The following is a 57,671-nucleotide window of genomic DNA, read 5'->3' as shown; positions in this document are numbered from 1 at the left end:
AATTTTCGTTTTAAAATTTCAAGGGCCAAAGCACGCATTAAAGCCGGCGGTGCGGCTTCATCAACAAAATGAAATCCGTTTTGACCCGTTTGTAAAATCAGCTCTTCCATTCGATCGCAAAGCAAACTCGCCGCAACGGGTTCGTAAACTTTAATATAATCAAGCGAAATATCGCAGAAAGTACATTTTCCCCAATAACAGCCGTGAGCCATTGTGAGTTTATTCCAACGCCCGTCACTCCACATTCTATGCATTGGGTTTACAATTTCGATAACCGAAATGTATTTATCCAAAGGCAGATCTGAATAATCCGGCGTTCCTACATAAGCTTGTTTGTAGTCGTGTTTTAGTGAGTTATTTTTGTAGACAACTTCTCCATTTTCCAATAAAAAAGTTCTTTTATAAGAATTGGTATTTGGGTTTTCTAAATTGAAAATTAATTCTTCGATTGGAACTTCACCATCATCTAAAGTTATAAAATCGAAAAATTCAAAAACACGTTTATCCGAAAGTGAACGTAACTCGGTATTTGGAAAACCACCGCCCATTGAAATTTTAATTTGGGGATGATTTTGTTTTACCCATTGTGCGCAGCGAAAAGCGCTGTATAAATTTCCCGGAAATGGAACTGAAATTAAAAATAATGTAGGTTTTACGGCTTCTATTTTTTCTTTTAATATTGAAATTAAAATTGAATCAATATAAGTTGGTTCTTGCTGTAAAGCATTATATAATTCATCAAAAGAATTGGCGCTTCGGCCTAAACGTTCGGCATATCGGCTAAAGCCAAAATTTTCATCAACACATTCTACAATAAAATCCGAAATATCTTCAAGATATAAAGTAGCTAAATGTTTTGCTTTATCCTGAGTTCCCATTGTTCCAAAAGCCCAATCGAGTTCCTCTAATTGCGCAAAACGAGAAGCTTCTGGCAGAAAATCTTCCTGACAAATCTGCAAAGCCAATGTTGGATTTTTTCCCTGCAAAAACTGAATCACAGGATCAATCGTTTTGATATATTCATCCTGCAAAGCAAAAATTCTTTTGGAGTTGTCTGACATTTCATTTCCAACAACCTGAAACTTCAAACCTGAAACCTGAAACAAATCAGAAAGCCCTTTCTTCGAAAACAATTCTAAAATCACATCAATTCCCAAATCTGCCTGAACCGATTCGATATTTTTTGTATTCAGAAAACCTTTTATATACGCCGTCGCCGGATACGGAGTATTCAGTTGGGTAAATGGCGGTGTAATTACAAACAGTTTCGTTTTCAAAAGAATTTTTTTTGCAAAAATACGGGATATTTAGAGACTTTTTAGGAAAAGATTTTATTGATCAGCACTTTGAGTTTTTAATTTTGTTTTGTAGATATTTAATTACATTTGCGGCAGTCAAATTACTCAGATGAAGCATAAATTACTTTTCGTTTTCTTTATAATTACTATTCATTTATTTTCTCAAAATAAAAATCAATCTATTGGTTTTAAAGAGAACAAAGGCCAAATTATTGATCAAAAGGGAAAACCAAATACTGCCGTAAAATATTTACTGAACACTAACGGACTGAATGTTCAACTAAGGAAAAATGGATTTTCATATGACGTTTATGAAGTAAAAAAAACACCAATTCAACATCATCCTCGCAATCCTAGAGAAGAGCAATCCCATTTTCATGATAATCAAGAAAAAGATAAAGAGGATTTCAAATTAGAATACACTTTTCATCGAATTGATATTGACTTTGTAAATTCAAACTCAAAAGTTGAATTGATTGCAGAACAAAAATCTGTTGATTTTGACAACTATTATAATGTTCCAAATAAACCTGAAGGAATTGTAGGTGTTCATCAATATAAACAAATTACATATAAAAATATTTACCCCAATATTGATGTTGTTTTTACAATTCCAAATGATCCCAAAAAAACCGTTGAATATAATTTTGTGATTCGTCCAAAGGGAAAAATCTCCGATATTCAGTTAAAGTTTAACGGTGCTAAAACTGATTTGGTTGATAATAAAATCCAGATGAATGTACGTTTTGGAAAGATGGAGGAAACGCTGCCTGCAAGTTGGATTGAAGATGGGGCAAGTAAAAAAGAGATTGAGGTTGGTTATACTAAGATTAAAAAGGATGTTTATGGGTTTAATAGTTCTAATAATGATTCTGACAAGACTGTAATTATTGATCCTGTGCCTACTAGACTCTGGGGGACATTTTATGGAGATCACAATGGTTCAGGCCAAGTACTAAGTAATTCAAGTATCAGCACAGATTCTTTTGGAAATGTATATGTGGCTGGAAGTACAAATGCTCAAAATTCATCATATGCCACAACAGGGGCACATCAAACGACACAATCTTCCGCATATTTAAATGGTATTATTGAAAAATTTAGTTCAAATGGAAATCGTTTATGGGGAACTTATTATGGCAGTCAAAATTATTGTGATATATCTGATATAAAAATAGATTTTCAGGATAATGTGATTGTAACGGGTACAACTCAAGATCCAACTGGCATAAGTACAGTAGGATCATATAAACCAAATTTAGGAGGCTATCAAGATGCCTTTTTGGCAAAATTTAATAGTTCTGGAGTTAGGTTATGGGCAACTTATTTTGGTGGCGAAGATCAGGATTTGGGTTTTGCAGTTGATGTAGACAATAACAATAACATTTACTTAATTGGCCAGACTGCTAGTACAATAGGAATTGCAATAAATAGTAAATTTCAAACACACCTAAATCTAGACCCAAATTTTTCTAATTCAATCGATGGATTTCTAACCAAATTTGGATCTGGAGGTAATTTAATTTGGAGTACTTATGTTGGAGGGGAAACTCGTGATACATTTAATGATATAGCAGTAAAAAATGGCTTCTTGGTTATTGGCGGCACAACATATAGTTTCAACAATATTTCTACCCCAGGAGTTTTTCAGGAATTGCATGATCCAATTACTCATCCCGATGGAGTTGTGTACAAATTTTTACTAGATGGGGAAAGAATATGGGCAACCTATTACGGAGGTGAACAGATTGAAGATATATATGCAGTTGAAATTGATGATGAAGACAACATTTATATAGGTGGTGAAACTGCGAGCGATAATAATATAACAACTTCTAACAGCTTTGAAAGTAGTAATCCTTTTTCATATAAAGGTTTTTTTGCTAAATTAAATACCAACGGAAAAAGAATCTGGGGCACTTATATCGGTGAAGCCCATATTTATTCTATTGTTTTTAGAAACAATTCAATATATCTTGGTGCTACAAATTTTGGATTTTCTTATTCAAAATTAACAACTCCTTGCTCTTATAGATCAAATAAACATTTTGAAAGTTATATTGCTAAATTTTCTAAAGAAGCAGATTTTATTTGGGGAACAGATATTGGAGGAAACTCTTTTCATAGTCCCACAAAAATAGCATTAGACGAAAACAATAACATATTTGCAAGTAGTATATCAAGTGAAAATAACGGTATTGCAGATGCGAGTTCCTATCAATCTAACGTTCTCGGGTCTCATAATTATTTTTTAATGAAATTTGAGGAACCTATTATACTTGGTATACCTAAGGCAGAAAGCAACTCACCAGTTTGCATTGGCAAAAAATTAGAACTAAAAGCATCAGGAGGAACCAATTATTTATGGACTGGGCCAAACAGCTTTACATCAACAGATCAAAATCCAACAATTCCTAATGCAACAACAGCTAATAGTGGAGAATATAGCTGCTTGATAACTGGAACTGGCGGTTGCGATGATACTAAAAAAATTACTGTTATTATTGGAGATACAGAAGCTCCTGTTCCTACTATTGTAACTTTGCCAACAATAACTGGAGATTGTAATACAATAATAAATACAATTCCAACTGCTATGGATGTCTGTGCAGGACCAATTACAGGAACAACTACAAATCCATTATCTTATAGTTTACCGGGAACTTACACAATTGTATGGAATTATAACGACGGAAACGGAAATTCATCAATGCAAAATCAAACCGTTACAATTACCAGTCAGCCATTGCCAGTTGCAAATTCTCCACAAACTTTCTGTGTTGACAAAAATGCTACATTAAACGATATCCAAATTACAGGACAAAATATAAAATGGTACAGTAATCTAACCGGAGAAACACTTGTGCCTGCAACAACTGTTGCTCAGGACAAAGCAACATATTATGCTTCACAAACCATAAATGGCTGCGAAAGTGAAAGAGTTCCTGTTACAATTAACATTCAGGTCACTTTTCCTCCAACAGGAATTGCAAATCAACCATTTTGTTCAGGACAAAATCCAACAATTGCAGATATTCAGATTACGGGAACTTCAATAAAATGGTATGATTCATTAAACAATGGTTCTTTATTAGCAGAAACTACAAATCTTGTCGATGGGCAAACTTTTTATGCATCACAGACAGAAAATAATTGTGAAAGTCAGAGACTCGGAGTTACTGTTTCAATAGTAAATACGCCTTCTGCGCCACTAATAAATGGAAATACAGAATTCTGCAAGAAAGAAAATGCAAAATTATCTGATATTCAAATGTCAGGACAAAATATAAAATGGTACGATACCAATTTCTCGGCTGCCAGTTTACCAAATACTACTTTATTAGAAGATAATAAAACCTATTACGCTTCACAAACAATTGGTTGTGAAGGTGACAGAACTCCTATTTTAGTTCGGGTTTATGATACTCCACTTCCAACTGGAAATAATAGCCAGCTATTTTGTATTGATGAAATTGCAACAATTGAAAATCTAACTATAACAGGAACAGCTGTTAAATGGTATGATGCCGCAGTAAATGGGAATACTTTATCAGAAACAACTTTACTTCAAAGCGGCATTTATTATGCAACGCAAACATTAAATAATTGCGAAAGTGAAAGATTTGGCGTTACTGTAAAAATTCAGGATACTCAAAACCCAATTGCTGATTCACCGCAGATATTCTGTATCCAAAAAAATGCGTCAATTAATGACATTGATATTACAGGACAAAATATAAAATGGTATGATAATATTACTTCAAATAGTACTTTATCTGAATCAACACCACTTGAAAGCGGGCACACTTATTATGCTTCACAAACAATCAGCAATTGCGAAAGTGATAGAATTCCTGTTATTATAAATATTCTTGAGGCAACAACTGGCGATTGTATAAATTTTATTGATGAACTTCCTTTTCCGAAATTCTTTACTCCCAATAATGATACTTTCAATGATTACTGGACAATTGATTCTGCTTATTTAGCTCCAAACACAGGAATTAGAATATTTGATCGTTATGGAAAATTAATAAAAGAATTAGCCCCAAACACTTCTTGGGATGGAACTTATCTTGGCCACCAAGAACCAGCATCAGATTATTGGTTTACGGTTACAAGATTAAACGGAATAGAATTTAGAGGTCATTTTAGTTTAAAAAGATAATTCCAAATAAAAGGCGCAGATTAATATAAAACCTGCGCCTTTTTTATTTCAAGAAATTTATTATTTATTTAAAATTTATGTTCTTCCTTACTAATTACCAAAAATGAAACTAAAGAAATAAGTGCCGCACCCGTTAAATACAAACCTACATAACTCACACTATAAGTAGACGCTAACCAAATTGCGATCATAGGCGCAAAAGCTGCACCAAGAATTCCTGCCAAATTAAAAGTCAAAGACGCACCTGAATAACGAACATTTGTTGGAAACAACTCCGATAAAAATGTTCCTAAAGGCCCATAAGTGAATCCCATTAAAGCCATTCCGATGCAGGCAAAAGTGGCAACTAAAACAATGTTTCCGGAACTTAAGAAATAAGAAAAGAAAAATCCGAAAATCGCAATAGCCGCTGTAGCTATAATAAGCATTTTACGACGGCCAATTTTATCTGCAACTACAGCCGAAACCGGAATAAAAATGGCAAAAAACAATACCGAAAATAATTGAATTAATAACCCGTTTCTTTTAACAATTCCTAAATCTGAAGTTGCCCAGCTTAATGTAAAAACAGTCATTAAATAAAAAACTAAAAAAGTTGTAATAGCAGAAAATGTTCCAAAAATCAGTTGATTTTTATATGATTTCACTAATTCTAAAAAAGGAACTTTAACTTCTTCATGTTCTTTTTTAGAATTTTCAAAAGAAGGAGTTTCAGTAATTTTTGTTCGGATATAAAAACCAACAACAACCAATAATGAACTGGCAATAAAGGGAATTCTCCATCCATAATCCATAAAATCTTCATTACTCATGGAGTCGGTTAGTAATAAAAAAGTACCGCCAGAAAGCAATAATCCTATTGGAGCACCCAATTGTGGAAACATTCCGTACCAGGCACGTTTATTTGGCGGTGCATTTTCTATAGCTAATAAAACAGCACCTCCCCATTCGCCGCCTAAACCAACGCCTTGCCCAAATCGGCATAACATTAATAATAAGGGAGCCGCAACACCAATACTGGCATAACTTGGCAAAAATCCTATTGTAACAGTTGAAATACCCATTGTCAATAAAGCTGCAACTAAGGTAAATTTACGCCCAATTTTGTCTCCATAATGTCCAAAAAAGGCAGAACCTAAAGGGCGAGATAAAAATGCAATTGAAAAAGTTGCTAAAGATTCCAGAGTCGCCATTGTCGAATCTGAACCGGGAAAAAATAATTGAGGAAAAACCAATACTGCGGCATTGGCATAAATATAAAAATCAAAAAATTCAATTGTGGTGCCAATAAGGCTTCCAAAAAGAACATGTTTAAGTGAGTTCTTCTTTTTAGGGTTTGTTTCCATGCAAAATTAGATATATCTTTTTTTGCTTACAAAAATATAGTTTCGTTATTAATATTTTACATTTTAAACAATTAGTTTCAGAACACTTCTGTATTTTTAACAAATTCCATGTATTTAGCATTTTAAACAGCGGTCAATTTGCTCAAAATTAAAAACCTGATTACAGGAACTTTAAAACAAAAAATAAAAATCAATCTTAAGCAATAGTTAAAACCGTTTTTAACTGCATATTTTCATTAAATTTACAGCTGTCAAAAATAAATTTAAAATTATGCCTACCGACTGTATCAGCTATCAAACTTCAGGATATTTCTCTAAATTGATACAAGATTATTTAGATCAAAAATCAGAATTAAAACCGCTGTACAATAATTTCCCAACTTTAGAAAACTTCGAAAAGCAGATTACCGAAAAAGCAAACAACTTTGATAACAGTAACAGAATACCTTTAGTTACAACTTTAAAAAAGCAATATCAAAGTATAGAAATTTCTGATTCAACCAAACAAAATATTGAGCTTTTAGCACTCGAAAATACTTTTACAATAACAACCGGACATCAGTTAAATTTATTTAGCGGGCCATTATATTTCTTATATAAAATCATTTCGACCATTAATCTTACCAAAGAATTAAAATCGAAATATCCGTCATACAATTTTGTTCCAATTTATTGGATGGCAACAGAAGATCATGATTTTGAAGAAATAAACTATTTTAATTTTAAAGGAAAAAAATTCAGATGGAACAAAGAAAGTACAGGGCCCGTTGGACGACTTTCAACTGAAGGTTTAGATGAATTCTTTGAAATTTATTCACTAGAATTAGGTTCGAGCACAAACGCCAATACTTTAAAAAAGCTTTTTGAAGATGCTTATTTAAAACACGATAATCTTGCCGATGCCACTCGATTTTTGGCGAACAATTTATTTGCTAATTATGGTTTAGTTATTTTAGATGCTGATGACGTCGAATTAAAAAGTGCTTTTATTCCGTATGCAAAAGAAGAATTAGAAAAACAGACTTCATACAAAGCTGTTCAGGAAACTATAGAGCAATTAAAAGATTATACTGTACAGGTAAATCCGCGTGAGATTAATTTATTTTATATTGAAGATAATCTGCGTGAAAGAATTGTTTTTGAAGAGGGAAAATACTTCGTTAATAACACCAAAATCTCATTTTCTAAAGAACAAATTTTTGCCGAATTAGAAAATTATCCTGAAAAATTCAGCCCAAATGTTATCATGCGTCCGCTCTATCAGGAAATTATTCTTCCGAATTTATGTTACATAGGCGGAGGCGGAGAAATTGCCTATTGGCTGGAATTAAAATCTTTTTTTGATGCCGTAAAAATTACTTTTCCAATGCTTTTAGTTCGTAACTCTGTTCTTCTGGCAAGCGAAAAACAAGGAAAGAAAGCAGATCAGTTAAACTTAAGCTGGAAAGATCTTTTTACTAAACAGGAAAATTTAATAAATGCTATTACACACAAAATTTCTGCATTTCCAATTGATTTAACACCTCAAAAAGAAATATTGAAAACCCAATTTCAATATCTTTACGAATTAGCAGATCAAACCGATAAATCTTTTTCTGGAGCTGTAAAAGCGCAAGAAGTAAAACAGACAAAAGGTCTTGAAAATTTAGAAAAGCGTTTATTAAAAGCACAAAAAAGAAAACTAGGTGATCAATTGCTGCGCATTACTGATTTACAATGTGAATTGTTCCCAAATAACAGCTTACAGGAACGCCAAAGCAATTTTTCTGAATTTTATCTGGAAAAAGGCGAACAGTTAGTACCGCTTTTATTACAGAAACTAAAACCATTAGAAATGAATTTTAACATTATAACGATTTAAAAAAGTCAGCCACGAATTCTACAAATTATCACGAATTATTTTTTATTTTCTGAAATTAAAATTCATGTAATTCGTGGCAAAAAATAAGTAATAATTCTTGAGAACCAAATAACCATCCTCTTCTCGAAATTATTGCCTCTCTAAACCAAATAGAAAAATTTATAAAAACAAAAAAATTAACCTATTTACCAAAAACTATGACCAGAGAGCGCTTGATTTCATTGGATGTCTTTAGAGGACTCACTATTTTATTGATGACAATTGTAAACAACCCGGGAGATTGGGGCAATGTTTACCCGCCTTTATTACACGCCGAATGGCACGGCTGTACCCCTACCGATTTAGTATTTCCGTTTTTTATTTTTATAATGGGAGTTGCCGTTCCGCTTGCAATGCCAGATAAATTCTATGACGGTACAACTTTCAACAAAATTCTGGTTCGCTCTTTACGAATGCTTTGTTTAGGGATTTTCTTCAACTTTTTTGGAAAAATCCAATTGTTTGGACTTGAAGGGATTCCTCTTTTAATTGGAAGATTAGCTATTACTATTGCCGTTGGTTATGCACTAATGGGAAATTTCAGTTCAAAAATCAAAAACATCTTAGCATTTTCAATTCTCATCATTTATCTGTTTCTCGCTTACAGTGGTATTGAAGCTTACAACGATGTAAGACTTCCGGGAGTTTTACAGCGAATTGCAATTGTTTATTTTGTAGTTTCTCTATTGTATTTGAAAACATCTCAAAAAACGCAGATCATAACCGGAATCGTTTTATTATTAGGATATTGGACAATCATGAGCTTAATTCCTGTTCCGGGAATTGGCGAAGCAAATCTAGATAAAGGAACAAATTTAGCATCTTGGCTGGATAGCATTTTACTAAAAGGTCATATGTATCGCGGAACCGTAACCTGGGACCCAGAAGGAATTTTAAGTACAATTCCATCAATAGTAAATGGAATTATTGGTTTATTGGTTGGCCAATTATTACAGCAAAACTTTCCAAAAACTAAAAAAGCACAAAAAATGGCAATTGCCGGAGTTGCGTTAATTATTGGAGGCTTACTTTGGAACATTGTTTTCCCTATAAACAAATCACTTTGGACAAGCAGTTACGTTTTGTACACCACAGGATTAGCCACAACATTTTTAGCAATTTTATATTACATAATTGATATTGCCGATTATAAAAAAGGATTCAAACCGTTCTTAATTTGGGGTGTAAATCCCATAATTGTTTTCTTTACGTCGCAGATTATTCCACAAGCGTTAGTGATGATTGAGTTTCAGAATCCGCATAAGACTGCCGAAAAAATTAATTTATTAAATTACTTGTACAGTTTTTGGATTGCACCATTTTTCAGTAATCCAATGACCGCTTCATTAGCTGGTGCATTAATTTATGTTTGCATCTGGACGTTTATTTTGTGGATATTCTACAGAAACAAATTAATATTCAAAGTTTAAATTTATTAACCATATAAGTGATATAAGTTCATTTTAGAAATACGTTATACTTTGCGGAGATATTATACATGCGGTATTTAAATGAACTTATATCACTTATATGGTTTCAAAAAAAACTTTTCTTGGTTAAAACATCATTCTACCGTGTTTAAATTATGAATTTATTAAAATCAATTCACAAAAAAAGTCTACTTTTGCACAAAATTTAATAAAATACAAAATGGCAACAAATAGAACTTTTACAATGATTAAACCAGATGCTGTTGCAAACGGGCACATCGGGAATATCTTAGCAATGATCACTAATGGTGGTTTCAAAATTGTTTCATTAAAATTAACTCAATTGACTGTAGCTGATGCAAAAGCATTTTATGCAGTTCACGCAGAAAGACCTTTCTACGGAGAATTAGTTGAATTCATGTCACGCGGACCAATTGTTGCCGCAATTTTAGAAAAAGACAACGCAGTAGAAGATTTCAGAACTTTAATTGGAGCTACAAATCCAGCTGAAGCTGCTGAGGGAACTATTCGTAAAGCATACGCAACTTCTATTGGAGAAAATGCAGTTCATGGTTCAGACAGCGATGAAAATGCTGCAATCGAAGGTGCATTTCACTTTGCTGGCAGAGAGCAATTCTAATTTTAGGTTTAAGAATTTAGATTTAAACAAAAATCCCGTTTCAAATGAAACGGGATTTTTTTATAGCAAATATTGATTAAAGCTTATCAGACTTTTTAACAATTTTCTCAAGTTTTTCATCAAGATCTTTCAAAAGCTCTTCTAATGCACTTTCACACATAGGCAGTACTTTATCAAGACTTAAAACAGGAACTCCACCTACGATCGTTCCAGTTTTCTTTGAGTTTGCCCCTTCTGAAAAAGCAAATACTTTTTTTCCTGTTTTATCGTATAAAGCGATTCTGGCATATGCTTTCATTTTTATTGTTCCAGTTCCGCCAACAGCGAATCCTTTTACTACAGCAAAATGAATTTCTGTAAATAAAACACCATCGGCTACTTCTTTAAACATTTGAGCAGATGCTTCTTCATTTACAGAACCATTCATTCCTTCATAAATATATTTGTATCCAGGATAGTTAATAATAGTGCCGCTTTCTCCGCCTTCTCTTGCAAATTTAGGAGTAAAAGCAATGTATTCTGGCTTCTGAGTTACTTCAGTTTCAGGAAGTAAATCAAACGGAAATTTTTTAGCATAATCATTAAAAAATGCATTGTGATATTTCTCTAAAATTGGAGAAAGGTTAAAATTTGGGTTGTTTCCTAAATCAGCTATCGCAGCCAGTCCATTTAAACCCAGCTCCGAAAGATCAATTGTTTTATCCGTATAAAACGAAACAACAGCAACTTTTTTCTTTTGTGAGTAACTAGTTAAGGCAAATAATGCAGTTAAAATGAGTAATGCTTTTTTCATGTTTTGGTTTTGTTTTTATTTATTTATTATTAATGAGGCATTTATAAAAAAGATACTTAAAGCTCAAATATATCATAAAAAAACACTTCCATAATGAAAGTGTAAAATTTATTTTTAAGCTTCAAATAACAATTTAAATCAACGCAAAACTACATCTTTTACAACTTCACGCCCTAATTCTTCATTAATCATTTTAACGATTTTAGACTTTCCGTGACTTAATTCCTCTCGTAAAACAGCCGATCCAAGCTCAACATAAAGCGTGCTTCCTTTCAAAACTACATTCTTGGTATATGTTTTTACACCATTTCCCATTAACTGTGTCCAAGCTTCTTTTACATCAATCTGATCCATCCCTGGCTGTAATTTATTAACCTGAATAATTTGTTGCAAAACAGCCCCAATTGTACTTTGATTATTTAGTCTTTTTGCCATCGTTTAAAATATTTATTGGTCCCGCTTTTTTATAATAATATTCCTTATTCTGATCATTTTTAACCACAAACTCATCATCCGAAATCGAAATTAATTCCTCAGTCCATTTAGCATAATCCGTATTATAATCTAAAAAAGTTCCTTTATCAGTAAATCTAATCGAAACATTTTCAAAAGTATCTGTAGTTAAAAAAGTTCCATCAAGTTGTGCCATTACTTTTGTTCGAGTCCCTTTACTTTTTTTAATTTTAAAAAAATCAAAGTTCTCGTTCATTCCATAAGCCTTCTCCTCACCTTTATCAAAAACCACTTTTTCAATTTCCCAGTACCCATTTAGTTTTTCAATATCTGCCGGTTTTATTTCCTGTTTACAGCTTACAAACAAAAGCGACAAAACCAAAATTATAAAAGCATTTTTCATAGTAAAATATAATATTAATAAGGAGCTGTTTCCTGCTGTCCGCTATATCTTTTATGGCCTCGTTAAAAAGACGAGGCCATAAAAGGATGCCGCTGCCATCAGGGCTAGAACTCCCGTTTTCAAAAGAAAGTTTAGTGAATTACAAAGGTAACTTTATAAATTTCAAAAGAAATATTTTAGTCGATAATTATCTCATTTTTCTAAAGCTTTATTTCCTAAATATCTAAAGACTGTAAAAAAGCCTATTTTAACAATCTTATGGCATATTATGGCAGGAATTAGCATAAATCTACAAGACCTTTGCCCCAAAATTATTCCACTACAGTTTCATTAAAAAAATAACTGAATTAAAATTTCAATTGCAAAAACTTTTATTAAAAATATTATGAAAAAGTATTTCATATTAGCATTTGTTACATTACTCTTAATTTCAGGATGCAGCAAAACCCAGCCTAAAAACATTGGACAAGTTAAGCCTGTGTATGTTCAAATAAATAATTATCATCAACCCGAAGAGAAAGAAAATAATACAACCTCAATAAAAGATGATTTTTTAAAAACTAAGAATTCAAAAAATTCACCAGTTACAATTGTAAGTACCAGTCTATCTAGAGCGCAATACTCCGATCATAAGGACATTAAAATCGTTTTTAAAAATTCAAGCAAAAAGAATATTCAGGCAATTAAGCTGGAATGGTACTGCGAAAATTCATTTGACGAACCTGCAAATGGCAGATATTTCTATGGAAAAGGAAGATCTACAGGAGAGATAGCTCATTTACTAAAACCAGGGAAAGTCAAATCTAAAATCTGGGAAGATTTTTCTACAGATGCAAACCGCATTATTAAAGTAAGAGCTTATTATGTAGTATTTACAGATGGTACAAAGTGGGAACTTAAATAAAAACATTTCATGGTTAAACATGTGAAATAAGTTTTCTTAGTCATTAAACTATTTTACATATTTTTGGTCAAACCCCAAACCAAAAATAAAAAATCATGACCAAAACTATTTTTACAATCCTGACAGCTTTATTATTGATAAGCTGTAGTAAAGATTCTACAGAACCAGATCCAGTTCCAACTCCATCAGAAAGCATGTATTTCCCCCCACTAACCGGTACAACGTGGGAAACAAAATCCATAGCTGATTTAAAATGGAATCAAAGTGCCGTACAACCACTTCTAGATTACCTTGAACTAAAACATTCCAAATCCTTTATCATTTTAGTAAATGGCCGAATCGTTTTAGAAAATTATTTCAACCTACATGACGCAACAAAAAACTGGTATTGGGCAAGCGCCGGAAAAACCTTGACTTCAACCATGACCGGAATTGCACAACAGGAAGGCTTATTGAACATCAACAATAAAGTTTCACAATATATTGGAACAGGCTGGACAAGCGAAACGTTAGCAAAAGAAAACCTCATAACCTGCAAACACTTACTAACAATGACATCCGGACTTGACGACAGTACCGATGATGTAGAGCCGGAAAACCTAATCTACAAAGCCGATGCTGGCACACGTTGGGCTTATCATAACGTCTATGTAAAATTGCAAGATGTCGTTGCAAAAGCAAGTGGACAAACCTGGGAGAACTATTTCAATACCAAATTAAGAGACAAAATCGGAATGAATGGCTATTGGGTACAACTTGGTGTAAACAGCGTTTATACGAGTAACTCAAGAAGTATGGCGCGTTTTGGGCTTTTAATGCTTAACAAAGGAAAATGGGAAAATAATCAAATAATAAACGAAGCTTATTTTAATGAAGCCACAACAACTTCACAAAATATCAATTTAGGCTACGGTTATTTATGGTGGCTTAACGGAAAGGCGTCTTATCATTTACCACAATCACAGCTTACTTTTCCGGGAAGTGTGATCCCAACAGGGCCAAACGATATGTTTATGGCGTTGGGAAAAAATGACCAGAAAATCTACGTCGTGCCAAGCAAAAATATGGTCATCATCAGAATGGGCGATGCGGCAGACGAGGAAAACCTTGCTTTATCTGATTTTGATGAAACTTTATGGGAGAAAATTAGTGCTTTGTATAAATAAAAGATTTTGAAAAAGCTGCATTAGATTAATTGCCAGCCTTTTGATTTTAAAAAACTTTTACATTCATTGCAAAAGCCTTTTTCTTCATCCAGCGGGTTTCCACCTTCAGCATCGCGCATTAAACACGTTTTTATTACGCAATGCGGCAAACCCGCTGTATGACCTAATTCGTGTAAAACTAGTTTGTAAAATTGTTGATTTTTATTTTTATTTTTTGCAGGCAATCTAAAATCCGAGACTACACAGGCTTTTCCAGGTCTATACCCCAAGCCCATTACACCCCAGTCTTTAATTTCGTTTTTAGTAGTACTTATATCAGAATTTGACAATCCTACAATTACAGAATCCTTGCCAATAGTATTTTTAAGACTTTTTATAATACTGTCAGCGCGGTATCTGTTCCTTGGTTTAAAATATGAATTTTCAGGAAAAGAAATATTTGGCCTTAAAACTACATTTGGATTTATAGCTTTAATTTCCACTAAAACCTTTGTAGCCTGTTCAGTTTTAAAACTACCTAAAGGCTGAATAACAATTACTTTTTGACTTTTATTACTTTCATTTTTACTGTTTGTACAAGAAAGCACAATAAAAAGAAAAATGAGAAAGTAGTATTTCATAATCAAAAATGTGTCAATAAATTATTGCTTAGTTCGTAATCTTTTAAGAACTCCCATAAAGAAGAAACCTATTCCCAAAACCAATAAAACATAATAGAAAGAAAGACTAGTATCTCTCAAAACATTTGCTAAAACAAAACACATAACACTTGCAAAATAAAAAGCAACAGCTGATATATTTTTAAAAGAAGAAAAACTCATTATAAATTATTTAAAGAAACTGTCTACGAATTCATATTTATTAAACACCTGTAAGTCTTCAATTCCTTCGCCAACACCAATATATTTTACCGGAATTTGAAATTGATCTGAAATACCAATTACAACACCGCCTTTTGCCGTTCCGTCTAATTTTGTTACCGCTAATGAAGTAACCTCTGTCGCTGCTGTAAACTGCTTAGCTTGTTCAAAAGCATTTTGACCTGTAGAACCGTCTAAAACCAAAAGTACATCATGCGGCGCATCGGCAACTACTTTTTGCATTACACGTTTTACTTTAGAAAGTTCGTTCATCAAATTAATTTTATTATGCAAACGTCCGGCAGTATCAATAATAACAATATCGGCATTTTGAGCCACAGCAGACTGCAAAGTATCAAAAGCCACAGAAGCAGGATCACTTCCCATATTTTGCCTTACAATTGGCACATCTACACGATCAGCCCAAACTTGTAACTGATCGATCGCTGCTGCACGAAAAGTATCGGCTGCGCCTAAAACCACTTTGTAACCGGCTTTTTTAAACTGATAAGCCAGTTTACCAATTGTTGTAGTTTTTCCAACTCCATTTACTCCAACAACCATTAAAACATAAGGTTTTTTATCTTTTGGAATATCAAATTCAGTTGCTTCGCCTGTATTGGTTTCAGACAATAATCCGCCAATTTCATCACGAAGAATTTGATTTAATTCGTCTGTTCCTAAATATTTATCTTCAGATACTCTTTTTTCGATTCTTTCAATAATTTTCAATGTTGTATTTACACCAACATCTGAAGCTACCAAAACTTCTTCAAGATTATCTAAAACATCATCATCGACTTTAGATTTTCCTGCAACAGCTTTGCTTAACTTAGAGAAAAAAGTAGTTTTTGTTTTTTCAAGACCTTTATCTAAAGTCTCTTTTTTTTCGGTAGAGAATAATTTTTTAAAAAAACTCATTTTTAATTTATTGTTAGTTTTAGATTGTTTCTAAGAGTTTTGAAACAATCTTAATGTTTATAGAATACCTTTTGTGTTTCATTTAACCCCAACTGCATTGATCTTTCTATTGTTTTCTTTAAACAAGTAAAGATAAAGAGTCTGACGGGAACAAATGTTTAAAAAAAACACAAATTGATTGATTTCTATAAATTTTTAAACAAATATAAAAAATAAAAAAGCTACTTCCGAATGAAAGTAGCTTTTCTATATATTGTAATTGTAATTATTTCTTTTTCAAGAATTCATCAACTTCTTCAGGAGCCATAATAGATTCTACGAATGTATATGCACCAGTTTTAGGAGATTTTACCATTTTGATGGCTTTTGATAATCTCTTAGAAGATGTTTGTAACGATGCTACGGTTTTCTTTGCCATGATTCAAATGTTATTTGAAGTTTTTTATAAAACTCTAAATGGCAAAACCATTTGAGATTTACAAAAATCTCTAATTATTACTTAATTTCTTTGTGAACAGTTACACGTTTCAAGATTGGATTAAATTTTTTAATCTCTAATCTGTCTGGAGTATTTTTTTTGTTCTTAGTTGTAATATATCTAGAAGTTCCTGGAACACCAGAAGTCTTGTGCTCAGTACATTCTAAAATTACTTGGATTCTATTACCTTTCTTTGCCATCTTGCTATATATTTATTTAGGAAAAGATTATTTGATAAATCCTTCTGACTGTGCTTTTTTCAAAACAGCAGTGATTCCATTTTTATTAATTGTTTTTATCGTAGATGCTGCTACTCTAAGAGTAATCCATCTATCTTCTTCTGGAAGATAAAAACGCTTTTTAACTAAGTTTACAGAAAACTTTCTCTTAGTTTTGTTCATAGCGTGAGAAACGTTATTTCCTACCATCGCTCTTTTACCTGTAAGGTCACAAACTCTTGACATTATACTTATCTTTTATCGTTATTCAAAATCAGGGTGCAAAGAAAAGAAAAATAAACCATTGTAGCAAAAATTTATTGCACAATTTTTAAAATTTCTTTTTGTAATATTTCTAAACTCTTAATAGTTGCTCTATCTATCACTTTTTCACGTGGTTGGCCAAAGTTAAATTCTTCTGTGATTACTCCCTCTGGTGTAGCCAAAGCGATAAAAACAGTACCAATTTCAGCATTTGAGTCTCCTTTTAACGGGCCGGCGTTACCCGTTGTCGCGATTGCATAGTCGGTTTTGAGTATATCTTTCACATTCAAAGCCATAGCCGCTGCAACCTCAGCACTTACTACCGAAAACTGATCTATTAACTCCTGCGAAACACCCAAAACATTGACCTTTGCTTCCGTTGCATATGAAACCACACTTCCTTTAAAATATTTTGATGCTCCTTCTACAGATGCCAAAAGCGAAGCAATTTTCCCTCCAGTGCAGCTTTCTGCTGTTGAAACTGTTTTATTATTTTTGGTCAGCAGTTTACCAACTACCGTTTCAATCGTTTCATTTTCTTCGTACCCCACTATAATATCATGAATTATAGCATCTAGTGACTCAACATTCGCTTCGATTGCTTTTTCTAATTCTTCTTTATTTGTTCCTCGGGCGGTCATACGCAGACGAACTCTTCCGGGATTGGGCAGATAAGCCAATTTGATAAAATCAGGCAGATTATTTTCCCAGTTTTCAATACGTTCTGCGACTAAACTTTCGCCTTGACCGTATGTCAAAATGGTTTTATGAATAATATAAGGACGTTTATATTCTTTTATAACTTTGGGGATTATTTCATTTTCTACCAGATATTTCATTTCGTACGGAACACCCGGAAGCGAAACAAAAACAGTATTTTCTTTTTTCATCCACATTCCCGGCGCAGTTCCCATTTTATTATGAAGAATGGTACATTTTGACGGAACAAGTGCCTGATCTTTATTTAACTGTGAAATTGGTCTTTTATAAAAACCTTCAATAAGTTCTGTTACATGTGCCAGAACTTCAGGATTTACAACCAGCTGGTCATCAAAATAATCACAGAAAGTTTTTTTTGTAATATCATCTTTTGTCGGCCCTAGACCTCCTGTTATAATTACAATATCAACCTTGTTTTGCAGCTGCGCAAAAGTGTTTAAAATATGTTGTTTGTCATCACTTATTGAAATCATTTCATAAGTTTCGACACCTATTCGATCCAGCTCTTTAGCTATAAAATTCGAATTTGTATCTACAATTTGACCAATTAAAATTTCATCTCCAATGGTAACTATTGTTGCTTTCATATTTATAAAACATTTTACTTATACATACTATAAGCTTATTATGAAGTGGATTGCGGAAATGATCTGAAGCAGAAAAAAAAATTAAAATTTTGTTTTTAATAAAGTAAGAAGCCTAAAAAAAGATGTTACATAGGTGAAAATTTATTCCGCTTTTTAGTTCTCAAAAAGCGGAATAATGTAATTTTTAGACGTCAAAATCTTTTTTAATTTCTTTAATTGCGTCTTTTACCTGCACTTTTATACTTTTAAAAGTTTCGATAATATCTTTTTTCTTGCCTTCTGCTTTTGTCCACGCTTCAACTTGCAGAATTTCTTCAAATGCAACATTCAAGCCCATTAAGTCTAATGTAGGTTTAATTTTATGCGCATACGAATAAGCGTATTTATGATCCTTTTTCTTGATTCCTTCTTTGATTTGTTTTAAATCCTCAGGAACTTCTGTAACAAATAATTTTAGAATTTCGTTTACAAATTCGGGGTCATTGTCTGAAAGCGCATACACTTTCGAAAGATTATACTTTAAAGCCATTATTTTACTTGTATTCTGAATAATTTTTTATCTTCTAAAAAGCCTTCCAAAACATCATTTGGTTTAACCGGCGCAACACCTGCAGGCGTTCCTGTAAAAATAATATCTCCAATTTTTAATGTAAAAAACTGAGAAACATAAGAAACCAATTCATCGATTTTCCAAAGCATAAAACTTGTATTTCCTTTTTGAACTGTTTCAGAATTATTTTTGAGCTCAAACGTAAGATTTTCTAGCGAAACAAAATCACTTTTTGGTAAAAAATCTCCAATTACTGCTGAACCGTCAAATGCTTTTGCTTTTTCCCAAGGAAGTCCTTTTGCTTTTAATTTATCTTGTAAATCCCTGGCAGTAAAATCGATACCTACGCTAATATCGTCATAATATTTATGCGCAAACTTAGGCTCTATATATTTTCCAACCTTATTAATTTTCACAATTATTTCTAATTCGTGATGAACTTCTTCAGAAAATTCAGGAATTACAAACGGATGCTGCTTCAATAAAACCGCCGAATCCGGTTTCATAAAAACCACCGGCTCATCCGGACGTTCGTTTTTTAATTCTTCAATATGATTGGTATAATTTCTACCGATACAAATGATCTTCATTCTTTTAAGTTTTCAGTTTTTAGTGTTCAGGAAAACTTAGCACTCAAAAAAACTGAACACTAAAAACTGAACACTGAATACTTTATTTTGTGTTTAATTTTCTCAATTTAATTCCTGTCAAAACTTTTTTGGTATACAAAGGAAAATCGGCATTTTGGATCCAGCTGAAATATCCTGGTTCTGTTTCCAGAACTTTTTCAACTTTTGCTCCTTTGTGTTTTCCGAAAGTAAAAATTTCTTCGTCATCTTTATCAAAAGCAATCATTCCTGCAAAATCAGCTATTTTTTTACGAGTTGTAAATTCAGATAATGATTTCATATCGTTTTCTAATTCCGGATAACGATCTAACTGCGCTTTTAAAATCTCATAAGTTGCCATGGTATCTGCTTCTGCAGAATGTGCATTTTCAAGATTTTTTCCGCAATAAAACTTCAAAGCTGCACTTAAAGTACGCTCTTCCATTTTATGAAAAATTGTCTGAACATCTACAGAAACTTTATTTTTCATATCAAAATCGACTCCGGCACGAAGCAATTCTTCTGCTAATAACGGAATATCAAAACGATCCGAATTAAAACCACCCAAATCGCTGTCCTTAATCATATTATGCACCATTGGTGCCAATTCTGTAAAAGTGGGCTCATTAGCTACTTTTTCATCTGTAATACCATGCACAGCTGTTGTTTGTGGAGGAATTGGAATTGTGGGATTAACCAGCCAGGTTTTACTTTCTTTATTTCCGTTTGGAAAAACTTTAAATATCGAAATTTCTACTATTCGATCTTTACCGATGTCAATTCCAGTTGTTTCAAGATCAAAAAAGCAAATTGGTTTGTTAAGTTTTAATTCCATTTTTAATTTTTATAAGATTACAAATGTAATTTTTTAATGCCAAAGTTCTAGCCCAAATTTCTATTTTTTTGACCAAAATTGGCTTTTTTTGTTGATTTTAGATTCAAAATTAAAACAAAACAAACCAATTTTCCGTTTTTCTTTTGAACGAAAAAACCCGAAAAACTTTTAATTTTTTCGGGTTTTAATTTTATTTATGAATCGATTAGAAATCTCTGTCTACATCAAAAGCTTCTAAATATTCTGCAACTCTTTTTACAAAACTTCCTCCTAAAGCTCCGTCAACAACTCTGTGATCGTAAGAGTGCGACAAGAACATTTTTTGACGGATTCCGATAAAATCTCCTTCTGGAGTTTCAATAACCGCAGGAACTTTACGAATCGCTCCAAGTGCCAAAATACCCACTTGCGGCTGATTGATAATCGGCGTTCCAAAAACACTACCAAAAGTACCTACGTTTGTTACGGTGTAAGTTCCACCTTGTGTATCATCTGGTTTTAGTTTTCCTGCTTTTGCACGGTTTCCTAAATCGTTAACCGCTTTTGCCATTCCAACGAGATTTAACTGATCTGCGTTTTTAATTACAGGAACAATTAAGTTTCCGTTTGGCAATGCTGCCGCCATTCCTAAATTGATATTTTTCTTTTTGATGATATACTCACCATCAACAGAAATATTCATTCCGGGGAAATCTTTTAAAGCTTTTGCAACGGCTTCCATCATAATTGGTGTAAAAGTCAGCTTCTCGCCTTCTCTCTTTTCAAAAGCTGTTTTAACTTTATCTCTCCATTTTACAATGTTGGTTACATCAACTTCAATAAAAGATTGAACGTGAGCCGAAGTTTGAACAGAAGCCACCATGTAACCTGAAATCAGTTTACGCATTCTGTCCATTTCGATGATTTCATCACCGCCATTTACAGAAACCGGAACTGCCTGTTGGCTTTTTTGAACAACAGGTTCTATAGTTTGAACTGGTTTTGGTACTTCAACCGCTGCTTTTGGCGCTTGTTCAACTACTTGTGGAGCTTGTACAATTCCTGCTTTACGGTCTCCTATATATTTTAAAATATCATCTTTAGTTACTCGGCTGTCTTTTCCTGAACCTTGAATATTATCTAATTCAGTAAGAGAAACACCTTCTTCTTTTGCAATATTTTTTACTAAAGGAGAAAGAAATTTTTCAGATCCTGAAAAATCCTGAGGAGCAGAAACTTCCTCTTTTACTGCTTCAATTGTTTTTTCAATTTCTACAGCTTCTGCAGGAGCAGATACTTCAGCAACTGGAGCTGCAGCAGGCGCATCACCACCTTCAGTTTCGATAATTGCAATAGTCTGCCCTACCTGAACTAAATCATCTTTGCCAAATAATTGTTCAACTAAAATTCCCGATACTTCACTTGGCACTTCGCTGTCAACTTTATCAGTTGCAATTTCCAGTACTGCTTCATCAGCTTCAATTTTGTCTCCCACTTCTTTCAACCAGTTGGTAATGGTTGCTTCAGCGACGCTCTCTCCCATTTTAGGAAGCTTTAATTCAAATCTTGCCATATTATTATTCTAAAGGGTGATTTTGATTTTCTGATTGCGAAATTACTGAAAAATTTAAATATAAATTACACTTAATATAATTTTTACCGAATTTTTCTGATTTGCCCCCTGTCATTTCTTGAATTACTTCCAATAATAAAACTAGTATTTTTGGGGAAAATCTTAAAAGTAATGTTCTTATCTTTAAGAGTTTCTATGATATTGATACATTTTTTGAATGAAACATAGTGATTATCCAAAATGATCTCTGTCTTTTTACCCTTTAAAATCAGCGACGAATTTACCATTTTTTCTTTTTTGAAATCTAAAAAACTAACTTTATTTTCCAAAATCGAAGCCAGTTTTTCAGACAAATTCTCATTTTCGGAGTATAAAATATAACTTTCCGGCAGCGGTTTTGTTTTAGTCTTTCCCTGAAACATTTTTACAAATGAAAAAAACCAGGTTCCCACTTGGATAAAAAAGCTAAAAAACCATGATTTTTTAAAATGCTTTTGATAGAAAAAATTCATTGCATCCTGAAAACGTTTCATATACAATTCGTCTTTAACAGTACTTTCTCCTTTATAGTGTAAAACAGTTGTTTCGTGAAAATAATAGTTGGATTTTGTTAGCAACAATGCCCTGTAAGACAAATCAATATCATCTGCATACATAAAGCAGTTTTCATCAAAACCATTTAATTTTTGGTATAAATCTTTTGCTAAAAACATAAATGCACCAACAAGAATCTCAACTTTTCCGGTTTGGTTTTCACTTAAATGCTGTGCATAATATTGATTAAAAAGATTCCATTTCGGGAATACTTTATACAATCCAAAAATTTTGGTAAAAGCCACCCAAGGTGTTGGAATCCCGCGTTTACTTTCGGGCAGAAAATCTCCTGTTCCATCAATTAATTTACAGCCAATTATTCCTAAATCCTGTTTTTCTTCGGCGAAAGCCAGAATTTTAGTAAAAGTATCTTCTGCAACAACGGTATCGGGATTTAGAATGCAGATGTATTTTCCGCCGGCTTGTTCTACGCCAATATTATTTCCTTTTGGAAAACCAAAATTTTCTTGGTTTTGAATCAATTTCACTTCCGGAAATCTCGTTTTCATCATCAAACAGCTGTCATCAGAGGAATTATTATCGACAACAATAATTTCGGCGTCAAGACCGGCAATTGCTTCCTGAACACTTAAAACACATTGTTCCAGAAAGTAACACACATTATAATTAAGAATGACAACCGATAATTGCATTGTAATTTTTGTAATTGATTTTGGGGAAAGTTAGAAATTTTCGGCCAAACCTAATCGCAATGACCAATCGTTTTTACTAATTCCGTAATCCAGAACTAAATTGCTGTTGTTTTTCTTGTTCCATTTAATGCGCAATCCAGTTCCAATGGCAGGATTCCATTTTTTAAACTGGTACGTGTCTAACTTTGAAACGGAGGAAATATTAGTAAAAAATACGGCACCCCAAAAACCGTTTTTTGAAATATCAGTTCGGTATTCGGTTTCAAAATAAATCAGCGCATTACTGCGAAATCTGTTTCGGGTAAAACCACGTCCGGTTCTTCCGTCGCGATCCCAGCCAATACTTGGCAGATCTAAATAATGCGGTTTTCCGCCAAAAGTCGACCAATAAAAAGCTCTGTAAGCCAAAACCCGATGTTTGTATTTATGAAAAGAATGATATTTACGGGCATCGAAATAAACAGAATTCCATTTTTTCCCTTCAACTCCGCTTGTATTGATTCGGTAATCTGCTTCTACATACAAACCTTGTTCAGGATTTACATTGTTTTCTCTGGAATCATAAAGTCCCTGAATGGCGACTCCGAAAGAACTTTCGTTAGAAAAATCTCCATTCATATATTTAGAATAATCGGTTTCTTCATCGATATAAGATTCTTCAGAAATATTCTGGTAATTATCAAATAATACCCCAAGTCCAAGTCGGTAATTCCCTATTATTTTTCGGGTTGCAAATTGGTAAAAACGCCATTGCTGATAATCTAAAGTTGACATTTTATCTGTATTATGTCCACCCAAACCATAAGTATCCTGAGGATAAATCATATAACGATAATCGCCGATGAAATTCCAATGATTATCTTTTGTATAAATATAAGACTGAATTGGAAAGACATATTGTTTGGTAAAACTAAAATAGGGCGAAAAAGAGATCTGAGACATTTTAGTTGTCTTAGTGTCGCCAAGATAAAAAGAGGTTAAAAACGACACCACTAAACCAGCATTTTTATCCGAATCTATTGGAACCGGAAGTAATGAAAACGCTATTTTTTTATCCTGATTTTTTCTTAAAGAATCGTTTTTATTAAAAAGCTTGTATAAAACATCCAGAATATCTTTGTTGTTATTTGAAATGGAATCGTTTTGGCAATAGCCGAAATGCATTTGAAAAAAGAAAAAGAAACCTAATAGAAGCTTTGCATTTTTCATAACGTAAGTTTTTCAGAAACAATCTCTTACAAATTTAAAATTTTATTCAGAATATACGCTTCTTCCAAAATAAATAAAAAAGAAAGTTTTATTTTTGAAGTAAATCAAATATCATTTCTCAATGAAAATCAAAGCAGTTCTTTTACTTGGTTCTTTCCTTTTTGTATTTACAATATTAGGTTTCACTTCCGCAAAAGAAGTTTCAAACTCAAATATTGATCTGGTAAAAACCTCAGCATGGTACATTGCCGGCCCGGCCAAAGAAAACCAGGAAACAATTAATAAAATCAGAAAAGAAAAAGGTATAATTAAAGTTACTGCAAAAGATAATCCTGTTGGAGAAATTGAGATGAATGTGATGATTACTGAATCTAATTCGAACGACGGGAAACCAACAAATTTGTCTGAAAATTCAAAATATCTAAGCATTACTTACAAATCATCGCATCTTATAAAATTGCAGGCACGCGAAGGAAACACTAAAGGAACAGGATGTGTACACGGCGGTTCGCACCCAAGGATAGATTTACCTGTTTCTGCTAAAAAATTCTCGACAATAAAAATTCCGTGGACGGATTTTAAGCAAGATGGTGATCCTAATGGAAAGACTTTAGATATTCATAATTTGTGTAAATTCAATTTTGTGAATTACAATCCGGTTTCGGGTGCCACATTAGAAATAAAATCAGTTATAGTTCAAAATTAAAAAACATGAGAACAAAATTTTTCATTTTACTTTTTACAGCATTTTTTTCAAATTTTGGCTATAGCCAGAATAAATTAGTTTCTCAGAAAACAGATATTAATGGTGTTTGGGAAGATATAAATTCAGGCGTTCAAAATGCTGTAGCCATTATTTCTGAACAAAATGGAAAAGTTATTTTTTCACATTACTTGGAATGGAAAGGACAAAAATTTGTCGAAAGCGGCATTGGCACAAGAAAGGGCAATACAATTACTTATAAAGTTGATGTGACTTTACCAATTGAAGGTTGGGCAACTGCAGGAACACACACTTTAATATTATCTGAAGATGGAAACAAACTTGAAGGAACTTTTGTAGATAATAAAAAAAGAAGCGGGCCAATTGCATTTAAAAGAATTCGATGATTTTTTTTGTTTCAGGTTTTAAGTTTCAGGTTCTCTCCAAATGAATTATTTTCAACTCTAAGTGCACAAAGGTTTTTAATAAGTGAGTTTTATAAAACTTCAAAGTTCTCAAAGCTTTGTGATGATAAAGCTTTGAGAACTTCGGTTATTTTTTTTAGCCACAGATTAAGAGATTAAAACTTTGTGCACTTTGCGAAAAAATCTTAGCGCACTTTGCGGTTAAAATTCTCATTTCAAAAACTTGAAACTTGAAACTACAAATGCAGCTGAATTTTAAACCTGTTGAATATTTTCATTACAAATAACATTATTGTTGAGAAAACAAGTGACCAGATAATTCCCGGAATTCCTTCACGGAAATATTCTGGAATAATGGAGATTTTAAAAGCGAGGTTAAAATAATAAATAACGCCCGGCAGAATATAAATCAATAATGGATTTGCCGCCGCAGGCATAAAAAATCCGCTCCATTTGGTCTGTTTTTTTATCTCCATCAGCCAATACAAAAAGTAAAATAAAACAGTGCAAATTCCGGCAGAAATCAATGTCCATGACGGAGTTCCTTGTATTTTTGAGATTCCGTAATACGGTCGAAGGAAAAAGCCAACGGCGAAAAACAATACAATAAATCCTATTACCGGCCAATTGATTTTATTTTCTATTTTCTTGTCAAAAAACAGCAATGAGATTATTACTCCGGCCGTTACTAACGAAGCGTGTGTTAAATGTCCGGCAATAAAATGCAGCCATTCCGGAAAAACCAAACCTTTAGTCAAGTTAGCCGAATTTGCTGCAACACAAACTACAAGAAAGGCAATCATCGCCCATAATTTACCCGAAACCAGCCAATAATAAATTACCGAAATAAGATAAGCCCAGCCAATTAAACCCAGAATTCCCCACCATTTTGGCGTGATTCCTATTTTACCGGTTTCTTCCTGAACGTATAAAAAGTAAAGTGCAATTAAAACCAGCATACCGCCATATTGGAGAATGTATTTAAGCCAAACTGAAAAATCCTTTGGATATTTATTCCAAATAGGAATTGGCATTGCATAAGCCAAAAGTCCCCAGAAAGCGGGTGCAATTATCATTTTTGAAGCATCATAACCATATTCGGCATTTACCATATAAACACCAATTATTATTAAGGCTACAGCACGTTTTAGAGTATGTGTCCAGATTACCTTTGGACTGTCACCTTTTATCAATCTGGCATTAAAGGCAAACGGAACTGACATTCCGACTATAAATAAAAAAGCAGGGAAAACTAAATCTACAAAGGTCATTGCATCGGCATCTGCAGGCATGTGTTTCATCCACTGAGGTACATTTTTGACACTTGCGAGTTCGTTTACAAATATCATTACAAAAATGGTAATTCCGCGTAAAGCGTCAATCGAAATAATCCTTTGATTATATAAATTCTCTTTAATTTTCATAAAATATTACTTTTTTATCAAATATAATATAATTCTAAAATGTCGGTTACATTGTTACATAAATTTTCTTTTGCAATATTTCTTTAAAGCAGAAATAAAAACAATATCAATTCTTTACTTTTGCACCTATGCTATCATTCTTCAAATCAAAACCTTTTTTAAAAGATCTTCTGGCAGGCGATTATATCGATATTCATTCGCATTTACTTCCGGGAATTGATGACGGCGCAGCAAGTATTAAAAAAACAATAAAACTCGCAAAGGCATTTCGGGAACTGGGAATTTCTCAATTTATTACCACGCCGCATATTAATCATTTTGTCTGGGATAATACTGAACAGGATATTTTAAACAGACAAAAAGAAACTGAAGTTTTATTGAAAGAAGAAAACATCAACCTTCCGTTTAAAGCCGCATCCGAGTATTTTATGGATGACTGGTTTCAAGATCACATCAAAACAGAAAAGCTTTTGACCTTAAAAGATAATTATCTATTAGTTGAAATATCATATTTAAGTGCGCCGCTAAACTTATATAAGATTATTTTTGAAATACAGCTTGCAGGATATATTCCGGTTTTGGCTCATCCAGAGCGGTATTTATATTTTCATAAAAACTTTGAGGAATATGAAAAACTAAAAAAAGCAGGCTGCTTATTTCAGCTGAATTTATTGGCCGTTATGGGTTATTATGGAAGCGAAATTACAAAAACCGCTGCGCTTTTATTAAAGAAAGGAATGTATGATTTTTCGGGAACCGATGTGCATCACAGCAATCATATAGAATCTTTACATCAAAAAATAAAAATCGATTCAATTGTAAACTTAAAAGAAGTTATTGCCAATAATCAGTTTTTTAGATTCTAATTTTTTTTTCAATTTAAAGCATAAAAAAATGCTACGGATTCTACTATTTTTTATTCTGTCTGTTTTTTCAGCCAAATCCCAAACTTCAGGCTGTACAGATGCGCTATCAAAAAATTACAATCCAAATGCACTGCAAAACGATGGAAGCTGTATTTATGAAAATTTAAAACTAAAACCTGAATATTCCGTTAAACTAAGCGACTCGATTAAAGAAACTTCGGGTTTAATTGCTTTTGATGGTTTATTGTGGACTCATAATGATGATCACGATAAAACGATTTACGGATTAGATTCTTTGGGAACAATCAAAAAGAAAATCATTCTGGATCAAGTTGTAAATCATGATTGGGAAGAGATTTCGCAAGACAGTTCACATTTGTATATTGGAGATTTTGGAAATAACTTTAGCGGAAACAGAACAGATTTAAATATCCTGAAAATTGAAAAAAAATCATTTTTAGAAGGGAATCCAATTATCGAAAAGATCTCATTTCAATATGCTGACCAAACTGATTTTTCGGCACAAAAACCAAATGCAGCAGATTTTGACTGTGAAGCTTTTGTAGTTTCCAAAGACAGTATTTATTTGTTTACCAAACAATGGAAATCGTCCAAAACCAGTATTTACGTTTTGCCTAATCAACCCGGAAATCATATCGCACAATTTAAAAATACACTGGACACAAAAGGTTTGGTTACCGGCGCAGCTTATTTTGAAGAAAAGAAAATCGTAGTTCTCTGCGGATATTCTAAAACGGGAAAAACATTTCTTTATCTTTTATATGATTTTAAGAATCATAATTTTTTATCGGGAAATAAACGAAAAATTGACCTCAAACTTCCTTTTCATCAAATAGAAGGAATTGCTACAAAAGATGGTCTTCATTATTTTATTACGAATGAATCTTTGGTACGAAAACCAATTTTAAATAATCCGCAGCAAATTCATTATTTAGACTTAAGTTCTCTTTTAAATCAATATGTTAATCGGCTGAAATAACGTTGTTTTTCGCTCCCATTATTAAAAGCCACAAACACGTTCCGATTTCGCCAAGAGTTGCCGGAAGTCTTACATACGAAGATATTCCGAGTTCAGAATAATCCGAAAACAATGCATTTCCGAAGAAATTTATTAAATAACTCAAACAGCCAAGCATTAATAATACGCCTAAAAATTTCGGAATTATTGCTGATTTAAAAATTAAATGTCCCAACGGAAACAGCCAAAGCCCCCAAAAAATCTGAACGATTAAATTTCCGTAATCATATTGATTCAGATAAAACATTACCAGATCTTTTTCTTGTCCGCCCGAACTAATTATAGAAAGTACCGCAAATTTATTCTGCATGTTTATAAAAGAAATCGGCACACTTACAATGGCCAAAACAACCATATATACAGCGTACGTTTTATGAACAGGCTTCAATAATTTGTACAAAACCAAAGGCAGAAACAAAAAGAAGGTATAACAGATTAAACCGCTCACAATACCTAGTCTAAAAAGAAATTCAGAATTAACGATATTAGTAAAAGTTGCAGAAGCATCATTCCAGACAATTAATTTTGAAGGAACATATCCTAAACTAAAAATCCCTGTTATTACGACTACTAAATATAACAAACCGGCGATTCTTCCTGTATTTCTAAACGATAATTTTGATTCTTGATTCATACTGTTATCTTTTAAAATTTAAATTTGTCTTGGCCATTTAAGTGCAGTCCAAAATATGATTGAAGTCAAAATACTTTCTATTATTGCGAGAAAAATGTAAAAACTCCACCAGGCTCCAGTTGTTGTAAACGCTATTAACAGCATTATGGCAGTATAAATAATTCCGAAAACGAGATTAAGCCAGCGGTTTATTTTTGGTTTTAAAATAACCGATGCAAAAATCATTAAGGCCGGAATTGTCATTAAAAGTGTTGCGAGAAATAATTTTACCGGAGAATCGAGCAATGTGTCTCCGCTTATAAAATCTTCCACTTTCTTTGGAACATAAAGCGAAAAATAATCTCCATACACATAACAAAACATTACCGAAGTCCACAAGGCTGCAAGTTTGATTTTTGTGTTTATTTTAAAATCTTCAAAACCACCAGTATTAATTTCTTTATCGTTCATATTTAAGGAATTAAATTTTAAATATGTCGGAGATAGTCTTAAAATGTTACAAGCTGTTTTTATTCTAAAAGATAAAACTTAAAAACTTTCTTCTAATTTTCCTTTTTCTAAAACTTAAATAAGATTAACAATTCGCAAATCGTAAGATAAAAGTTTACTTTTGCAAAAAGTTATGTTTTCCAAAATACTCATAACTCATAATTTATAACTTACAATTTACATAGTGAATTACTTATCTGTAGAAAATATATCGAAGTCATTTGGCGAAAGAGTCCTTTTTGACAACATTTCTTTTGGAATCAACAAAGACCAAAAAATCGCTTTTATTGCCAAAAATGGTTCTGGTAAAACCACCATTATGAGCATAATTAATGGCTTAGACGAACCGGATACGGGACAAGTTGTTTTGAGAAAAGGAATTAGAATGGCGTTTCTTTCTCAGGACAATAATCTACAGGATGAACTTACGATTGAAGAAAGTATTTTCGCATCTGATAATGAAACGCTTAAAATAATCGAGGCTTACGAGAAAGCACTGGAAAACCCAAATGACGAAGAAGCCTATCAAAAAGCTTTTGACGGAATGGACCAGCATAATGCGTGGGATTTTGAAACACAGTACAAGCAAATTTTATTCAAATTAAAACTCGAAGATTTTAAACTTAAAGTAAAAAATCTTTCGGGAGGGCAAAAAAAGCGTCTTTCATTGGCTATTATATTAATAAACAGGCCTGATTTGTTGATTTTGGACGAGCCAACCAACCATTTAGATTTGGAAATGATCGAATGGCTTGAAAGTTATTTTGCCAAAGAAAATATTACGTTGTTTATGGTAACGCACGACCGTTTCTTTTTAGAGCGTGTTTGTAACGAAATTATCGAATTAGACAATGGAAAATTATACCAATACAAAGGAAATTACTCTTATTACTTAGAGAAAAAAGAAGAAAGAATAACTTCTGAAAATTCTAGTATTGACAAAGCAAAAAACTTATTTGTTAAAGAATTAGAATGGATGCGCCGCCAGCCAAAAGCGAGAACAACCAAATCTAAATCACGTCAGGATGATTTTTATGTAATTAAAGAAAAAGCGCAAAGCCGACGAAAAGACAATAAGGTTGAGCTTGAAATTAATATGGAAAGAATGGGAAGCAAAATTATTGAGCTTCATAAACTTTCAAAAAAATTTAAAGACCGTGTTATTCTTGATAATTTTAGTTTCGATTTTCAGCGTGGTGAAAGAATTGGAATTATTGGTAAAAACGGAACCGGGAAATCTACTTTTTTAAATTTGCTTACAGGAACAATTCCGCCAGACAGCGGCCGTGTTGTAAAAGGAGATACTATTAAAATTGGATATTATACACAATCTGGAATTAACCCAAAGCCGAATCAGCGTGTTATTGATATTATTAAGGAATACGGCGAATATATTCCGCTTGCAAAAGGAAAAATTATTTCGGCTTCGCAGTTGTTAGAACGCTTTCTTTTTGATGCCAAAAAACAATACGATTATGTCGAAAAATTAAGCGGAGGAGAGTTAAAACGTTTGTATTTATGTACGGTTTTAATTCAGAATCCAAACTTTTTGATTCTCGATGAGCCAACAAATGATTTGGATATTGTAACGCTTAACGTTCTGGAAAGTTTTCTTTTAGATTATCCGGGATGTTTATTGGTAGTTTCGCACGATCGTTATTTTATGGATAAAATTGTTGATCATTTATTTATCTTTAGAGGGCAAGGTGAAATCGAAAATTTCCCAGGAAACTATTCAGATTTCCGTGCTTATGAAGACAGCGCCGATGTGGCTCAAAAAGAAGAAAACAAGGCCGAAAAGAAAGACTGGAAACAAAATAATCCAACCGGAAATTTAAGTTTTAACGAGCAAAAAGAATATCAAAAAATCGAAAGAGAAATCAAAGATTTAGAAATCGAAAAAATTAAAATCGAACAATTATTTTCCGAAGGAAAAGTTGCCGATGCTGATATTGAGAAAAAAGCAAATGAGCTTCAAAGTATCATCAATAAAATAGATGCCAAAGAAGAACGCTGGTTTGAGCTTTCGGCAAAAATCGAAGGATAAGCCTATTTACACAGAGATTCACAAAGAAAGCACAGAGCTGCACCAAAATTTTTTGTGAATCTTTGCGTTTTCTTTGTGAATCTCTGTGAAACCAAAATATTTAATTATTTTAAAAAAATAAATATGAAACAACTTTTAACAGCATTACTGGCATTGACCCTTTTCGTTTCTTGTTCTAAAGATAAGGATGAAGTTAAAGATTATACGGCTCAGAATGAACAAGAAATTAAAGATTACTTGGCTAAAAATAACTTAACTGCAACAAGAACAGATTCTGGTTTGTATTATATTATAGAAGAGCCGGGCGAAGGTGAAGAATTCCCTGATCCTAATTCAAATGTAACGGTTGTTTACAAAGGTTATTTTACAGATGGAAATGTGTTTGATGAAAGTGACAAAGATATACCAGAAGAAGAAAAAAAAGGTGTAGCATTTAGTTTAAATCAGGTAATTCAAGGCTGGAAAGAAGGAATTCAATTGTTTAAACCAGGAGGAAAAGGCATTCTTTTAGTTCCTGCGCATTTAGGTTATGGAAGCAAAAATTATAACGGAATTCCGGGTGGCTCTGTATTGATATTTGATATAACCTTAAAATCGATTAATTAAGATATTTTCAAAATTTCGGCATGTTTTTTCAAATCAAATCTTATTTAAAATTTCTTTGGGATTCTAAAAACGAGCATGGGGTACATTCGCCATTTGTTTTTAGTTTACTTACCAAATGCTTTTATGATAAGAAGCCTAAGCCAGAATATCAGATTCTAAAAAACTACAGAAAGTCGCTTATTGAAAATAAAAATTTTATTGAAGTAACTGATTTTGGTGCTGGTTCAAAAGTTTTTAAATCAAATAAAAGGCAAATTTCTAAAATTGCCTCAACAGCCGGAATTTCACCAAAACGTGCCGAATTATTATTTCGGGTAACCCATTATTTTCAGCCAAAAAATATTCTTGAAATTGGAACTTCTTTAGGTTTGGCAACTGCTGCCCTTGCCTTAGGAAATACAAATGCAAAAGTTATTACAATTGAAGGATGTCCAAATACTGCAAATACTGCTCAAAATCAATTAGATAAATTTGACTGTAAAAATGTCGAAAATATAATTTCAGAATTTGAATCATTTTTAATTTCCGAAAATCTAAACTCTAAAATCTACGATCTAATATACTTCGACGGTAATCATTCTAAAAAAGCAACCTTAACTTATTTTGAACTTTTACTGCCAACAATAAATAACGATTCCCTTTGGATTTTTGATGACATACATTGGTCACCGGAAATGGAAGAAGCCTGGGAGATTATAAAAAAACATCCAAAAGTAAAAGTAACGATTGATACTTTTCAATGGGGATTTGTGTTTTTTAGATGTGAACAGGAAAAAGAACATTTTGTGATTCGTGCATAACAAATTTCAGTATACAATTTTTATTACATTTGTTACTATACGAAGTTTATATGAATGCTATCAAAATTGATACTCCTTTACAATACTCAATAGCCGTAACTGAGTTTCTTTCAGACAATCCAGATGCCAATTGTGTTATTATTGCTTCTGCCACAGGAGTTAAACAAAATTATTATCACAGTTTTTCAAAGTTTTTATCTAAAAACAATTATTCTGTTTTCACATTTGACTACGGGGGTATCGGCGATTCAAAACCTCAGCCGCTTTCCAAGTTTTCTACAACAGCTTCAAATTGGGCGCAAAATGACTTTGAAACCGTCGTTAAATATGTCAAAAATAAAAATCCTGAGAGTAAATTATTCATCATCACACACAGTATTGGCGGTCAGCTTATTGGTTTAGTCCCTTCAAATAATTTATTTAATGGCGTAATCATGACGGTATCACAATCTGGAAGCTGGGTACACTGGAAAGGATTTGAAAGATTAAAAATGAAAATTTTGTGGTATGTACTTATACCTTCATTTTGCAGAATTTTCAATTATTTTCCTTCCAGCCATTTCACCCGTATGGAGGATTTACCAAAAGAAATGGCTTTAGAATGGGCAAAATGGTGTAAAAAACCAAATTATCATTTTGACTGTATTGATAATGTAAAAGACAACTATGACAAAATAAAATGCAAAATTGTATCCTACAGTATCGATAATGATTTTTATGCCACTGTACCTGCAGTTGACTGGATAGCTTCACAATTTAAAAATTCAGAAGTCACCAGAACGCATTTAAAAGCAGAAGAATTTGGCGTAAAAGATATTGGACATTTTGGCTTTTTTAAAAATAAATTTAAAGAGAGTATTTGGGAACTCTTTTTACAAGATTTAAGAAAATTTGAGAAGTAAGTTCTTTTATAAATTCTACAATAAAAAAATGGCAATCATTTCTGATTGCCATTTTTAATACTAATTCAAAATAATTATATTTATTTTTTAGCGTCTTTATTTTCTTCAGATTTTGCACCCATTCTGTTAACTGTATACATCGGTGCAAATTTAACTTTTAAACCGGCAATTTTTCTGTTATCTTCTGCTGTAAGTCCTTCTTTTTCAACTGTATTTTTACGGCTGTCAAGCGCTTCATACATCAGTTTAACCTCATCCCAGTCTTCTCTTGAATATTTATCTTTGTTATCTTCAACAGTATGAACGAATTGTTGGTAAACACTGTGGATATTTTGAGCATTAACCCAGTCAAAGTTCATATCATCACCAATTTTTCCTTCACCAAATAAGGCGTTTCTTAATTGTTGTTTCGGACTTGGAGCTGGAGGGGCAAAAACGGTGGTCATCTCATTTTTAAACTCTTCATATTTAACTTTGCTCGCATTTATTTTTTCGGTCGCAGCACTATTATCTTTTAAATCTGCTAACGCTGCCTGAGCTTCTTGAGACCTTCTGTCATATTCAGCATCAACTGCTTTCCAGTCTGCTTTTAAATTTTCTGCTGAAACATTTTTAACTGAATCGACGTATGCTACATAAGCGTCAACTTTCTTTTGAGCTTGTTCTTGTTTTTCATCTTTACATGATGTAAAGCTTAATGCAATTAATGCGATTCCTAATACCATTTGAATATTTTTCATAATACTGATTGTTTTAATTAATTATAATCAAATTTACCAAATAGCCAACCAAACAAATTACATTATTGTCATGTTTGAAAATTTAAAAACATTTTAATACTATAAAATTCACAAAATAATGACAATTATGCAAAATCAATCGAAAATGATATAACCGTTTCTGCTTTAAAAAACATATTTATTTAATACATATCTATTAAAAGCTTTTGTAACAAAATTCAATTCTAAACTACTTATCATTTTTATGAAAAGTGTTTTGTACTTTTAAATCCAAAATTGTAAAACGAAATGGCATTAATTAAAATAACCGACATAACACGAAACTTTGTACTTGGTAATGAAATCGTATATGTTTTAAAAGGAATTAATTTAGAAATCAATAAAGGAGAATACGTCGCTTTAATGGGGCCTTCGGGATCCGGGAAATCAACTTTAATGAATTTGTTAGGCTGTTTGGATACGCCAACTTCCGGACGATATGTTTTAAACGGAAAGGATGTCAGCCAAATGCGTGATGACGAACTAGCCGGAATTCGTAATACAGAAATCGGATTTGTTTTTCAAACTTTTAATCTTTTACCACGAACCACAGCTTTAGACAATGTAGCTTTACCTATGATTTATGCCGGATATTCAAAATCTGACAGAAATGCACGAGCTACTGAGGTTTTAAAACAAGTAAATTTAGGTGACAGAATGGATCACCAGCCGAATCAATTGTCAGGAGGACAGCGTCAGCGTGTTGCTATTGCACGCGCTTTGGTCAACAAACCTTCGATTATTTTAGCCGATGAACCAACAGGAAACTTAGATAGTAAAACCTCTGTAGAAATCATGAAGCTTTTTGGAGATATTCATGCACAAGGAAATACTGTAATCTTAGTAACTCACGAAGAAGATATTGCCGCCTATGCACATCGCGTAATTCGTTTGCGTGATGGTTTGATTGAAAGCGACACGACTAAATAATTTTAGATTTCTGATTTTAGATTTTAGATTATTTTCAAACAAAAGAAAAACTTAGAATCTTAGCAACTCAGAACCTTAGCATCTTAAAAAAAATGAAAGTATATACCAAAACAGGCGATAAAGGAACAACGGCTCTTTTTGGAGGCACACGTGTTCCTAAAGATCATATTCGTATTGACAGTTACGGAACTGTTGATGAATTAAATTCGTATATCGGATTGATTCGCGATCAGGAAATAGATTCGAGTTATAAAACTATTTTAATAGAAATTCAGGATCGTCTTTTTACGGTAGGCGCCATTTTGGCAACTCCGCAGGAAAAAGAAGTTTTGAAAAATGGAGAACTTCGCTTAAAAAATCTTGGAATAATTGATTCTGATATTGAATTACTAGAAAATGAAATAGATAAAATGGAAGAAAGTCTTCCTCAAATGACTCATTTTGTTTTACCGGGCGGTCATCCAACCGTGTCACATTGTCATATTGCCCGTTGTATTTGCCGTCGAGCAGAGCGTTTGGCAGTACATTTAAGCCATAATGAACACGTTCCTGAAATCGCTATTATGTACTTAAACCGACTTTCTGACTATCTTTTTGTCTTGGCACGGAAGTTGTCGTCAGACTTAAAAGCGGAGGAAGTGAAATGGATACCCAGAAAATAAATTTTCTGCAAATTCCAAATTTTTGAAATCCCAAATTCCAAAGAAAAAACTAAATTCTTTCGAATTTTTAAAGCAAAATAAAGTTCTAAAAATTGGGATTTAGAATTTAAATATTGAGATTTCACGTGCCTTTTTTGGGATTTGGAATTTAAAAATTGGAATTTAACAAGAGACGTTCTTAAATTTTATTAAAATAAATCAAATTTTACTTGTCTTTTTCAGTAAAAAATTTATTTTTGCACAAACTAAACAGATAACAGATGTATTGGACATTAGAATTAGCATCTTATTTAAGTGATGCGCCATGGCCTGCTAACAAAGACGAACTTATTGACTACGCTATTAGAGCTGGTGCTCCATTAGAAGTAGTAGAAAACCTTCAGTCAATAGAAGACGAAGGCGAGATATATGAATCAATGGAAGAAATTTGGCCTGATTATCCAACAGACGAAGATTATCTTTGGAATGAGGATGAATATTAAAAAATAAACCAAAGGAAAAAGTCTCATCACAGAGGCTTTTTTTTTGGTTCAAATACATATTATATAATAAAGAAATACAAATAAATTATGAGTTTCATAAATAGCATCATTAAGGTCTTTGTAGGTGATAAATCTCAAAAAGATGTCAAAGCTTTACAACCTTACTTAAACAAAATTAAGACTTTCGAAACTAGTTTAATGAGTTTATCTCATGACGAACTAAGAGCGAGAACCACTTATTTTAAAGAAAAAATTAAAGAAGCAAGAGCAGATAAAGATGCAAAAATCGCTTCTCTAAAAGCTGAAGTTGAAAACATTGAAGATATCGACAAAAGAGAAGATATTTATGATGCAATAGACGCTCTTGAAAAAGAAGCTTATGAAATCTCTGAAAAAACTTTATTGGAAATTCTTCCGGAAGCATTTTCTGTAGTAAAAGAAACGGCTCGTCGTTTCAAAGAAAACTCTCATATCGAAGTTACTGCAACTGCAAAAGACCGTGAATTTTCTGCAACAAAACCATATATTACAATTGACGGTGAAAAATCTGTTTGGGCTAATAAATGGAATGCTGCCGGAAAAGACATCACTTGGGACATGATTCACTATGATGTTCAGTTAATTGGAGGAATGGTTTTGCACGAAGGTAAAGTTGCCGAAATGCAAACAGGTGAAGGTAAAACGTTAGTGGCTACTTTACCGCTTTACTTAAACGCTTTGACAGGAAACGGAGTTCACTTAGTAACAGTGAATGACTACTTAGCAAAACGTGACAGCACGTGGAAAGCTCCTTTATTCGAATTCCACGGTTTATCTGTAGATTGTATCGATAATCACCAGCCAAGTACAGAACAAAGAAAGAAAGCTTACGACGCGGATATCACTTACGGAACCAACAACGAATTTGGTTTTGACTACTTAAGAGATAACATGGCGCATTCTCCAAGCGATTTAGTACAGAGAAAACACAATTATGCAATTGTCGATGAGGTCGATTCTGTATTAATTGATGATGCCAGAACACCGCTTATTATTTCAGGACCAGTTCCACAGGGAGAGCGTCATGAATTTAATGAGTTGAAACCAAAAATTGAAAACTTAGTTGCACAACAACGTCAGTTAGCAAATAGTTTCTTGGCAGAAGCTAAAAAATTAATCAAAGAAGGAAATACTAAAGAAGGTGGTTTCTTATTATTAAGAGCTTACAGAAGTTTACCTAAAAATAAAGCATTAATTAAATTTTTAAGTGAAGAAGGAATTAGACAATTACTTCAAAAAACTGAAAATCAATACATGCAGGATAACAATCGCGAAATGCATAAAGTGGATGAAGCTTTGTATTTTGTGATTGAAGAGAAAAACAATCAGGTAGAATTGACAGACAACGGTATTAAATACCTTTCTGGAGATACTGATGCCGATTTCTTCGTTTTACCAGACATCGGAACAGAAATTGCTGCTATTGAAAAACAAAAACTAGATAAAGATTCTGAGGCAGAAGCTAAAGAAAGATTATTTCAGGATTTTGGAGTAAAAAGTGAACGTATCCATACTCTTACACAGCTTTTAAAAGCGTATGCTCTTTTTGAAAAAGATGTAGAATACGTTATCATGGACAACAAAATTATGATTGTCGATGAGCAAACAGGTCGTATCATGGATGGTCGTCGTTATTCTGACGGTTTACACCAGGCGATCGAAGCTAAAGAAAATGTAAAGATTGAAGCTGCTACACAAACTTTTGCAACAGTTACATTACAGAATTATTTCAGAATGTACAGCAAATTAGGTGGTATGACTGGTACGGCTGTTACAGAAGCTGGAGAGTTATGGCAGATTTACAAACTGGATGTTGTTGAAATTCCAACCAACCGTCCAATGTCAAGACAAGACAAAGAAGATTATATATACAAAACAACGCGTGAGAAATTCAACGCTGTTATTGAAGATGTTACCGAATTATCAAACGCTGGAAGACCCGTATTAATTGGAACAACTTCTGTAGAGATTTCAGAACTATTAAGCCGTATGCTTAAAATGAGAGGAATCACTCATAACGTATTGAATGCTAAAATGCACAAGCAAGAAGCACAAATCGTTGAAGAAGCTGGTAAAGCCGGAGTTGTAACTATTGCAACAAACATGGCTGGTCGTGGTACCGACATTAAATTATCTCCAGAAGTAAAAGCTGCCGGAGGTTTAGCAATTGTGGGTACAGAACGTCATGATTCACGTCGTGTTGACAGACAGTTACGTGGTCGTTCTGGTCGTCAGGGAGATCCGGGAAGTTCTCAATTTTATGTTTCTCTTGAAGATAACTTAATGCGTTTATTTGGTTCTGAAAGAGTGGCTAAAGTTATGGACAGAATGGGATTGAAAGAAGGTGAAGTGATTCAGCATTCTATGATGACTAAATCTATCGAACGTGCTCAGAAAAAAGTAGAAGAAAACAACTTTGGTGTTCGTAAACGTTTATTAGAATATGATGACGTAATGAACTCTCAGCGTGAAGTAGTTTACAAACGTCGTCGTCACGCATTGTTTGGCGAGCGTTTAAAACTGGATATTGCGAATATGCTTTATGATACTTGCGAATTAATCGTAAGTAACAATAAAATTGCAAATGATTTTAAAGGTTTTGATTTTGACTTAATTCGTTATTTCGGAATTACTTCACCGATTTCAGAAGCTGATTTTACAAAATTATCAGATATTGAAATTACTGGAAAAGTATACAAAGAAGCTTTGGCTTTTTACACTGAAAAAACAGAAAGAAGCGCAAGAGAAGCTTTCCCTATTATTAGAGGAGTTTATGAAGAGCCAAACAATCATTTCGAAAGAATTGTAGTTCCATTTACAGACGGAATCAAAACTTTGAATGTTGTTACTGACTTGAAAAGAGCTTACGAAAGCGAAGGAGCTCAGTTAATTGCTGATTTCGAGAAAAACATCACACTTTCTATTGTTGATGAGGCTTGGAAAAAACATTTACGTAAAATGGACGAATTGAAACAATCTGTTCAATTAGCTGTTCACGAACAAAAAGATCCATTGCTTATTTACAAATTAGAAGCTTTCAACTTGTTTAGAGGAATGTTAGATAACGTTAATAAAGAAGTTATTTCATTCTTATTTAAAGGTGATTTACCAGCTCAAAACGTTCCTGAAATTCACGAAGCTAGAGAAGTTCGTCAAAAAGAAAACTTCAAATTAAGCAAAGATGAAATTCCAAATAGCGAAGACATCAACCGCGAAGCTGGAGAAACACAACAGCGTCAGGTTACTGAAACAATTGTGAGAGATATGCCAAAAATCAACCGTAATGATACTGTTACAGTTCAGGAAGTTGCAACAGGTAAAACTGAAACAATGAAATTTAAAAAAGCTGAATCTTTAATCGCGAATGGCGAATGGGTTCTTGTTAAATAATAAATTTTAGACAAATACATTTTCAATCTCCAACTACAAAAATGTAGTTGGAGATTTTTTTTTGCAAAAAATCTAATATTTATTCTTTATAAATCGAATAAGCTGTATTTTTGCAACCGTAAACAACGAATAAAGCTTTGAAACGTCTATTTATCATATTTCTTTCTTGTATGCTTTTAGTGCCATCTTTTGGCAGCTTCTTTGTTTATACCTCATTCAAATTGAATCAGGAAGAAATTTCAAAAACCATCTGTGTACAGCGAAAAATGGTTTTTAATTCTTGTAATGGTCGATGCGAACTTCAAAAAAGTTTAAAAAAATACGCTGATAACGAAAAAAGAATGCAAAACAATCTGAAAGAAAAAGCAGAAGTTGTTTACATTCAAAATACCACTGCTACTAATTTCAAATTAGTTACACCTATCGAATCTAAAGCAAAAATTTTTGCTTCTTTTGACACAAAACCAATCTCGGTTTCAAATACTACTTTTCGACCTCCATCCTATTTTATATAAATTTCTGATAACCGCTTTTCAATAGTTTTTGAAAAGATTTTTTCTTGTCGTAAAGTCAGGAAAAGCACACGTTACTTTAAAATTTATATAAATTTAAAATGAAAAAAATATACATTATCCTATTCCTTATAGGACAATTTGTCTTTGCGCAAAACAAGGTAGAAAAAGACACAACAGAATCTCAAGAGCTTGAAAACGTTTTCATAACTGCCAACAGAACTGCTGCTTTACGCAAAGAAACTCCTGTAGCAATTAGTAAAATAACCGCCAAAACTATTAATGAAACCAAGGCTACTGCCGTTTATGAAATAATAAACAAAACGCCGGGAGTTTTAATGGTCAATTTAGGAAACGAACAGCATATGATGTCGATTCGTCAGCCTATGACAACTAATGCTTATTATTTATATCTTGAAGACGGCTTGCCAATTCGCCCAATGGGAATCTTCAATCATAACGCTTTATTAGAAATCAATCAATATAACCTGCAAAGTATTGAAGTGGTAAAAGGGCCGGTTTCTTCTTTATATGGTCCTGAAGCAGTTGGCGGAACAATCAATTTAATTTCGATAAAACCACCAGTTGATCCGGAATTTAAATTTGGAGTTCAGGCAGATAATTATGGCTACCGAAGATTTCAGGCTGCCGGAGGCGCAACCATCGGAAAAGTTGGTTTTCATATTGCCGGAATTTCAAGTTTACAGGAAAATGGCTGGATGACGTATTCTGATTACAACAAAGACAATCTGAATGCGAGAATCGATTATAACATCTCTTCTTCTACCCGATTAATCAGCAATACTATGTATGGAAAATATTATTCTGACATGAGTGGAAGCGTAAATGAAGAAGCATTTAACAACAGAACCTATAAAAGCACTACCGATTTTACCTATAGAAAATCTGATGCTTTAAGAACCCGTTTAACATTAGAACACGACTGGAACAGCAATTCAAGCAGTTATATTACAGCTTATTTACGTGATAATAAATTAGGCCAAAATCCTTCTTACGGAATCAAATGGAGTCCAACTGTAAATCCTACAACGGCTAAAGGCGAGGTAAACTCGAATAATTTTAAAAGCTATGGAGCAATTGGTCAGCATACTCAAAAATTTGATTTTCTGAATACAAAACTTGTTGCTGGTGCCTTATACGATTACTCCCCTGTTACTTATTGGTCTTATGTAATTGATTTGAAAGCAAACTTAAATCCGGGAGAAGCGGGAAAACAAACCGTTGATTCTTATGAAATCATTGCAGAACATCCAGACTCAAAATTAGCAGATTACACGGCAGATATTTTCAACTCTGCAGGATATGCGCAATTGAGTATTAATCCAATTGAACAATTAATATTTACAGTTGGCGGTCGATATGACAACATGAAAGTAGACTATGATAATGCTTTAGACAAATCTACAGGAAGCAAAGTCTACGATAAACTGACTTTTAAAGTAGGTGCAAATTATAACCCAGTTGAGTTTGCCGGTTTTTATGGCAATTATTCTCAAGGTTTTGCGCCTCCGGGAATTACATCAATTTTTAGAACTAAACCGGGAACTGGAGGAACTACAGGTGTTCCAGCTGATTTTTATTACAACTTAGAACCTGCAACTTTTGATAATTATGAGGTGGGCGGATGGCTTTCTTTCCTTCAAAATAAACTAAATTTTGATTATGCCTTTTATTATATGGAAGGTCAAAACGAGTTGTTGAATATCAAACTTCCAGATAACTCAACAGATTATCGTTCGGCAGGAGAAACGCGTCATAAAGGAGTTGAATTTGGAGCTACATATCGTCCTTCGAAGCAATTCAATATTCGCTTGGGCGGAACTTACGCGCAGCATACTTATATTGATTTTAAACTTTCAGACAAACCAAGTGATCCAGTTCAGGATTTAAACGGAAAAGAAATGCCGGCTGCACCAAAATGGTCTGGAAATTCAGAGGTAAGTTATTATCCTAACTGGCTGCCTAATTTAAGAACTTCTATCGAATGGCAGCTTGTGGGAAGTTATTATCAGGATCAGATCAATACTGTAAAATACTACGGTTACAACATTTTTAACGCAAGAGTGGGTTATCAATGGAAGGGAATTGAAGTTTTTGGAAACGTAATCAACCTGACTGATAAATTATACGCCTACAATGTTTCGAGAGCCAATACCACAAATGCGCAGCCAACATATACGGCCGCTGCTCCAAGAACATTTGTATTTGGAATTCAGTACAATTTTTCATTAAAGAAATAACTTTTTGCCACAGATTTCACAGATTAAAAGGATCAATAAGGGCTTTAATCTTCATTAATCTCAATAAAAAAATCATTTTAATCTGTGAAATCTGTGGCAGAAAAAAAATCAAAAACAACTCAACTATGAGTAAAGAAACTAAAAGAAAATCTTCTAAAAAGAAAGATTCTAAAATCGTAAAAAAAATCAAACAGCACATGTACAAATGGCATCGTGTTATTAGCTTAATCACAATTATTCCTGTTATTTTCTGGACATTATCTGGTTTAATGCATCCGTTTATGGCGCATTTTTTCAAACCTGAAATTGCACATGAAAAACTGGAACAGCAAACATTTGACAAAGGGCAGCTGAAATTATCTATTCAGGAGGTTTTACAAAAAAACGAAATCACCCAATTCAAAAATTTCCGAATCGTCTCTTTTAATAATACTACCTTTTATCAGGTAAAAACCATTTTTGGAGAATTATGGTATTATGACACTTCAAATGGAAAAAAACTGGAAGATGGAGATCAAAAATATGCCGAATGGCTTTCTCGCTATTTTCTGGATGATCAAAAAAGTGCCGTAAAAAAGAGCGAGGTTGTAACCGAATTTACTTCGCAATACAAATATGTGAATCGTTATTTACCGGTTTACAAACTAACTTTTGATCGTCCTGATGCTATGGAAGTTTATGTTGAAACATCTTCCGGCAAACTGGCTACTTACAATCCAACTTCGAGACAGGTTTTTATCTGGTTCTTCGATACTTTTCATAATTGGTCATTTATTGATGCGATATCCAACAATAGTATCAGAATTATTACCATGATTTTTCTATTGTCAATCATTGGACTTTCTGCTTTAAGCGGAATCTTGATTTACGGTTTATTATGGAAACAATTCAAAAAGACAGATAATGCGGCTCCTAAAAAAGGACTTAGAAAATACCATCGCCAAATTGGGATTTGGGTTTCACTTTTTACTTTGACTTTTGCTTTTAGCGGAGCATATCATGCTACAACAAAATGGGCACCATACACTTTATCACAAATGGTCTATGAACCCACATTTGTAACTAAAGAAATTCCGCTGGCCAATAATAAACTAGATTTAGACTGGAGCCGTTTTCAAAATGCAAGTATTATTACTTTAAACGATACAACTTATTTCCGTTGTCAATTACTTGAGAAAAGCAAATTCAAGACTTCAAAAGTAGATTCTAATTCAAAATGGAGTAAAAAGAAAGATCAAAAATCGGAAGTGATTTACATTAACGCTGCAACTAATAAAGTTGTCCCAAATGTTGATTTTCACTATGCCGAATATCTAGCTTACTATTTTACAGGCGGGGCCCCGCAAGCGGCTTGCTGCGAAATGATCGAAACCTCTGATGAACCTGAAGTATCATTAGAAAATGTAAAATTATTAGAATCAAAAGTTTTAACTGATTTTGAAAGCAGAGAATATGGTTTTGTAAATAAACGACTGCCTGTTGTAAAATTAGCATACGATACTCCGGAAAAAACAACGTATTTCATCGAAACTTCAACTTCAAGACTGGCGGCTGTGGTTAAAAATGCGGATAAAGTAGAAGGTTATTCTTTTGCCATATTGCATAAATTTTTATTCATGGATTGGGCAGGAAAAAACATTCGTGATCTAGCCACAGTTTTAGCCGCATTGAGCATTTTAATTGTCAGCATTTTAGGTTTCATTTTATTCTTAAGAAAGTAGAAGGTTCTAAGGCTCTAAGATTCCAAGATACTAATATTTTTTCGCCACGAATTACACGAATTTTCACAAATTTCAAATCAATTAATTCGTGAAAATTCGCGTAATTCGTGGCAGAAAATTTCCCCAATTACCAAAAGTGGCTGGGGATTTTTTATATTTGGTGACTAATAAACCTTTTACAAGAAAGAATTGAGAAAGAAGATTCAGTTTTCGTTATTATTAATTTGGGCAGTTTGTTTTAGTTATTTCTTTATTTTAATGCTGAAGCTAACCTTACAGTACATTCCGCTAAAAAATGATGCTGCTTTTCTTCAAATCAAACAAACGGAAGTTTCTGAAATTCCCTATTACATTACCTTTTTTTACATTCATGTCTATTCGGCGATTTTTGTTTTGCTTTCGGGATTTCTCCAGTTTAACAATGCTCTTTTAAAGAAATATCCTGTTCTGCACCGAAATCTCGGAAAGTTATATGTTTTTGTAATTCTGTTTTTAAGTGCGCCTTCGGGATTATTTATTGGCTTTTTTGCAAATGGCGGATTTTATTCTAAAATATCTTTTGTCACTTTATCCATTCTGTGGTTTTACTTTACTTTAAAAGGTTTTCTGTTCATTAAAAACAAAAAAATCGTACAGCACAAGGCATTTATGCTTCGGAGTTTTGCTTTAACATTTTCCGCCGTTACCTTACGTTTCTGGAAGGTTATTCTTGTATATTTGTTTCACCCTGCGCCAATGGATTTATATCAAATTATAGCCTGGTTAGGCTGGATTCCGAATTTATTAATCATCGAATATTATCTTTATCATCAATCAAAAAAATGAAAAACCTTCTTTATTTATTTTTAGCCGCCTTACTTTTTTCCTGTAATTCTAAAGAAAAACAATCACAAATCAGTGACAACAAAATGCCCGAAGAAATCCGAACTGATTTATACGGTTCATGGGTCGGCGATTTTGTTGTTGCAGAACGTGATACAACCCAGCCCGAAAAAGAAAGATATAGTAATAAGATCAATATTGTTATCAAAAAAATTACCGAAACAGAAGTTACAGGACAAAGTATCGTTGCAGGTAATAACAGACCGCTTGCAGGTACAATGAAAAGAACAGGAAATACTATTTCTTTTATACTGAAAGAACCAGGCGATGATAAAAACGATGGTGTTTTTACTTTCGAAATACAAAATGATACACTTTTAAAAGGAACATGGACAGCAAATAATCCTAAAAAGGAAGTCCGCAAAAGAAAATTTAAACTAACTAAAAAACAGTTTAAATACGACCCTACAGTAATGCTTCCGGATAACGATATGTATGTTGATTATGAAAATCCAAAAGAAGAGGAAGTAACTTATGAAGAAGAGAATGAAGGTGAAGAAACAAAAGACACTACAAAAACCGAAACGTATTTTGAAAATGTATACAGAATGGCTTCTGAAAGCATTTTGAAGATCAATTCTTCGACACAGAAATTAAAAGAATCTGATGTTAAAAACTTAAAAAAGATAGATTTAGAAATTCTTAGAAATACCATTTTTGCCAGACACGGACTTTCTTTTAAAACGAAAACAGTACGTCAGTTTTTTGATGATGTCGAATGGTATATTCCGGTTTCGACTAGTGTTGACAATCAATTAACAGCTGTAGAAAAAGAGAATATTGTATTATTAAAACGTTTTGAAAAATACGCCGAAGATAATTATGATTCTTTTGGAAGATGATTTTTTAAGATGCTAAGGCGCTAAGTTGCTGAGATACTAAGTTTTTATTTTTGCCGCGAATTACACGAATTTTTAAATAATTAATTCGTGTAATTCGTGGCAAAAAACTTTTATCTCGGATTTTCCTGGAAATAACGCGCTTCGATTCTCTTAATATCTTTAATTGAATTTTTAGCCCACGCCAATCGTTTTTCTACTATTTCTTCATCAGATAAATGCCAGTCAATATCTGAGTTTCTTAGTCTGTTAGTAAGATTTTGAATGATGATTGCAGCAGAAACAGAAATATTTAAACTCTCTGTAAAACCCACCATTGGAATTTTAAGAAAACCGTCGGCTTTTTGCAGAATTTCTTCAGACAATCCGTCCCTTTCAGTTCCAAAAAATAAAGCACTTGGTTTTGAAATATCAAAATCGTCAAGCAGACAATCATTTTCGTGAGGAGTTGTAGCAATGATTTGGTAACCCTGATTTTTTAAAGTAGAAAGACAGTTTGTAACCGAATCAAATTTATTAATATCAACCCATTTTTGAGCACCCATTGCAATTTCTTTATCGATTCGTTTTCCGTAACGCTGTTCGATAACATTTAGTTCCTGAATTCCAAAAACTTCACAACTGCGCATTACTGCACTCGTGTTATGCATTTGAAAAACATCTTCGACCGCAATGGTAAAATGTTTGGTTCGGTTTTGTAATACTTTTAAAAATTTCTCTTTTCGGTTGTCTGTCAATATATTTTCGAGAAATGCCAGGTAATCTAAATCAATCATTTTGTTTGTATTTGGCGCAAAAATACATATAAATCAACAGAAAGAAAATTCATCTGTATTTTAGCTTTCCTGATGTTCCAGAAATGTGTTGTTTAATTTTTCGTGCAGCAGGTTAAGCTTTGTAAAATTAATTTCTAATTCTTCTTCTTTAAAAGAATCACCATTAAAAACTTCATTTTCGTTTTTAGAATGGGCATTTAGACGCTCAAACATTTTATCAAGTTCTGCATAGGTATAATTAACATTAATAAACGAAATAAATTTTTCTACAACCTGTTTCATTCCGTCATTATAATAAAGAGCCGTAACATTCTGATCTGTTTCGTAAAAAGCCAAAAAGCCTTCAAAATATTTCTCTAAAACCAAAGCCCCATATTGCTGAAAACTTATTTTATTTATTTCCTGAGCCGTAATTCCAAAAACACTCGGCGGCAGCAAATTCGGAACCATATGCATTCCCATCTTTTTTTGATGTGATTTCAAAACTTCTGTTGGGTTTCTATAAAGAAGTGCAAAAGGTATTTCAGCAAAAATGCTTCTTAAATAACCCGCATCAAAAATATGCCAGGCATCCAGTTTTAAGATTAAATTGTTTTGATCCGGAAATCTCTTTTGTCCTAATAATTTAATAACTGCTTTTAAAAGTGCCGTCTTTTTGTCTAAACCAAACAAATTACTGCGTAAAATTTCATCAACAATTGGTGCTTCAGAAATCATAATGTTTTCTGCTGAAGCGGCTAAAGACTGGCTCAGCATTGTAGAACCGCATCTTGAAACGTGAAATACCAAAGATTTTAAATCGACCGAAACTATTTCTTCAGACCATTCTATAAGATTTTCAGGAGTACTTATTACTTTAAACGACTTTGAATTGTATTCGTGGCTTCTGCATTTTAAGATTGTTTCATCAAAAAAAGGATCAGCATATTTTAAATCTCCCAGATAAATCCATTCAAAATAGATTTCATTATTTTTTTCAAGTAACTTATAAGGAATCCAGTTAAAAAGAGAATGATGTATGTTTTCCATTGGTGATTTATTTTATTTTGACTGAAGATCTGCGATAATTTTTGCTGTCATTTCTGATGGATTCCGCGAAAGCTCCGCAATAATCTGCTGTTTTACCTCATCAGAATATTCATTTTTATTTGAAGAAGCATGAATATCAAAACCCATTTCGGCAAATAATTTATCAGACCAATCGTTTCGTATGCAATCAAGTGTGAGATGAATTCGCGGTTCGGCGCTCTTGTTTTCAACACTATGCGGAAGCTGGAAATTAGCATACCAGCACTCTCCCATTTTCATTGGAACAAGTTTTTTATCTACATAAAAAAAGACTTCTGAGTTTGTTATGATAGGAACATGAATTCTAAAAAATCCATCTTCATAAGAAGTATCATTGTCCACATGTTCTTTGATTTCGCTGTCTGGCCCTAATCGCAGTAATCGTACCGCTTCTTTTTCACATTGAAACCAATCCATTATTTCTTTAAAATAATGACAGCGGTCCAACAGCGGCGTATTTTTATATTCCTTATTTGAAAAAGAGGTAATATCGTTTACCAAACCCGATTGTGATCGTAAAGAAACACTTGTCCAGTTTCCTTCATACCGGTTTGTATTAAAATGAGGTGTCCATAAATCATTTTCGCAAATTGTAAGTTCTTGCTGCAGTTTTTCAATCGAAAAGGTAATAGGAAGTATGCTTGACGAAGGATTCATAAGCCTGGGGTTAAATTTGAGATTTGTTTTGGTCCTGTAAATATATAAAATACACCAACCCAATTACCAAATAGATAAGCAAAATTTTACAAATTCAGGAATTCATTTTTTTAAATTAAAGTTCTTTCCTTAAATTATCAATAATGAAGTCGTAAAGTTTATTTGTTGAAAAAGATACCGTTTCTAAATCGGTTTTTAAGACTAAATCTGCCTTTGCCGGAGTTTCAAAAACATCACTTATTCCCGTAAAATTTTTAATTCGATTAAGGTCGTTTTCGGGTAATAAAGCTTTCTTATACAAACCTTTCGGATCTCTTTTAATTAAATTATTTATCGAGCAATCTAAAAAAACAGTTCGTACAAATTCATGCGTTCTTAATTCATTTCGCAGACTTTCATAAGGATTTATTACTGACATTAAAGTGATGGTATCTTCGGCAACAAAATTTCGTCCCACATTAAAAAGACGTCTCACATTCTCGCAGCGGTCTTCTTTAGAAAATCCTAAATCTTTACAAATCGTTTTTCTATAAATATCACCGTCAACAATTTCTGCTTTGTAACCGTTCTCGATTAATAAATGCCGAACATTTTGGGCTAATGTCGTTTTTCCTGAACCCGATAATCCTGTAAACTGAATTAAAATCATTTATAATTTCTTTTGTTTTTTTCAGCATTAAAACTAAATAATCTGCAAAGTCAAAACAATAAGTATAATTACGGTTTTATTCTCTCTCAAAAATATTAAAAAAAGAATCGTGCAAATGTGCCGTTAGCACTAAATATCGGTAGAAAACAAGAGTTTAAATTGATTTAGCGTGCCGTAGGTTCGCAATAGTCATTCTGTTGCGAACCTACGGCACGCTAAATTTGTTTCCATTCTTATTCTCTACCGATATTTAGTGCCTACAGCACAACTCTTAATTCGCATAAATTACTATTTTTATCTTTTAATATATTTTAGAATGAAAAAGAAACTTGTTGTTTTAACCGGAGCCGGAATTAGTGCCGAAAGTGGTATTAAAACATTTCGTGACAGCGATGGTTTATGGGAAGGTCACGACGTTATGGAAGTCGCAACTCCCGAAGGATGGAACAAAAATCAGGAATTGGTTCTCGATTTTTACAATAAAAGACGCCAGCAGCTTAAGCAAGTGCAGCCCAATTTAGGACATCAAATTTTAGCAGAATTAGAAAAAGATTTTGATGTTTACATCATCACTCAAAATGTCGATGATTTACACGAACGTGCCGGAAATACCAAAGTTTTGCATTTACACGGCGAATTATTAAAAGTGAGAAGTGTCAGAAATCGAAATTTAATTTTAGACTGGACAGAGGATTTACTTACAGGAGATTTAGATGAAAACGGACATCAGTTACGACCTCATATTGTGTGGTTTGGCGAAGAAGTTCCAGCACTGGAAGAAGCAATTGATATAACCGAAACGGCAGATTATTTTGCAGTAATTGGGACTTCATTACAGGTTTACCCAGCAGCAGGTTTAATTTCTTATGCTCCAGCTACAACGCCTGTTTTTTATATTGATCCAAAACCTATTTCAATTCCAAATATTCGAAATAAAGTAGAAGTTATCACCAAAACAGCAACCGGAGGCGTTGCTGAAATGAAAATAAAACTATTCGAATTAGAAAATTTATGATGGATCTTGAAATAGTATTACAGCAATTATCACGATTCAATTTTATGACACAGTTACTTATTTTCTCTTTAGAAAATATAAGTCTTTTATTGCTGGCTGTTTTAATAGGAAAATTAATTGAACCCGCAAATACTGTTTTGAATCCAAAAGATCGAAAATGGGTTATTTCCTGCCTAATCTGCAATATATTTGTTACAGCTCTGGGTTTTGAATTGTATCAATTACAAATCGTTAAAATTGATTTTTATCATGATCTAGTTGCTATTATTCTTGACACTTTACTGCTGATTGTTTTAATGGACTTTTTTATGTTTTGCTTTCATTATCTGGCGCATACTCTAAAATGGTTTCATCCTATTCACAAACTGCATCACACTCATATTGAAACCAATGTTTATAGTTTGTTTGTGCTTCATCCTATAGAAACTTTGGGCTTTGGTTTTATATGGCTCATTTTGATCTCTATTTTTCAGCTCAATTATATCAGCCTTACGATTTATTTATTTTTAAACTTGTTGTACGGCATATTTGGACATCTGGAAAAAAATATTTTTCCTGCATTTTGGTATAAAAATCATTTCACCAAATGGATTTCTACGACAAAATTTCATTCTGATCATCATAAAAACCAATCTCATAATTTTGGATTTTATTTTACTTTTTGGGATAAAATCTTCAAAACCATTATTTAAATTGAAAGTTAGGTCATAATAAAGCTTCAGTAATTTTCAGAAGTTTTAGCAATCACCTATATTTGCACCTTTCGAAAAACAACATAACAATGACTACTCTAAACGAATTGAATGCTATATCACCAATTGATGGAAGATATAGAAATAAAACTCAAAATTTAGCACCTTTCTTTTCTGAAGAAGCTTTAATAAAATACCGTGTACTGGTTGAAATTGAATATTTCATCGCTTTATGCGAAATACCTTTACCTCAGCTTTCTGGTGTAAATTCAAATTTATTTGACAGCTTAAGAAATATCTACAAAAATTTCTCTACTGAAGATGCGCTTTGGATTAAAGAAACAGAGAAAGTAACCAACCACGATGTAAAAGCGGTTGAATACTTTATTAAAGATGCTTTTGAAAAATTAGGTTTATCTCAATACAAAGAGTTCATTCACTTCGGATTAACATCTCAGGATATTAATAATACTGCCATTCCGCTTTCTACAAAAGAAGCTTTTGAGCAGGTTTATATGCCTTCACTAATTTCTTTAATTTCTAAATTAAAAGAATTAAGTGTTGAATGGAAAGATATCCCGATGCTGGCTCGTACGCACGGGCAGCCGGCTTCTCCTACTCGTTTAGGAAAAGAAATCCTGGTATTTGTTGAGCGTTTAGAAGAGCAGATGCGCTTGTTATTCAACATTCCGTTTGCAGCTAAATTTGGCGGTGCAACAGGAAACTTCAATGCGCACCATGTAGCATATCCACAAATTGACTGGAAACAATTCGGAAATAAATTTGTTGAGACAGATTTAGGTTTACACCATTCTTTCCCAACAACTCAAATAGAACATTACGATCATTTTGCTGCGTTTTTTGATGGTTTAAAAAGAATCAATAATATCATTATCGATTTAGATCGTGATATCTGGACATATGTTTCTATGGATTATTTTAAACAAAAAATCAAAGCGGGAGAAATTGGTTCATCGGCAATGCCGCATAAAGTAAACCCAATTGATTTTGAAAACTCAGAAGGAAATTTAGGAATCGCCAATGCTATTTTTGAGCATTTAGCAGCTAAACTTCCTATTTCAAGATTACAGCGTGATTTAACAGACAGCACCGTTTTAAGAAATGTTGGTGTGCCAATTGGACATACCATTATTGCTTTTGAAGCAACTCTAAAAGGTTTGAACAAATTATTATTGAACGAAAGTAAATTTGCTGAAGATTTAGAGAAAAACTGGGCAGTTGTTGCCGAGGCAATTCAAACTATTCTGCGTCGTGAAGCTTATCCAAATCCGTACGAAGCACTAAAAGGTTTAACAAGAACTAATGAAGCTATTGATAAAAATGCAATTCACAATTTTATTGCAACTTTAGAAGTTTCTGATGCCGTTAGAACCGAATTAATGCAGATAACTCCCAGCAATTACACAGGAATCTGAAGAAAACCTAAAATATTTTGTCAAAAAAAGCTATCTTTATCGAGATAGCTTTTTTTTTAACCCGGAGTATCCAGATTAGTTCACCTGAATTGATTTTCGTAGAAGTTTAGTGAACTTTATAAGAAATAAAAAAGCTGGATTATACTCCTGAAAATACCACTTTTATGATTGCCTTAAATGCCGCTGCAGAAACTACACACCATTTACAACCTTTAATTAGTGATCTGGGATTAATCCTGATGACTGCCGGAATTGCCGTTCTATTATTTAAAAAAATGAAACAACCTCTGGTTTTAGGATACCTGATTGCAGGATTTCTGGCCGGAAACCATTTTGATTTTTTCCCTTCGATAACAGACATGAAAAGTGTCGAAGTCTGGGCAGAAATTGGAGTTATATTTTTATTATTTAGTTTAGGACTCGAATTTAGTTTTAAGAAACTAATGAAAGTAGGCGGAACTTCATCTGTTACAGCAATTACCCAGATATTATTCATGACACTAGTTGGTTATTGTGTTGGACAATGGATGGGCTGGGGAAAAATGGACAGCATTTTTCTCGGGGCGACGCTTTCTATTTCGTCAACAACCATTATTATCAGGGCTTTTGATGAATTGGGAGTTAAGGGAAAAAAGTTCGTTGGGATTGTATTTGGAGCCTTAATTGTTGAAGATATTGTTGCTATTTTAATGCTTGTATTATTATCGACAATTGCCGTGAGCGATCAGGTTTCGGGCGGTGCTTTAATACAATCTGTTTTAAAACTGGTCTTCTTTTTAATAATTTGGTTTTTGGGCGGAATCTTTATTATTCCTACGATTTTGAAAAAAGCCAAACATCTTTTAACAGATGAAATGCTGCTTATTATTTCGCTGGCATTATGTTTAATGATGGTAATTTTTGCTGCACAAGTTGGTTTCTCTCCGGCTTTGGGAGCATTCATCATGGGTTCTATTATTGCAGAAACCACAATGGCAGAAAAAATTGAGCATTTAATACAGCCTGTAAAAGATTTATTCGGTGCCGTGTTCTTTGTATCTGTGGGAATGTTGATTAATCCTGAAACGCTGGTTACTTATGCACTTCCGGTAGCTTTAATTACGCTTTTAACTATTTTCGGAAAAGCATTTAGTTCCTCAATTGGAGCTTTACTTTCTGGCCAGCCGCTTAAACAATCCGTTCAAACCGGAATGAGTTTAGCACAAATTGGAGAATTCTCTTTTATTATTGCAACGCTTGGCATGACTTTAAAAGTAACAAGTGATTTTTTATATCCTATAATTGTGGCCGTTTCTGCCATTACAACTTTTACAACTCCGTTTTTAATTAAATATTCAGAGCCTTTTGCACAGATTTTAGAACAAAAAATGCCCAAAAGATGGGTTAAAAATATTAACAGATATAGTTTAAATGCACAGGCCATTAAATCAGTAAGCACCTGGCAGGTTGTGCTTAGATCATCTATTACCCAAATTATACTGCATACCATAATTATAACTGCAATTATATTATTATCATCAAAATTTGTAGCGCCATTAGTTGCCGATACACGATTCGGAAATACTCTGGCTGCTTTATTAACGCTGGTTGTCATTGCTCCATTTTTATGGGCGCTTTCGCTGCGTCGTGTAAAAGTTGATGAAGTCGAAGTACTTTGGGAAGAACGTAAATATCGAGGCGCACTTTTAATGCTTATTTTAATCAGAATGAGCCTTGGATTATTTTTTGTTGGGTTTTTACTGAATATTTTCTTTTCTCCTTTAGTCGCGTTTGTAGCCTTGATTATTGCGATTGGAGCGTATCAGATTTTTCCAAAAAAACTGAACGAGCAATATCATAAAATCGAAAATCACTTTTTGAAAAACCTTAACGATCGTGAAAACAAAAAAATCGACAGACGATACGCCAATTTAATGCCGTGGGACGGTCACATGTCTATTTTTGATATTGGAAAAGAATCAAACCTTGCCGGAAAAACGCTGGAAGAACTAAAAATTCGAGAACTCCTCGGAATCAATATTGCTTATATTAGACGCGGTGAAGTCACAATACCAATCCCTTCAAAAAATGAACGTTTGTTTCCGGGAGATGAAATCTCTGTAATTGGTACTGATGCCCAGATTACTGAATTTACCAAATACTTAACTCAAAATGAAAATGATGCCAAAACAGTCGAAGAATCTGAAATTGTGCTTCGCCAGCTAGAGGTTTCTCAGGAAGAATTTACTCAAAAAAGCATTGGCCAATTTAGAGGAAAAACCGGCGGAATGGTCGTAGGAATTGAAAGAAACGGAAATCGTATCCTAAACCCGGAATCGAGTTTGATTTTACAGCCAAACGATATTATCTGGGTTGTTGGAGATAAGAAAAAAATGAGTGAGTTTCTAAGTAACTAAGCTAAGATTCTAAGTCTTTTTACTTTGCGAATATATCTTAGAAATTTGTGGTACAACAAAAAAAAGCGCTAAGATTCTAAGTCTATAAGAGTTTAATCTCTTCAAAAAACTTAGAATCTTAGCGCCTTAGTATCTTAGTAACTTAGAACCTTATTTATTCGGCTGCGGTGTTATACGTAAATAAGGTTTTATAGGTGTATATCCTTTTGGGAATTTCGCCGGAATATCACTATCTGGAACAGCTGGAGTAATTACTACATCTTCGCCGTCTTTCCAGTTTGCAGGAGTTGCTACACTGTAATTTGCAGTTAATTGCAAACTGTCAATTACACGAAGTAATTCGTCAAAATTTCTTCCTGTAGAAGCCGGATAAGTTAAAGTCAATTTGATTTTTTTATCGGCACCAATTACAAAAACAGAACGCACTGTAAACTTATCGCTCGCATTAGGATGAAGCATATCATACAATGTTGCTATTTTTTTATCCTCATCAGCAATTATCGGGAAATTAACCTCCGTATTTTGAGTTTCGTTAATGTCTTTAATCCACTCCAGGTGCGACTGCAAACCGTCTACACTCAAAGCAATAACCTTCGTATTTCTTTTGGTAAATTCCGGAACATAGTTCGCTACAGTTCCCAATTCAGTAGTACAAACAGGAGTAAAATCTGCTGGATGTGAAAATAGAACACCCCATGAATCTCCTAACCATTCATGAAAATTAATTGGTCCTTGTGTGGTTTCTGCATGAAAATCCGGAGCTATATCGCCTAATCTTAATGTTGACATAATATAATTTTTTAGTTCCTCTAAAATTAACTAAAAAATACATTTAGAAAACATGCAGAAATTAAAAAAAAGTTAAAATTCTACATTGTCTATCTAATTAATATTTTAAATTAAATAAAGCTCACAACAAAGTACCAAATAGCCAGGGTTATAAATGAAACAGGGATTCCGAAACCAATCATCATACTGCTTAATTTTGGTTTTAACCCATAAGTTGAAGCCAGAATTGCGCCTGTAATCATTGGAGCCATTGCGATTTCTATAATTGTAATTTTTATAGCTTCAGAATGTTGGTTAAAAACAAAAACATAGAGAATGAAAATGATAAGCGGCGTTACAATAAGACGGAAGAAAAGCCCCAGTCGTAAAAATTTCCAATGCTTACTTTTTCGATCAAAAGTGAGCTGTAATCCAACCGAAAATAAAGCTAAAGGTGTAACCAAGCTTCCTAGTTTTAATAAAAGAGGCTGAATATTCGGATATAAATCATAATCAAAAACATTGAGCAAACAAGCAGCGACGAATGTTATAAACGGAGGAAATAAAAGAATCTTTTTTGAAATGCTTTTAAAATCCGGGCTTCCTTTGGAGTAAAAAGCAGCAACAAAAACACCCAAAGTCGAAACCACCACAAAAGTTCCCGGCTGATCTACCAATACTGCCGTTTCTAAACCTTTTTTTCCAAACAAAGCTTCAACAATAGGATATCCTAAAAACGATGAATTACTTAATCCGGCGGTTAGGATCAAACAGCCTATGAGTTTGTTTGACCAGCCCAGTCTTCTTCCTAAAAAATGAAAAAATACAAATGCCAGAAAAAAACTAATCCACCCCGCTCCAATCGGGAATAATAATTCGTTACTCCATTTTATTTTCGGAATATGATATAAAGTAATGGCAGGCAAACAGACATAAATAACAATTTTATTGATCGTTTTATAAATATGAGTTGGAAACCGCTTTACATTCTGCAAAAGCAATCCTAAAAACAAAAAGAAGAATATTATAATAAAATTGTTCATATCGAGGGTTCGTAGCAAATTTAGCAATTAGTGATTAGTAATTAGTCCTTAGTAATTAGTTTGTTAGTGTTTTTGGTTAAATTTTAGCGGATAAGTAATTGGCTGGGATTTTTTGCAAAATTTAAGGAATCTACTTTTAAAAAAACTCACTAACTACTAAAAGCTAAAAAACTAATTACTAAGGACTAA

55 protein-coding genes (1 of these 55 only partly in view) are annotated in these 57,671 nt (G+C 33.1%); 27 read left to right on the top strand and 28 right to left on the bottom strand.

What is annotated here, in order from left to right; translation table 11 throughout:
• Positions 1 to 1,277, bottom strand: partial view of a radical SAM protein gene (locus ASD98_RS06745; protein ID WP_056201844.1) — the 5' portion only. Its footprint begins 928 nt before the window's first position; only the first 1,277 of its 2,205 coding nucleotides appear in the window; it begins with the start codon at positions 1,275 to 1,277; its stop codon lies beyond the left edge, outside the window.
• 130 nt (positions 1,278 to 1,407) lie between these two features.
• Here ASD98_RS06745 and ASD98_RS06740 point away from each other — a divergent pair, with 130 nt between their 5' ends.
• The gene (locus tag ASD98_RS06740) at positions 1,408 to 5,466 is read left to right on the top strand and encodes a T9SS type B sorting domain-containing protein (protein ID WP_056201842.1); all 4,059 of its coding nucleotides are present in this window, start codon (positions 1,408 to 1,410) and stop codon (positions 5,464 to 5,466) included.
• Positions 5,467 to 5,534: 68 nt separating this feature from the next.
• Here ASD98_RS06740 and ASD98_RS06735 read toward each other — a convergent pair whose 3' ends face one another.
• The gene (locus tag ASD98_RS06735; protein ID WP_056201839.1) at positions 5,535 to 6,812 is read right to left on the bottom strand and encodes an MFS transporter; all 1,278 of its coding nucleotides are present in this window, start codon (positions 6,810 to 6,812) and stop codon (positions 5,535 to 5,537) included.
• A gap of 271 nt (positions 6,813 to 7,083) precedes the next feature.
• On the opposite strand from ASD98_RS06735, the gene bshC reads away from it, so the two are divergent.
• The 3 genes from bshC to ASD98_RS06720 all read left to right on the top strand — a co-directional run bounded on the left by bshC (position 7,084) and on the right by ASD98_RS06720 (position 10,782).
• On the top strand, positions 7,084 to 8,673 hold the full coding sequence (gene bshC / locus ASD98_RS06730; RefSeq protein ID WP_056201835.1) for a bacillithiol biosynthesis cysteine-adding enzyme BshC: 1,590 nt from the start codon (positions 7,084 to 7,086) through the stop codon (positions 8,671 to 8,673).
• Positions 8,674 to 8,870: 197 nt separating this feature from the next.
• Complete coding sequence (locus ASD98_RS06725; protein ID WP_056201831.1) at positions 8,871 to 10,142, top strand: acyltransferase family protein; 1,272 nt, start codon at positions 8,871 to 8,873, stop codon at positions 10,140 to 10,142.
• A 220-nt stretch (positions 10,143 to 10,362) separates the two neighbouring features.
• Complete coding sequence (locus ASD98_RS06720) at positions 10,363 to 10,782, top strand: nucleoside-diphosphate kinase (RefSeq protein ID WP_031456090.1); 420 nt, start codon at positions 10,363 to 10,365, stop codon at positions 10,780 to 10,782.
• A gap of 76 nt (positions 10,783 to 10,858) precedes the next feature.
• Here ASD98_RS06720 and ASD98_RS06715 read toward each other — a convergent pair whose 3' ends face one another.
• From ASD98_RS06715 to ASD98_RS06705, 3 genes are all read right to left on the bottom strand, one after another.
• Positions 10,859 to 11,575: a hypothetical protein gene (locus ASD98_RS06715; protein WP_056201827.1), complete on the bottom strand. Its 717-nt coding sequence runs from the start codon at positions 11,573 to 11,575 to the stop codon at positions 10,859 to 10,861.
• A gap of 138 nt (positions 11,576 to 11,713) precedes the next feature.
• Positions 11,714 to 12,010: a DUF721 domain-containing protein gene (locus tag ASD98_RS06710; RefSeq protein WP_056201824.1), complete on the bottom strand. Its 297-nt coding sequence runs from the start codon at positions 12,008 to 12,010 to the stop codon at positions 11,714 to 11,716.
• Positions 11,991 to 12,431 (bottom strand): hypothetical protein, encoded by a 441-nt coding sequence (locus ASD98_RS06705; protein ID WP_056201820.1) that lies wholly within the window; start codon positions 12,429 to 12,431, stop codon positions 11,991 to 11,993. The genes ASD98_RS06710 and ASD98_RS06705 overlap by 20 nt, the downstream gene beginning before the upstream one ends.
• Before the next feature lie 385 nt (positions 12,432 to 12,816).
• Between ASD98_RS06705 and ASD98_RS06700 the strand changes: the two genes are divergently transcribed.
• Both ASD98_RS06700 and ASD98_RS06695 read left to right on the top strand, forming a co-directional pair.
• Complete coding sequence (locus tag ASD98_RS06700; protein WP_056201817.1) at positions 12,817 to 13,335, top strand: hypothetical protein; 519 nt, start codon at positions 12,817 to 12,819, stop codon at positions 13,333 to 13,335.
• 95 nt (positions 13,336 to 13,430) lie between these two features.
• Positions 13,431 to 14,501, top strand: a complete 1,071-nt coding sequence (locus tag ASD98_RS06695; RefSeq protein WP_056201814.1) for a serine hydrolase — start codon at positions 13,431 to 13,433, stop codon at positions 14,499 to 14,501.
• Between the two features lie 20 nt (positions 14,502 to 14,521).
• Here ASD98_RS06695 and ASD98_RS06690 read toward each other — a convergent pair whose 3' ends face one another.
• The 13 genes from ASD98_RS06690 to ASD98_RS06635 form a co-directional block, all read right to left on the bottom strand.
• Positions 14,522 to 15,121 (bottom strand): Zn-dependent protease, encoded by a 600-nt coding sequence (locus ASD98_RS06690; RefSeq protein WP_056201810.1) that lies wholly within the window; start codon positions 15,119 to 15,121, stop codon positions 14,522 to 14,524.
• A gap of 21 nt (positions 15,122 to 15,142) precedes the next feature.
• A complete protein-coding gene (locus tag ASD98_RS06685) occupies positions 15,143 to 15,322 on the bottom strand; it encodes a hypothetical protein (RefSeq protein WP_056201807.1) in 180 nt (59 codons plus the stop codon).
• 6 nt (positions 15,323 to 15,328) lie between these two features.
• The gene (gene ftsY, locus ASD98_RS06680; RefSeq protein WP_056201804.1) at positions 15,329 to 16,282 is read right to left on the bottom strand and encodes a signal recognition particle-docking protein FtsY; all 954 of its coding nucleotides are present in this window, start codon (positions 16,280 to 16,282) and stop codon (positions 15,329 to 15,331) included.
• 265 nt (positions 16,283 to 16,547) lie between these two features.
• Positions 16,548 to 16,700 (bottom strand): DUF4295 domain-containing protein, encoded by a 153-nt coding sequence (locus tag ASD98_RS23670; protein ID WP_008468081.1) that lies wholly within the window; start codon positions 16,698 to 16,700, stop codon positions 16,548 to 16,550.
• Positions 16,701 to 16,777: 77 nt separating this feature from the next.
• Positions 16,778 to 16,960, bottom strand: coding sequence for a 50S ribosomal protein L33 (gene rpmG / locus ASD98_RS06675; RefSeq protein WP_008253902.1), 183 nt, complete (start codon positions 16,958 to 16,960; stop codon positions 16,778 to 16,780).
• Between the two features lie 27 nt (positions 16,961 to 16,987).
• The gene (gene rpmB / locus ASD98_RS06670; protein ID WP_008468080.1) at positions 16,988 to 17,224 is read right to left on the bottom strand and encodes a 50S ribosomal protein L28; all 237 of its coding nucleotides are present in this window, start codon (positions 17,222 to 17,224) and stop codon (positions 16,988 to 16,990) included.
• Positions 17,225 to 17,295: 71 nt separating this feature from the next.
• Positions 17,296 to 18,549, bottom strand: a complete 1,254-nt coding sequence (locus tag ASD98_RS06665; RefSeq protein ID WP_056201802.1) for a competence/damage-inducible protein A — start codon at positions 18,547 to 18,549, stop codon at positions 17,296 to 17,298.
• A gap of 184 nt (positions 18,550 to 18,733) precedes the next feature.
• Positions 18,734 to 19,078, bottom strand: a complete 345-nt coding sequence (locus tag ASD98_RS06660) for an Hpt domain-containing protein (RefSeq protein WP_053473805.1) — start codon at positions 19,076 to 19,078, stop codon at positions 18,734 to 18,736.
• The gene (locus tag ASD98_RS06655) at positions 19,078 to 19,689 is read right to left on the bottom strand and encodes a fumarylacetoacetate hydrolase family protein (RefSeq protein ID WP_056201799.1); all 612 of its coding nucleotides are present in this window, start codon (positions 19,687 to 19,689) and stop codon (positions 19,078 to 19,080) included. The genes ASD98_RS06660 and ASD98_RS06655 overlap by 1 nt, the downstream gene beginning before the upstream one ends.
• Before the next feature lie 82 nt (positions 19,690 to 19,771).
• Positions 19,772 to 20,542 carry a 3'-5' exonuclease gene (locus tag ASD98_RS06650; RefSeq protein ID WP_056201796.1) on the bottom strand — a complete coding sequence of 257 codons (771 nt, stop codon included), beginning with the start codon at positions 20,540 to 20,542 and terminating at the stop codon, positions 19,772 to 19,774.
• A gap of 205 nt (positions 20,543 to 20,747) precedes the next feature.
• Positions 20,748 to 22,094 carry a dihydrolipoamide acetyltransferase family protein gene (locus ASD98_RS06645; RefSeq protein WP_056201793.1) on the bottom strand — a complete coding sequence of 449 codons (1,347 nt, stop codon included), beginning with the start codon at positions 22,092 to 22,094 and terminating at the stop codon, positions 20,748 to 20,750.
• An 83-nt stretch (positions 22,095 to 22,177) separates the two neighbouring features.
• On the bottom strand, positions 22,178 to 23,341 hold the full coding sequence (locus tag ASD98_RS06640) for a glycosyltransferase family 2 protein (protein WP_056201790.1): 1,164 nt from the start codon (positions 23,339 to 23,341) through the stop codon (positions 22,178 to 22,180).
• A 30-nt stretch (positions 23,342 to 23,371) separates the two neighbouring features.
• Positions 23,372 to 24,550 (bottom strand): hypothetical protein, encoded by a 1,179-nt coding sequence (locus ASD98_RS06635; protein ID WP_242412084.1) that lies wholly within the window; start codon positions 24,548 to 24,550, stop codon positions 23,372 to 23,374.
• 121 nt (positions 24,551 to 24,671) lie between these two features.
• On the opposite strand from ASD98_RS06635, the gene ASD98_RS06630 reads away from it, so the two are divergent.
• Together ASD98_RS06630 and ASD98_RS06625 are read left to right on the top strand one after the other, a co-directional pair.
• Positions 24,672 to 25,256, top strand: coding sequence for a hypothetical protein (locus ASD98_RS06630; RefSeq protein WP_056201787.1), 585 nt, complete (start codon positions 24,672 to 24,674; stop codon positions 25,254 to 25,256).
• A 5-nt stretch (positions 25,257 to 25,261) separates the two neighbouring features.
• Positions 25,262 to 25,660, top strand: a complete 399-nt coding sequence (locus ASD98_RS06625; protein WP_056201786.1) for a hypothetical protein — start codon at positions 25,262 to 25,264, stop codon at positions 25,658 to 25,660.
• A gap of 254 nt (positions 25,661 to 25,914) precedes the next feature.
• On the opposite strand, the gene ASD98_RS06620 is transcribed toward ASD98_RS06625, so the two are convergent.
• The gene (locus ASD98_RS06620; RefSeq protein WP_056201783.1) at positions 25,915 to 27,102 is read right to left on the bottom strand and encodes a DUF5009 domain-containing protein; all 1,188 of its coding nucleotides are present in this window, start codon (positions 27,100 to 27,102) and stop codon (positions 25,915 to 25,917) included.
• 128 nt (positions 27,103 to 27,230) lie between these two features.
• Here ASD98_RS06620 and ASD98_RS06615 point away from each other — a divergent pair, with 128 nt between their 5' ends.
• Entirely contained in the window at positions 27,231 to 27,968 is a 738-nt protein-coding gene (locus ASD98_RS06615) for a tyrosine-protein phosphatase (protein ID WP_056201781.1), read from the top strand.
• A 28-nt stretch (positions 27,969 to 27,996) separates the two neighbouring features.
• Complete coding sequence (locus ASD98_RS06610; RefSeq protein WP_056203243.1) at positions 27,997 to 28,968, top strand: hypothetical protein; 972 nt, start codon at positions 27,997 to 27,999, stop codon at positions 28,966 to 28,968.
• Here the strand turns inward: ASD98_RS06610 and ASD98_RS06605 are convergent.
• Both ASD98_RS06605 and ASD98_RS06600 read right to left on the bottom strand, forming a co-directional pair.
• Positions 28,952 to 29,641 (bottom strand): DUF4386 domain-containing protein, encoded by a 690-nt coding sequence (locus ASD98_RS06605; RefSeq protein WP_056201778.1) that lies wholly within the window; start codon positions 29,639 to 29,641, stop codon positions 28,952 to 28,954. The genes ASD98_RS06610 and ASD98_RS06605 overlap by 17 nt on opposite strands.
• 18 nt (positions 29,642 to 29,659) lie before the next feature.
• Positions 29,660 to 30,091: a DUF6326 family protein gene (locus tag ASD98_RS06600; RefSeq protein ID WP_056201776.1), complete on the bottom strand. Its 432-nt coding sequence runs from the start codon at positions 30,089 to 30,091 to the stop codon at positions 29,660 to 29,662.
• 223 nt (positions 30,092 to 30,314) lie between these two features.
• Here ASD98_RS06600 and ASD98_RS06595 point away from each other — a divergent pair, with 223 nt between their 5' ends.
• The 4 genes from ASD98_RS06595 to ASD98_RS06580 all read left to right on the top strand — a co-directional run bounded on the left by ASD98_RS06595 (position 30,315) and on the right by ASD98_RS06580 (position 34,485).
• Positions 30,315 to 32,177: an ABC-F family ATP-binding cassette domain-containing protein gene (locus ASD98_RS06595; RefSeq protein WP_056201773.1), complete on the top strand. Its 1,863-nt coding sequence runs from the start codon at positions 30,315 to 30,317 to the stop codon at positions 32,175 to 32,177.
• 123 nt (positions 32,178 to 32,300) lie between these two features.
• Positions 32,301 to 32,783: an FKBP-type peptidyl-prolyl cis-trans isomerase gene (locus ASD98_RS06590; RefSeq protein ID WP_056201770.1), complete on the top strand. Its 483-nt coding sequence runs from the start codon at positions 32,301 to 32,303 to the stop codon at positions 32,781 to 32,783.
• Between the two features lie 20 nt (positions 32,784 to 32,803).
• Entirely contained in the window at positions 32,804 to 33,583 is a 780-nt protein-coding gene (locus ASD98_RS06585; RefSeq protein WP_056201767.1) for an O-methyltransferase, read from the top strand.
• 50 nt (positions 33,584 to 33,633) lie between these two features.
• A complete protein-coding gene (locus ASD98_RS06580) occupies positions 33,634 to 34,485 on the top strand; it encodes an alpha/beta fold hydrolase (protein WP_056201765.1) in 852 nt (283 codons plus the stop codon).
• Positions 34,486 to 34,565: 80 nt separating this feature from the next.
• On the opposite strand, the gene ASD98_RS06575 is transcribed toward ASD98_RS06580, so the two are convergent.
• Positions 34,566 to 35,225, bottom strand: coding sequence for a DUF6565 domain-containing protein (locus ASD98_RS06575; protein WP_056201762.1), 660 nt, complete (start codon positions 35,223 to 35,225; stop codon positions 34,566 to 34,568).
• A 288-nt stretch (positions 35,226 to 35,513) separates the two neighbouring features.
• On the opposite strand from ASD98_RS06575, the gene ASD98_RS06570 reads away from it, so the two are divergent.
• From ASD98_RS06570 to ASD98_RS06530, 9 genes are all read left to right on the top strand, one after another.
• On the top strand, positions 35,514 to 36,194 hold the full coding sequence (locus ASD98_RS06570) for an ABC transporter ATP-binding protein (RefSeq protein ID WP_056201759.1): 681 nt from the start codon (positions 35,514 to 35,516) through the stop codon (positions 36,192 to 36,194).
• A gap of 92 nt (positions 36,195 to 36,286) precedes the next feature.
• Positions 36,287 to 36,856 carry a cob(I)yrinic acid a,c-diamide adenosyltransferase gene (locus ASD98_RS06565; RefSeq protein ID WP_056201758.1) on the top strand — a complete coding sequence of 190 codons (570 nt, stop codon included), beginning with the start codon at positions 36,287 to 36,289 and terminating at the stop codon, positions 36,854 to 36,856.
• Positions 36,857 to 37,116: 260 nt separating this feature from the next.
• The gene (locus tag ASD98_RS06560) at positions 37,117 to 37,338 is read left to right on the top strand and encodes a DUF2795 domain-containing protein (protein WP_007138072.1); all 222 of its coding nucleotides are present in this window, start codon (positions 37,117 to 37,119) and stop codon (positions 37,336 to 37,338) included.
• An 87-nt stretch (positions 37,339 to 37,425) separates the two neighbouring features.
• Entirely contained in the window at positions 37,426 to 40,767 is a 3,342-nt protein-coding gene (gene secA / locus ASD98_RS06555) for a preprotein translocase subunit SecA (protein WP_056201755.1), read from the top strand.
• A gap of 137 nt (positions 40,768 to 40,904) precedes the next feature.
• Positions 40,905 to 41,282, top strand: a complete 378-nt coding sequence (locus tag ASD98_RS06550; RefSeq protein WP_242412083.1) for a hypothetical protein — start codon at positions 40,905 to 40,907, stop codon at positions 41,280 to 41,282.
• Positions 41,283 to 41,380: 98 nt separating this feature from the next.
• Positions 41,381 to 43,540, top strand: a complete 2,160-nt coding sequence (locus tag ASD98_RS06545; RefSeq protein WP_056201749.1) for a TonB-dependent receptor — start codon at positions 41,381 to 41,383, stop codon at positions 43,538 to 43,540.
• A 125-nt stretch (positions 43,541 to 43,665) separates the two neighbouring features.
• Entirely contained in the window at positions 43,666 to 45,261 is a 1,596-nt protein-coding gene (locus ASD98_RS06540; protein WP_056201746.1) for a PepSY-associated TM helix domain-containing protein, read from the top strand.
• A gap of 189 nt (positions 45,262 to 45,450) precedes the next feature.
• Positions 45,451 to 46,086 (top strand): DUF2306 domain-containing protein, encoded by a 636-nt coding sequence (locus tag ASD98_RS06535; RefSeq protein WP_242412082.1) that lies wholly within the window; start codon positions 45,451 to 45,453, stop codon positions 46,084 to 46,086.
• Positions 46,083 to 46,985, top strand: coding sequence for a YARHG domain-containing protein (locus ASD98_RS06530; RefSeq protein ID WP_056201743.1), 903 nt, complete (start codon positions 46,083 to 46,085; stop codon positions 46,983 to 46,985). Before ASD98_RS06535 ends, ASD98_RS06530 begins: the two co-directional genes overlap by 4 nt.
• 110 nt (positions 46,986 to 47,095) lie before the next feature.
• On the opposite strand, the gene ASD98_RS06525 is transcribed toward ASD98_RS06530, so the two are convergent.
• The 4 genes from ASD98_RS06525 to cysC form a co-directional block, all read right to left on the bottom strand.
• Complete coding sequence (locus ASD98_RS06525) at positions 47,096 to 47,758, bottom strand: RNA methyltransferase (RefSeq protein WP_056201741.1); 663 nt, start codon at positions 47,756 to 47,758, stop codon at positions 47,096 to 47,098.
• Between the two features lie 60 nt (positions 47,759 to 47,818).
• Positions 47,819 to 48,787: a hypothetical protein gene (locus ASD98_RS06520; RefSeq protein ID WP_056201738.1), complete on the bottom strand. Its 969-nt coding sequence runs from the start codon at positions 48,785 to 48,787 to the stop codon at positions 47,819 to 47,821.
• A gap of 12 nt (positions 48,788 to 48,799) precedes the next feature.
• On the bottom strand, positions 48,800 to 49,483 hold the full coding sequence (locus ASD98_RS06515) for an aspartyl/asparaginyl beta-hydroxylase domain-containing protein (protein ID WP_056201734.1): 684 nt from the start codon (positions 49,481 to 49,483) through the stop codon (positions 48,800 to 48,802).
• 115 nt (positions 49,484 to 49,598) lie between these two features.
• Positions 49,599 to 50,132, bottom strand: a complete 534-nt coding sequence (gene cysC / locus ASD98_RS06510; protein ID WP_056201732.1) for an adenylyl-sulfate kinase — start codon at positions 50,130 to 50,132, stop codon at positions 49,599 to 49,601.
• Positions 50,133 to 50,448: 316 nt separating this feature from the next.
• Between cysC and ASD98_RS06505 the strand changes: the two genes are divergently transcribed.
• From ASD98_RS06505 to ASD98_RS06490, 4 genes are all read left to right on the top strand, one after another.
• A complete protein-coding gene (locus tag ASD98_RS06505; RefSeq protein WP_056201729.1) occupies positions 50,449 to 51,147 on the top strand; it encodes an NAD-dependent deacylase in 699 nt (232 codons plus the stop codon).
• 44 nt (positions 51,148 to 51,191) lie between these two features.
• Positions 51,192 to 51,839 carry a sterol desaturase family protein gene (locus tag ASD98_RS06500; protein WP_242412081.1) on the top strand — a complete coding sequence of 216 codons (648 nt, stop codon included), beginning with the start codon at positions 51,192 to 51,194 and terminating at the stop codon, positions 51,837 to 51,839.
• 89 nt (positions 51,840 to 51,928) lie between these two features.
• Positions 51,929 to 53,275 (top strand): adenylosuccinate lyase, encoded by a 1,347-nt coding sequence (purB, locus tag ASD98_RS06495; RefSeq protein ID WP_056201723.1) that lies wholly within the window; start codon positions 51,929 to 51,931, stop codon positions 53,273 to 53,275.
• Positions 53,276 to 53,439: 164 nt separating this feature from the next.
• Positions 53,440 to 55,671 carry a cation:proton antiporter gene (locus ASD98_RS06490; protein ID WP_056201720.1) on the top strand — a complete coding sequence of 744 codons (2,232 nt, stop codon included), beginning with the start codon at positions 53,440 to 53,442 and terminating at the stop codon, positions 55,669 to 55,671.
• Between the two features lie 150 nt (positions 55,672 to 55,821).
• Here the strand turns inward: ASD98_RS06490 and ASD98_RS06485 are convergent, their stop codons facing one another.
• Together ASD98_RS06485 and ASD98_RS06480 are read right to left on the bottom strand one after the other, a co-directional pair.
• On the bottom strand, positions 55,822 to 56,460 hold the full coding sequence (locus tag ASD98_RS06485) for a peroxiredoxin (protein WP_056201718.1): 639 nt from the start codon (positions 56,458 to 56,460) through the stop codon (positions 55,822 to 55,824).
• Between the two features lie 110 nt (positions 56,461 to 56,570).
• Positions 56,571 to 57,482 carry an AEC family transporter gene (locus ASD98_RS06480; RefSeq protein ID WP_056201715.1) on the bottom strand — a complete coding sequence of 304 codons (912 nt, stop codon included), beginning with the start codon at positions 57,480 to 57,482 and terminating at the stop codon, positions 56,571 to 56,573.
• Between the last annotated feature and the right edge of the window lie 189 nt (positions 57,483 to 57,671).

This window comes from Flavobacterium sp. Root186 (genome assembly GCF_001428525.1).
Classification (GTDB): domain Bacteria; phylum Bacteroidota; class Bacteroidia; order Flavobacteriales; family Flavobacteriaceae; genus Flavobacterium.
The sequence above is the reverse complement of the archived record's forward strand: the minus strand, read 5'-3'. Positions and strand labels throughout refer to the sequence as shown.

Bases quoted from the DNA above. Each gene is read 5' to 3' on its own strand.
- ASD98_RS06490 (WP_056201720.1), top strand. From the start codon at position 53,440: ATGATTGCCTTAAATGCCGCTGCAGAAACTACACACCATTTACAACCT.
- ASD98_RS06655 (WP_056201799.1), bottom strand. From the start codon at position 19,689: ATGAAGATCATTTGTATCGGTAGAAATTATACCAATCATATTGAAGAA.
- rpmG (WP_008253902.1), bottom strand. From the start codon at position 16,960: ATGGCAAAGAAAGGTAATAGAATCCAAGTAATTTTAGAATGTACTGAG.
- ASD98_RS06635 (WP_242412084.1), bottom strand. From the start codon at position 24,550: ATGAAAAATGCAAAGCTTCTATTAGGTTTCTTTTTCTTTTTTCAAATG.
- ASD98_RS06590 (WP_056201770.1), top strand. From the start codon at position 32,301: ATGAAACAACTTTTAACAGCATTACTGGCATTGACCCTTTTCGTTTCT.
- ASD98_RS06715 (WP_056201827.1), bottom strand. From the start codon at position 11,575: ATGAAAAAAGCATTACTCATTTTAACTGCATTATTTGCCTTAACTAGT.
- ASD98_RS06530 (WP_056201743.1), top strand. From the start codon at position 46,083: ATGAAAAACCTTCTTTATTTATTTTTAGCCGCCTTACTTTTTTCCTGT.
- ASD98_RS23670 (WP_008468081.1), bottom strand. From the start codon at position 16,700: ATGGCAAAGAAAACCGTAGCATCGTTACAAACATCTTCTAAGAGATTA.
- ASD98_RS06575 (WP_056201762.1), bottom strand. From the start codon at position 35,225: ATGAAAAATATTCAAATGGTATTAGGAATCGCATTAATTGCATTAAGC.
- ASD98_RS06605 (WP_056201778.1), bottom strand. From the start codon at position 29,641: ATGAATCAAGAATCAAAATTATCGTTTAGAAATACAGGAAGAATCGCC.
- ASD98_RS06505 (WP_056201729.1), top strand. From the start codon at position 50,449: ATGAAAAAGAAACTTGTTGTTTTAACCGGAGCCGGAATTAGTGCCGAA.
- ASD98_RS06525 (WP_056201741.1), bottom strand. From the start codon at position 47,758: ATGATTGATTTAGATTACCTGGCATTTCTCGAAAATATATTGACAGAC.
- ASD98_RS06720 (WP_031456090.1), top strand. From the start codon at position 10,363: ATGGCAACAAATAGAACTTTTACAATGATTAAACCAGATGCTGTTGCA.
- ASD98_RS06600 (WP_056201776.1), bottom strand. From the start codon at position 30,091: ATGAACGATAAAGAAATTAATACTGGTGGTTTTGAAGATTTTAAAATA.
- ASD98_RS06485 (WP_056201718.1), bottom strand. From the start codon at position 56,460: ATGTCAACATTAAGATTAGGCGATATAGCTCCGGATTTTCATGCAGAA.
- ASD98_RS06705 (WP_056201820.1), bottom strand. From the start codon at position 12,431: ATGAAAAATGCTTTTATAATTTTGGTTTTGTCGCTTTTGTTTGTAAGC.
- ASD98_RS06640 (WP_056201790.1), bottom strand. From the start codon at position 23,341: ATGCAATTATCGGTTGTCATTCTTAATTATAATGTGTGTTACTTTCTG.
- ASD98_RS06695 (WP_056201814.1), top strand. From the start codon at position 13,431: ATGACCAAAACTATTTTTACAATCCTGACAGCTTTATTATTGATAAGC.
- ASD98_RS06740 (WP_056201842.1), top strand. From the start codon at position 1,408: ATGAAGCATAAATTACTTTTCGTTTTCTTTATAATTACTATTCATTTA.
- ASD98_RS06700 (WP_056201817.1), top strand. From the start codon at position 12,817: ATGAAAAAGTATTTCATATTAGCATTTGTTACATTACTCTTAATTTCA.
- ASD98_RS06735 (WP_056201839.1), bottom strand. From the start codon at position 6,812: ATGGAAACAAACCCTAAAAAGAAGAACTCACTTAAACATGTTCTTTTT.
- ASD98_RS06560 (WP_007138072.1), top strand. From the start codon at position 37,117: ATGTATTGGACATTAGAATTAGCATCTTATTTAAGTGATGCGCCATGG.
- cysC (WP_056201732.1), bottom strand. From the start codon at position 50,132: ATGATTTTAATTCAGTTTACAGGATTATCGGGTTCAGGAAAAACGACA.
- ASD98_RS06630 (WP_056201787.1), top strand. From the start codon at position 24,672: ATGAAAATCAAAGCAGTTCTTTTACTTGGTTCTTTCCTTTTTGTATTT.
- ASD98_RS06480 (WP_056201715.1), bottom strand. From the start codon at position 57,482: ATGAACAATTTTATTATAATATTCTTCTTTTTGTTTTTAGGATTGCTT.
- ASD98_RS06615 (WP_056201781.1), top strand. From the start codon at position 27,231: ATGCTATCATTCTTCAAATCAAAACCTTTTTTAAAAGATCTTCTGGCA.
- ftsY (WP_056201804.1), bottom strand. From the start codon at position 16,282: ATGAGTTTTTTTAAAAAATTATTCTCTACCGAAAAAAAAGAGACTTTA.
- ASD98_RS06540 (WP_056201746.1), top strand. From the start codon at position 43,666: ATGAGTAAAGAAACTAAAAGAAAATCTTCTAAAAAGAAAGATTCTAAA.
- ASD98_RS06565 (WP_056201758.1), top strand. From the start codon at position 36,287: ATGAAAGTATATACCAAAACAGGCGATAAAGGAACAACGGCTCTTTTT.
- ASD98_RS06520 (WP_056201738.1), bottom strand. From the start codon at position 48,787: ATGGAAAACATACATCATTCTCTTTTTAACTGGATTCCTTATAAGTTA.
- rpmB (WP_008468080.1), bottom strand. From the start codon at position 17,224: ATGTCAAGAGTTTGTGACCTTACAGGTAAAAGAGCGATGGTAGGAAAT.
- bshC (WP_056201835.1), top strand. From the start codon at position 7,084: ATGCCTACCGACTGTATCAGCTATCAAACTTCAGGATATTTCTCTAAA.
- ASD98_RS06665 (WP_056201802.1), bottom strand. From the start codon at position 18,549: ATGAAAGCAACAATAGTTACCATTGGAGATGAAATTTTAATTGGTCAA.
- ASD98_RS06570 (WP_056201759.1), top strand. From the start codon at position 35,514: ATGGCATTAATTAAAATAACCGACATAACACGAAACTTTGTACTTGGT.
- ASD98_RS06710 (WP_056201824.1), bottom strand. From the start codon at position 12,010: ATGGCAAAAAGACTAAATAATCAAAGTACAATTGGGGCTGTTTTGCAA.
- ASD98_RS06690 (WP_056201810.1), bottom strand. From the start codon at position 15,121: ATGAAATACTACTTTCTCATTTTTCTTTTTATTGTGCTTTCTTGTACA.
- ASD98_RS06645 (WP_056201793.1), bottom strand. From the start codon at position 22,094: ATGGCAAGATTTGAATTAAAGCTTCCTAAAATGGGAGAGAGCGTCGCT.
- secA (WP_056201755.1), top strand. From the start codon at position 37,426: ATGAGTTTCATAAATAGCATCATTAAGGTCTTTGTAGGTGATAAATCT.
- ASD98_RS06500 (WP_242412081.1), top strand. From the start codon at position 51,192: ATGACACAGTTACTTATTTTCTCTTTAGAAAATATAAGTCTTTTATTG.
- ASD98_RS06685 (WP_056201807.1), bottom strand. From the start codon at position 15,322: ATGAGTTTTTCTTCTTTTAAAAATATATCAGCTGTTGCTTTTTATTTT.
- ASD98_RS06545 (WP_056201749.1), top strand. From the start codon at position 41,381: ATGAAAAAAATATACATTATCCTATTCCTTATAGGACAATTTGTCTTT.
- purB (WP_056201723.1), top strand. From the start codon at position 51,929: ATGACTACTCTAAACGAATTGAATGCTATATCACCAATTGATGGAAGA.
- ASD98_RS06620 (WP_056201783.1), bottom strand. From the start codon at position 27,102: ATGAAAATTAAAGAGAATTTATATAATCAAAGGATTATTTCGATTGAC.
- ASD98_RS06625 (WP_056201786.1), top strand. From the start codon at position 25,262: ATGAGAACAAAATTTTTCATTTTACTTTTTACAGCATTTTTTTCAAAT.
- ASD98_RS06660 (WP_053473805.1), bottom strand. From the start codon at position 19,078: ATGGCTTTAAAGTATAATCTTTCGAAAGTGTATGCGCTTTCAGACAAT.
- ASD98_RS06610 (WP_056203243.1), top strand. From the start codon at position 27,997: ATGCTACGGATTCTACTATTTTTTATTCTGTCTGTTTTTTCAGCCAAA.
- ASD98_RS06580 (WP_056201765.1), top strand. From the start codon at position 33,634: ATGAATGCTATCAAAATTGATACTCCTTTACAATACTCAATAGCCGTA.
- ASD98_RS06650 (WP_056201796.1), bottom strand. From the start codon at position 20,542: ATGGAATTAAAACTTAACAAACCAATTTGCTTTTTTGATCTTGAAACA.
- ASD98_RS06515 (WP_056201734.1), bottom strand. From the start codon at position 49,483: ATGAATCCTTCGTCAAGCATACTTCCTATTACCTTTTCGATTGAAAAA.
- ASD98_RS06725 (WP_056201831.1), top strand. From the start codon at position 8,871: ATGACCAGAGAGCGCTTGATTTCATTGGATGTCTTTAGAGGACTCACT.
- ASD98_RS06585 (WP_056201767.1), top strand. From the start codon at position 32,804: ATGTTTTTTCAAATCAAATCTTATTTAAAATTTCTTTGGGATTCTAAA.